At 38.2% G+C, this 42,782-nt stretch carries 40 protein-coding genes; 20 read left to right on the top strand and 20 right to left on the bottom strand.

Features of this window, described 5'->3' with window-relative positions; genetic code table 11:
• The 5 genes from AACU95_RS14250 to AACU95_RS14230 all read left to right on the top strand — a co-directional run.
• The coding region (locus AACU95_RS14250; protein WP_161737101.1) for a hypothetical protein at nucleotides 1-383 on the top strand (383 nt) is incomplete at its 5' end.
• Between the two features lie 203 nt (nucleotides 384-586).
• On the top strand, nucleotides 587-1,681 hold the full coding sequence (locus tag AACU95_RS14245) for an AAA family ATPase (protein WP_017826953.1): 1,095 nt from the start codon (nucleotides 587-589) through the stop codon (nucleotides 1,679-1,681).
• Complete coding sequence (locus AACU95_RS14240) at nucleotides 1,668-2,495, top strand: DUF4435 domain-containing protein (RefSeq protein ID WP_017826954.1); 828 nt, start codon at nucleotides 1,668-1,670, stop codon at nucleotides 2,493-2,495. The genes AACU95_RS14245 and AACU95_RS14240 overlap by 14 nt, the downstream gene beginning before the upstream one ends.
• 189 nt (nucleotides 2,496-2,684) lie before the next feature.
• A complete protein-coding gene (locus AACU95_RS14235) occupies nucleotides 2,685-3,488 on the top strand; it encodes a threonine/serine exporter family protein (RefSeq protein WP_004243198.1) in 804 nt (267 codons plus the stop codon).
• Complete coding sequence (locus tag AACU95_RS14230; RefSeq protein WP_049200898.1) at nucleotides 3,479-3,952, top strand: threonine/serine exporter; 474 nt, start codon at nucleotides 3,479-3,481, stop codon at nucleotides 3,950-3,952. The genes AACU95_RS14235 and AACU95_RS14230 overlap by 10 nt, the downstream gene beginning before the upstream one ends.
• A 5-nt stretch (nucleotides 3,953-3,957) precedes the next feature.
• Here AACU95_RS14230 and AACU95_RS14225 read toward each other — a convergent pair whose 3' ends face one another.
• On the bottom strand, nucleotides 3,958-4,140 hold the full coding sequence (locus AACU95_RS14225) for a hypothetical protein (protein WP_004248195.1): 183 nt from the start codon (nucleotides 4,138-4,140) through the stop codon (nucleotides 3,958-3,960).
• A 254-nt stretch (nucleotides 4,141-4,394) separates the two neighbouring features.
• Here AACU95_RS14225 and AACU95_RS14220 point away from each other — a divergent pair, with 254 nt between their 5' ends.
• Entirely contained in the window at nucleotides 4,395-5,372 is a 978-nt protein-coding gene (locus AACU95_RS14220) for an endonuclease (RefSeq protein WP_049236537.1), read from the top strand.
• Between the two features lie 10 nt (nucleotides 5,373-5,382).
• On the opposite strand, the gene AACU95_RS14215 is transcribed toward AACU95_RS14220, so the two are convergent.
• Nucleotides 5,383-5,826, bottom strand: a complete 444-nt coding sequence (locus tag AACU95_RS14215) for a methyltransferase family protein (protein WP_049236535.1) — start codon at nucleotides 5,824-5,826, stop codon at nucleotides 5,383-5,385.
• Between the two features lie 346 nt (nucleotides 5,827-6,172).
• Between AACU95_RS14215 and phoH the strand changes: the two genes are divergently transcribed.
• Entirely contained in the window at nucleotides 6,173-6,958 is a 786-nt protein-coding gene (gene phoH / locus AACU95_RS14210) for a phosphate starvation-inducible protein PhoH (protein WP_049207935.1), read from the top strand.
• A 269-nt stretch (nucleotides 6,959-7,227) separates the two neighbouring features.
• Here the strand turns inward: phoH and AACU95_RS14205 are convergent, their stop codons facing one another.
• The 5 genes from AACU95_RS14205 to AACU95_RS14185 all read right to left on the bottom strand — a co-directional run bounded on the left by AACU95_RS14205 (nucleotide 7,228) and on the right by AACU95_RS14185 (nucleotide 11,753).
• Nucleotides 7,228-7,611 (bottom strand): DUF805 domain-containing protein, encoded by a 384-nt coding sequence (locus AACU95_RS14205; protein ID WP_004243189.1) that lies wholly within the window; start codon nucleotides 7,609-7,611, stop codon nucleotides 7,228-7,230.
• Nucleotides 7,612-8,131: 520 nt separating this feature from the next.
• Nucleotides 8,132-8,992, bottom strand: a complete 861-nt coding sequence (locus AACU95_RS14200; RefSeq protein WP_004243188.1) for a siderophore-interacting protein — start codon at nucleotides 8,990-8,992, stop codon at nucleotides 8,132-8,134.
• Between the two features lie 287 nt (nucleotides 8,993-9,279).
• Entirely contained in the window at nucleotides 9,280-9,441 is a 162-nt protein-coding gene (locus AACU95_RS14195) for a DUF2474 domain-containing protein (protein WP_004243187.1), read from the bottom strand.
• Nucleotides 9,422-10,429: a cytochrome d ubiquinol oxidase subunit II gene (gene cydB, locus AACU95_RS14190; protein WP_017628072.1), complete on the bottom strand. Its 1,008-nt coding sequence runs from the start codon at nucleotides 10,427-10,429 to the stop codon at nucleotides 9,422-9,424. The genes AACU95_RS14195 and cydB overlap by 20 nt, the downstream gene beginning before the upstream one ends.
• The gene (locus AACU95_RS14185) at nucleotides 10,419-11,753 is read right to left on the bottom strand and encodes a cytochrome ubiquinol oxidase subunit I (RefSeq protein ID WP_012367992.1); all 1,335 of its coding nucleotides are present in this window, start codon (nucleotides 11,751-11,753) and stop codon (nucleotides 10,419-10,421) included. The genes cydB and AACU95_RS14185 overlap by 11 nt, the downstream gene beginning before the upstream one ends.
• 148 nt (nucleotides 11,754-11,901) lie before the next feature.
• Here AACU95_RS14185 and AACU95_RS14180 point away from each other — a divergent pair, with 148 nt between their 5' ends.
• Complete coding sequence (locus AACU95_RS14180) at nucleotides 11,902-13,317, top strand: aminotransferase-like domain-containing protein (RefSeq protein WP_004248187.1); 1,416 nt, start codon at nucleotides 11,902-11,904, stop codon at nucleotides 13,315-13,317.
• An 82-nt stretch (nucleotides 13,318-13,399) separates the two neighbouring features.
• Here AACU95_RS14180 and AACU95_RS14175 read toward each other — a convergent pair whose 3' ends face one another.
• Nucleotides 13,400-14,011, bottom strand: coding sequence for a LysE family translocator (locus AACU95_RS14175; protein ID WP_004250963.1), 612 nt, complete (start codon nucleotides 14,009-14,011; stop codon nucleotides 13,400-13,402).
• A 160-nt stretch (nucleotides 14,012-14,171) separates the two neighbouring features.
• Here AACU95_RS14175 and AACU95_RS14170 point away from each other — a divergent pair, with 160 nt between their 5' ends.
• The gene (locus AACU95_RS14170; protein ID WP_004243182.1) at nucleotides 14,172-14,639 is read left to right on the top strand and encodes an Lrp/AsnC family transcriptional regulator; all 468 of its coding nucleotides are present in this window, start codon (nucleotides 14,172-14,174) and stop codon (nucleotides 14,637-14,639) included.
• A gap of 109 nt (nucleotides 14,640-14,748) precedes the next feature.
• On the opposite strand, the gene AACU95_RS14165 is transcribed toward AACU95_RS14170, so the two are convergent.
• The 9 genes from AACU95_RS14165 to ppsR all read right to left on the bottom strand — a co-directional run bounded on the left by AACU95_RS14165 (nucleotide 14,749) and on the right by ppsR (nucleotide 25,363).
• A complete protein-coding gene (locus AACU95_RS14165) occupies nucleotides 14,749-15,543 on the bottom strand; it encodes a heme ABC transporter ATP-binding protein (protein WP_004243181.1) in 795 nt (264 codons plus the stop codon).
• The gene (locus tag AACU95_RS14160; protein WP_004248185.1) at nucleotides 15,540-16,544 is read right to left on the bottom strand and encodes a FecCD family ABC transporter permease; all 1,005 of its coding nucleotides are present in this window, start codon (nucleotides 16,542-16,544) and stop codon (nucleotides 15,540-15,542) included. Before AACU95_RS14160 ends, AACU95_RS14165 begins: the two co-directional genes overlap by 4 nt.
• Complete coding sequence (locus AACU95_RS14155) at nucleotides 16,544-17,359, bottom strand: heme/hemin ABC transporter substrate-binding protein (protein WP_004243179.1); 816 nt, start codon at nucleotides 17,357-17,359, stop codon at nucleotides 16,544-16,546. Before AACU95_RS14155 ends, AACU95_RS14160 begins: the two co-directional genes overlap by 1 nt.
• Before the next feature lie 15 nt (nucleotides 17,360-17,374).
• Nucleotides 17,375-18,424 carry a hemin-degrading factor gene (locus AACU95_RS14150; RefSeq protein ID WP_036907935.1) on the bottom strand — a complete coding sequence of 350 codons (1,050 nt, stop codon included), beginning with the start codon at nucleotides 18,422-18,424 and terminating at the stop codon, nucleotides 17,375-17,377.
• Nucleotides 18,425-18,459: 35 nt separating this feature from the next.
• Complete coding sequence (locus AACU95_RS14145) at nucleotides 18,460-20,502, bottom strand: TonB-dependent hemoglobin/transferrin/lactoferrin family receptor (protein ID WP_141192353.1); 2,043 nt, start codon at nucleotides 20,500-20,502, stop codon at nucleotides 18,460-18,462.
• Nucleotides 20,503-20,581: 79 nt separating this feature from the next.
• The gene (locus AACU95_RS14140) at nucleotides 20,582-22,813 is read right to left on the bottom strand and encodes a TonB-dependent receptor domain-containing protein (RefSeq protein ID WP_161737100.1); all 2,232 of its coding nucleotides are present in this window, start codon (nucleotides 22,811-22,813) and stop codon (nucleotides 20,582-20,584) included.
• 74 nt (nucleotides 22,814-22,887) lie between these two features.
• Complete coding sequence (hemP, locus tag AACU95_RS14135) at nucleotides 22,888-23,112, bottom strand: hemin uptake protein HemP (protein WP_004243175.1); 225 nt, start codon at nucleotides 23,110-23,112, stop codon at nucleotides 22,888-22,890.
• Between the two features lie 214 nt (nucleotides 23,113-23,326).
• Entirely contained in the window at nucleotides 23,327-24,376 is a 1,050-nt protein-coding gene (locus AACU95_RS14130; RefSeq protein ID WP_004248179.1) for a 3-deoxy-7-phosphoheptulonate synthase, read from the bottom strand.
• A gap of 120 nt (nucleotides 24,377-24,496) precedes the next feature.
• Nucleotides 24,497-25,363, bottom strand: a complete 867-nt coding sequence (gene ppsR / locus AACU95_RS14125; protein ID WP_004243173.1) for a posphoenolpyruvate synthetase regulatory kinase/phosphorylase PpsR — start codon at nucleotides 25,361-25,363, stop codon at nucleotides 24,497-24,499.
• Nucleotides 25,364-25,581: 218 nt separating this feature from the next.
• Between ppsR and ppsA the strand changes: the two genes are divergently transcribed.
• The gene (gene ppsA / locus AACU95_RS14120; protein ID WP_004243172.1) at nucleotides 25,582-27,957 is read left to right on the top strand and encodes a phosphoenolpyruvate synthase; all 2,376 of its coding nucleotides are present in this window, start codon (nucleotides 25,582-25,584) and stop codon (nucleotides 27,955-27,957) included.
• A 453-nt stretch (nucleotides 27,958-28,410) separates the two neighbouring features.
• On the opposite strand, the gene ydiK is transcribed toward ppsA, so the two are convergent.
• A complete protein-coding gene (gene ydiK / locus AACU95_RS14115) occupies nucleotides 28,411-29,523 on the bottom strand; it encodes an AI-2E family transporter YdiK (RefSeq protein ID WP_004243171.1) in 1,113 nt (370 codons plus the stop codon).
• Nucleotides 29,524-29,740: 217 nt separating this feature from the next.
• Between ydiK and ydiJ the strand changes: the two genes are divergently transcribed.
• The 10 genes from ydiJ (at nucleotide 29,741) to AACU95_RS14065 (ending at nucleotide 41,065) form a co-directional block, all read left to right on the top strand.
• Nucleotides 29,741-32,797: a D-2-hydroxyglutarate dehydrogenase YdiJ gene (gene ydiJ / locus AACU95_RS14110; protein ID WP_017628078.1), complete on the top strand. Its 3,057-nt coding sequence runs from the start codon at nucleotides 29,741-29,743 to the stop codon at nucleotides 32,795-32,797.
• The gene (locus AACU95_RS14105; protein ID WP_017628079.1) at nucleotides 32,794-33,207 is read left to right on the top strand and encodes a hotdog fold thioesterase; all 414 of its coding nucleotides are present in this window, start codon (nucleotides 32,794-32,796) and stop codon (nucleotides 33,205-33,207) included. Before ydiJ ends, AACU95_RS14105 begins: the two co-directional genes overlap by 4 nt.
• 150 nt (nucleotides 33,208-33,357) lie before the next feature.
• Nucleotides 33,358-33,969, top strand: coding sequence for a hypothetical protein (locus tag AACU95_RS14100; RefSeq protein WP_141192018.1), 612 nt, complete (start codon nucleotides 33,358-33,360; stop codon nucleotides 33,967-33,969).
• 407 nt (nucleotides 33,970-34,376) lie between these two features.
• Nucleotides 34,377-34,745 carry a Fe-S cluster assembly scaffold SufA gene (gene sufA, locus AACU95_RS14095; RefSeq protein ID WP_004243167.1) on the top strand — a complete coding sequence of 123 codons (369 nt, stop codon included), beginning with the start codon at nucleotides 34,377-34,379 and terminating at the stop codon, nucleotides 34,743-34,745.
• 17 nt (nucleotides 34,746-34,762) lie between these two features.
• On the top strand, nucleotides 34,763-36,259 hold the full coding sequence (sufB, locus tag AACU95_RS14090; protein ID WP_004243165.1) for a Fe-S cluster assembly protein SufB: 1,497 nt from the start codon (nucleotides 34,763-34,765) through the stop codon (nucleotides 36,257-36,259).
• Between the two features lie 44 nt (nucleotides 36,260-36,303).
• On the top strand, nucleotides 36,304-37,050 hold the full coding sequence (gene sufC / locus AACU95_RS14085) for a Fe-S cluster assembly ATPase SufC (RefSeq protein ID WP_004243163.1): 747 nt from the start codon (nucleotides 36,304-36,306) through the stop codon (nucleotides 37,048-37,050).
• Nucleotides 37,025-38,332, top strand: a complete 1,308-nt coding sequence (gene sufD, locus AACU95_RS14080) for a Fe-S cluster assembly protein SufD (protein ID WP_004243162.1) — start codon at nucleotides 37,025-37,027, stop codon at nucleotides 38,330-38,332. The genes sufC and sufD overlap by 26 nt, the downstream gene beginning before the upstream one ends.
• 6 nt (nucleotides 38,333-38,338) lie before the next feature.
• On the top strand, nucleotides 38,339-39,580 hold the full coding sequence (gene sufS, locus AACU95_RS14075; RefSeq protein WP_141192019.1) for a cysteine desulfurase SufS: 1,242 nt from the start codon (nucleotides 38,339-38,341) through the stop codon (nucleotides 39,578-39,580).
• Nucleotides 39,581-39,601: 21 nt separating this feature from the next.
• Nucleotides 39,602-40,030 (top strand): cysteine desulfuration protein SufE, encoded by a 429-nt coding sequence (sufE, locus tag AACU95_RS14070; RefSeq protein ID WP_004243158.1) that lies wholly within the window; start codon nucleotides 39,602-39,604, stop codon nucleotides 40,028-40,030.
• Nucleotides 40,031-40,147: 117 nt separating this feature from the next.
• Entirely contained in the window at nucleotides 40,148-41,065 is a 918-nt protein-coding gene (locus tag AACU95_RS14065) for a L,D-transpeptidase family protein (RefSeq protein WP_004248173.1), read from the top strand.
• 103 nt (nucleotides 41,066-41,168) lie between these two features.
• Here the strand turns inward: AACU95_RS14065 and AACU95_RS14060 are convergent, their stop codons facing one another.
• Entirely contained in the window at nucleotides 41,169-41,408 is a 240-nt protein-coding gene (locus AACU95_RS14060) for an Lpp/OprI family alanine-zipper lipoprotein (protein ID WP_004248171.1), read from the bottom strand.
• 275 nt (nucleotides 41,409-41,683) lie between these two features.
• Nucleotides 41,684-42,736, bottom strand: coding sequence for a linear amide C-N hydrolase (locus tag AACU95_RS14055; RefSeq protein ID WP_004248170.1), 1,053 nt, complete (start codon nucleotides 42,734-42,736; stop codon nucleotides 41,684-41,686).
• Nucleotides 42,737-42,782: the final 46 nt, after the last annotated feature.

Here is a 42,782-nt window from a genome sequence, read left to right as displayed (position 1 = left end):
TGTCTGTTGACCAATTTCCCATTATTACCATGCAGGTTTTCCCAGAAACGTTAGAGCATGCTAATAACTGGATTGCTGAAATGGACTTAGTGCTTGCTCAAAAACAAAACTTTGTATTGGTTTACCCACCTATCAACAAGAAAAATGAACAAGAGGATATGGAGGGCATGAAAGCCGTTAGACGCTGGCTGAAAACAGGGAAAATGCCATTAAGTCAATATTGTGCTGGAATGATCATGACCGTCAATCAACAAACAAATGATAAAGAGCAACTGATGCAGTTATCTCCCGTTGTTTCTGCGGTGTACGGTGTACCTATCTTTGTTGAAGAAACCCTTGATGGGGCTTATGCTCAAGCTAATAAACTTCTGGGCAATAAATAATAAATAAAGGATTATGAATAATTTAAGTTAGGTATAAAAGCATCCTAAGGTGCTTTTATACTAATTTGAAAGCGTAATAGTCATATTGATGATGTAAGTTAACAATAGAAAGAGAATATTTTATCGTTGTGTGAAAGAGGTAAAGACGCGAGAATAAAGAGATGGTATTTTAGCTATTAAAGTAAACATTTCAGGGCATTCCAATGAGAATTAGTTCAATTTATACACAATCTGTAGGACCATTAGCTGATGGTGTTATTAAGTTAGAAGATGATTGGTCTAATGAGATTGAAGCTCAAGTTTTATTTACCGGTAATAATGGTTGTGGTAAATCGACTTTATTACGGGGCATAGCTATTTTATGGGAAGCATTAGGTATTTGGCTAAGTACTGAACAACCGTTAGCTCCAGCGAGCAATACACGAAAATGGTTAGAACGTTGGGGAGGGATCGCTATTATTTTTGAAGATTTTAATCTTTCTTCTGATGATAAGATTAAAATTGGACTTTTTTATGGTTCAGATGATTTTTTTTCCCAAGTAGTAACAAACTATTTAGATGTAATGTGGATAGGTGAAATTTCAAATAATAAAAAGAAAAATAAATTATATTTTCCATCTAGTGAAAATAAACATAATGATAATCTGATTGAGACCTATAAATATTTAGGGAAAAGACGTATTCAATCACTTTATAATGAATTGGATCCAGAATTATCTATTCCTAATATTGTCTATTTAGATGCAGAAGCGCGTAAATGGGTAAATCCAACAGCAACGAGAAAATCATTATACCCAGACGATCTTAACCAAGCATGGCTCGCGACTTATACGGTGACTAATGATTGGAATGGGCAAATAGAAACTTCACTGTTTAATTTAAAAGCGACACTGCCTAATGAATACCCTAACATGATAAAGAGTTTAAATTACTTTTTTTCAGATAAAAGAATTGATAGTGAAATTCTTCCAGGTACACGTCAACAGATTATTTTATCAAATGGAAGGCAACATACGTTTGATGAGTTAAGTTCTGGCGAACATCAAATACTTATTATGTTATTTACAATCCAACGTTGGCTAAAACCAGGAGGAATTGTATTAATAGATGAACCTGATCTACATCTACATCCTTCTGTTATCGCACCTCTCTTAGCGGCTATCGAAAATATTGTGACTAATAAGAAAGGGCAGTTAATTTTAACGTCACACTCAACAGAAGTTTGGCAACGCTATGAAAAATTTGGTTCACGTATTGATCTTACTTTGCTAAAAGGATCGGTGAATGTCGAAAATTGATGGAACAATTAATCGAATAAAAGATCAACAAATAGGTAGCTCAACTAAAAAAGTATTATTAGTTGAAGGCAGTGATGATGAGTTAGCTTTTGGCGCTTTTTTAAGAAAAAAGTTTCCTAGTTGGGAACAGTATTGGGTTATTGCTAGCACGGGCAAGAAACAAAATGTGTTGGATATTTTAGCCCAAGAACAAGATTGGCTTGGTATTGTCGATAGAGATGAATGGGATAATGCTAAAATTGAGGAAAAACAAGAACAATTACCCAATTTATTCATCCTTCCTCGTTTTTGTATTGAGAACTATCTTGTTCTTCCTGATGAAATTTGGTCTGCATTACCTGAAAATAAGAAAAATAGCATAGAAAATGGATGTGAAACATTAAGGAAAGATATCGAGACCCAGCTTGAAAATTGGCGAAATCATGCTGCGGTATGGGCAATCATTAATCCTTTATGGGAAGGATTAAGAAGTTTAGGATTTAAAGAATCGTTATTAGAACTTAATACAAGCAATGATACAGTAAAAATTGAACAAATTTTACAAAAGTGGCATCAATATCTTGAGCCTTCTCAATTATTAGAAAAACTCAAGCATAAAAAGCAAGAAATAAATGCATGCACAGTAGATCAACAATTAAAACAATATATACACGGGAAACATTTTTTTAAAAATGTAGTTTATCCTGTGCTTATTTCTCATATTGGTAATATAAAAGAAAAAGAACTTAAAAAACAGTTATTTAATTCACAACCTATTCCGGAAGATCTTGATTTCCTTTGGCAACATATGATGACTAATATCAATACTATTTGAGAAATATAATCACTATATTTTATATTTATTACAATCATATGATAGTAAGAGAAAACTTTGATCTACTTTCAGCCTTAAATATTTTAATTATTCATAATAGTATAGAAAGACGATAGCGTCATGATTGAACTATACTGATAAGCTTTCAATTGGTTATGGCGCGTTTTTTGATAAATACTAAGGCGTAGTATGGATAATCAGATAATGGCTGAAGAATATGCCATTTCACAAGATAAACAGCGTGAAATTACGAAATTATGTATTCAAACGGCGCTATTGTTGTTACAACATGGTGCTGAAAGTATGTTGGTTGAACAGCTCTCAACGCGACTTGGGCTGGCTTTAGGCGTTCATCAAGTTGAAACGGCCATTTCAGCCAATGCGGTGGTATTAACGACAATAGTTAATGGTCATTGCCAAACCTCAACACGAAAAATTGTTGATCGTGGTATCAATATGCATGTTGTTACCGAAGTTCAGCACATTGTTATTTTAGTTGAGCATCATCTCGCGGATATTGATGAAGCAAGGAAACGTTTTGAACATATCAAACCACTACGTTATCCACGTTGGATAATTATTGTTATGGTTGCACTTTCTTGTGGATGTTTTTCCAAATTGAATGGCGGTGATTGGGATGGCTTTTTAGTCTCTGCTTTGGGGGGAGGAATGGGAATGTGGGTTCGTCAGCTCCTCACTCATCGTCAAGTAAATCCTTTAATCAACTTTTGTATCACGGCATTTGTTGCGACATCAGTATCAGGTTTATTGCTAAAACTCCCTTATTTTCAAGTTACTGCCACTATATCAATGGCCGCGAGCGTTCTATTATTAGTTCCTGGATTTCCTTTAATTAATGCTGTTGCTGATATGTTTAAAGGTCATGTTAATACAGGACTCGCACGCTGGGCGATGGCGACGATGTTAACACTTGCTACCTGCTTAGGGGTTATTTTAGCGATGGCAGTATGGGAGTTAAGAGATTGGGCATAATCAACATTATTATAACGCTAATTGAAGATATGATTTTAGCGGCAATACCTGCGGTGGGGTTTGCAATGGTATTTAATGTACCGTTACGTGCATTAAAATATTGTGCGTTGTTAGGTGCAATAGGGCATGGCTCTCGTACGGTATTAATGATAAGTGGTATGAATATTGAGTGGGCAAGCTTTTGTGCCGCTATTCTAGTCGGTTGTATAGGTATTCAATGGTCACGCTGGTGGTTAGCTCATCCAAAAGTTTTCACTGTTGCAGCAATTATTCCTATGTTTCCTGGGATCAATGCTTATGTTGCGATGATCTCAGTGGTGAAGTTAACTCAAATAGGCTATAGCGAAGAAATTTTTGAAGCTTTAGTGACTAATTTTCTTAAAGCTTCATTTATTGTGGGTGCTCTTTCTATTGGACTATCTTTACCTGGATTGTGGTTATATCGTAAACGCCCTAGTGTATAAATGCTTTATACCGCATGTTGTAGCGAATTTAATGTAATATCCAGTTCATTTTTACCAGAAATAATAATTTGAATTCTTAATTTATTTTCTGATTCTAAATTAGCATGCGCTTTAACATCTTCATTGTTCGCATGCTTTTTGGTTATTTCGACGAGCTCATTCATTAAATTCAGCATATTCTCATTCATTTTATCTATTCCATTAAAATACCAATCTTTAAACCATAGCAAAGATGTTTTTACACAATGACATGAATAGCGCCTTTTTCTAGCACTTTTCATTTGTATTGTTTTAGTAAATCCATCAAAAAATGAATTAAAAAGATATCTTCAAATAAATAAAAAAGGTATGGTAAGCGCAAATAAAAATAAGATTATTAGTTGGTTATTTAATAATAAATCTTATTAGGTTTAATAAAAGAGAGTATAAGGTAGATAGCACTTTGAGAAAAATATTACACTATATTGTTTTAGCGTTAGGTTTATTTATTATTACGCTAAATGTATCTGCACAGGCACCGGAAAATTTCACTAAAGCAAAACAGCTAGCCAGAGAACACATTTATTATGATCAAAATCAAAACAACCAAGGTACGCTGTATTGTGGTTGTCATTGGGAGTGGGTAGGAAAATCGGGGGGACGTGTTAATTTAGCCAGTTGTGGTTATCAAGTGAGGGCACAAGCCACCCGAGCTTCACGCATTGAATGGGAACATATCGTCCCTGCTTGGGTTTTTGGTCATCAACGTCAATGCTGGCAAAATGGTGGGCGAGCTAACTGTGTTAAAAACGATCCTATTTTTGGCAAAATTGAGGCTGATTTACATAATCTAGCGCCTTCGATTGGAGAGGTGAATGGTGATCGCAGTAATTTTAGCTTTGGTCAATTATCATCTCAAGCGCCTTATCAATATGGCCAGTGTCGCAGTCGGGTCGATTTTGCTTCTCGCACCTTTGAGCCTCGTAATGAGGTGAAAGGCCAAGTTGCACGTGTCTATTTCTACTTACATGATCGTTATAACCTCTCAATGTCACGTCAACAACAACAGCTTTTTATGGCATGGGATAAAGCTTACCCACCAACACCGTGGGAAAGAGAGCGAGATAATCGAATTGCTAACATTGTTGGGCATCATAATCCCTTTGTTACGGGACAAATGAAGTGGCAGTTAGGACATAAAAATAGTGGTGCAGGATTAACTGCAACATATCGTCCTACAACTGACAAAATAGGAATGCCTAAAGCGCCCACAGTCTCCCAAGATGAGCAGATCAAAGGTAATCTAAATAGTAAAATTTATCATTTTTCACACTGTACTGGTTATAGAACCATGTCAGATAAAAATGCGGTATATTTTAAAACCGAAAATGAAGCAACTAAAGCGGGTTACCGATTAGCAAATAACTGTAAAGCGCTTTAGTCTACATCTTTTATATCCAGCGTCGAACGTGGCGGCAATATTGTCGCCACGCTTGTGGAAACCGCTCACTTAATATTTTCTCTTCTTGCACAATAGTATAGCGATCGGTAATAAAGTAGAAGGCAAGCGCAGCCCCTAAAAATCCCCAGTTACCAAAAATAAAAAACAGCCCAATACTAATATCGAGAAAGCCAAGATACATAGGATTTCTACTTATTTTATATGGACCTGTGGTGACTAACTGGCGCGGTGTCTGGTGAGGGTTAGGGGATGTATTATGTTTGATAAAAAAGTAAAGGCAGAAAAATAGCCAAATCCCTGAAGTGATGATCGTTAGGGCACCTAAATAGAAAAAAACACTGGGTTTTATATTGCCTGAGTGTAGTTCAAAGCCAATAAATGGGATGCAATTGAGTAGCAGCCAATAAATAAAAGGTAATTTTAAAAAACGCATTTTATTCCCCTCAATAGCGCTTTTTGTTAGCAAAATGTTAACTTAATCGCGTTATTAATGACTTAAATATTGAAAAAATTTTTGTTCTGTCATTATACTGTCATAAAGCTTCGTTAATTTTCACTCTAACTCCATGATGGGGAATATGAATGACAGAAGCAATCAAAATTTTAAATCACCAAGACAAAGCTGGTAGCAACTGTGCATTGATGTTTAATGCTCAAGTTTGTGACCGGCTTTTTTGTTTTCTACAGCGCAATAGAGTCTGAGGGAGGCTCACCTTATTTTCTAGTCAAACAATGATTGTTCTGATGACTTTTTGAGACTAACAAAGGTAAATACCATTATGAGTAGACAAAAAGTAGCAACACGTTTACGTAGAGAAAATAAACGTACATTACGTAAAGAGCAACGTAATGCCGCCCATCGAGATAATGTTATGGTTTTACCAGGATTTGGGGATCTAGAAACAATTGGTATGGCGAGAGAGAAACGTGATCAACGAACACTCTCTCCTCGCAATGAAGTTCAACGCCAATATATGAACGCTATTAAACATCAAAATTTAGTTTTTGCGACAGGGGAAGCGGGGTGTGGTAAAACGTTTTTAAGTGCAGCAATGGCTGCTGATGCCCTTATTAATAAAGAGATAGAGCGAATTATTGTTACTCGGCCTGTATTACAAGCTGATGAAGATTTAGGTTTTCTTCCTGGCGATATAGCAGAAAAATTCGCGCCTTATTTTCGTCCTGTCTATGATGTATTAGTTAAACGTTTAGGCGCCTCTTTTTTACAATATTGTTTACGGCCTGAAATAGGCAAAGTTGAAATAGCCCCATTTGCCTATATGCGAGGACGTACTTTTGAAAATGCATTTGTCATATTGGATGAAGCGCAAAATGTCACCATTAATCAAATGAAATTATTTTTAACGCGAATGGGAGAAAATGTGACAGTGATTGTTAACGGTGATATTACGCAATGCGATTTACCTGTCAATGTAAACTCAGGATTAGCTGATGCACTAAGTCGTTTTCAAGCTAATGATCGTGTTGGTGTCATTAAATTTAATGAAGAAGATTGTGTGCGTTCTAGTCTATGTCAGCATGTATTAGCAGCATATAGTGATTAAAATATTTCTTTAGCATAGCAATAAAAAAGGCAGCATATTAAATAAGAGTATTAATATGCTGCCGATAAAAAACATTCATGTTATTTAAATTACTATATGGCATACATGAGCATAATAGTATGTGGATAATATTACTTAAAATAATCAGGCATAAAATCCTATGCTAATAGGGGATAAGAGAAGTAACTGTAAGAGAAAGGAGAATCAATACAGTAAGTAAATTATATAAATAGTTTACTCACTGTATTAAGATAGAAATTAATTAGCTATTAGGCTTTAGGGTCAAGACCAAATCTATTTTCACCTCTAGTGCCATCTAAGCACATAAAAATAAACAGGATCAGTCCGCCAACGAAAGGAATAAATGATAATAAAACCATCCAACCAGATCTATCTTGGTCATGAAAACGGCGCACTGTCACGGCAATATTAGGAATAATAGTTGCTAAAGAGTAGATACCGATAATAATCAAAGCAGCAAAGCCTGTGCCACTCATTTCACCAGTATAACTGTCGATAGAAGAGAACATGATCCCATATAACACAGCTAAAATAATGGTATTTACCACTATAAACATCCAATATTCTTTTCGGCGCGCACGACCTGAAAAATTAGCATAATTATTTTTAATAACCTCTAAGTACCAATTCATTTTTCATCCTTAATTCAATAGTAAAAATACATAGATTTAGGTTAATCTCTATTATTTTTTGACTCAGTCAAATTCTAATAATCAATTGAAGATAATAAAATTATTATTTGCTATTGTTTTTGAACTCTTCACTCTAAAAATATAAATAAATTAAGTTCAATATGTTATATCTAGCTAATAAAGAGTAACGTCAAGCGGCGGTATAATAATTAAATTACTGTTCTGTTTCAATAATAATTAAATATTATTTTAGTGAAAGATTTTGATTGGCTTAATGGTTTATATTTTTTTGTTTAAATTGACTGTGTAAATTGGGTTTTATTTCTGTTATTTATTTAATTTTGATGAGTTGATAGTTTTTTTGTTTGTTTTGTCAGGAGTTGTGTTAGGTGAATTATTGTTTATATAAGTTAAATATTAAAGATTTCTTCGCTATTACCATTCCTATAAAAAGGCAGCATATTAAATGAGGGTCTTAATATGCTGCCGGTACAGCCAACTCGTTTTATCTAAAATACGCTTAGCTTACATCTTCATTATCCATAACATGATGACGCTCTGCATGATAACCTTCTTCATTAAAGCCAAAACGCCAATAAGGGATAGCATAAATCTGTCCGCGCTCATAGCCTTTATCACGACGAATATAACGTCTTAGTGCACGGATAATTTTATCTTCTCCGGCGATCCAAAATGCCACATCTTCCTTTGGTAACGACCAAGAGATAAATTCATCAATCAGAGGTTGAGTTTGTGTTTCAACAGAGCCGACTAGCCAAACAATTTCTAGCCCCTGAGGAGCATCAATGATTTGGCGATCTGATTCATTTTCTATGCGGATCACCGCTTTACCCTGTACATCGGGTGACATTGTTTCAATTAATGCCATTAAAGCGGGTAATGAGCTGGGATCGGCTGCCATATAGTAATGAGAGGCGGGAGCCAATAGGGGATCAGGCCCTCCAGGATTAGTAATGCCAATATAATCACCTACCTTGGCATTTAAAGCAAAATTAATGGCCGGCCCTGCATCTTCATGAACCGCAAATTCAATATCAAGCTCTTTTAATTCAGGACGAATAGCTCGCACACTGTAAGTTCGTACTATCGCTCTTGGTTGGTTTTCGGGCCAACTAGGGCCTTTGTCAGTGAGTGTTGGAATTGTTGGTTTAGTTTGGCCTTCTACAGGTAAAAATATTTTTAAATGGGCACCACCTGTGTGACTTGGATAATTGTCCAAGTCATCGCTAGTAAAGGTAATAGAGCGCATGCCCGGCGTGATATCTACTATACGTTTTACTTGCACCAAACGAGGCGGTGCAGGACGATAAATATTCTTTTGTTGTGTGCTGTCTTGATTACTCACGTTTATCCAACCCATCTAAGCTATTTATTACTTGTTATATATTATCATTTACAATCAATAATGATAGTCATTATCACTATTAACACTAATTTAGTAAAGCCATGAATAAGATTGACTTGTCGAAGCGTGATGTAGTTCAAATAAGATGTAAATAAAGAAAATAAAAATCAACAAATTAAAGCGCTTGTATTTTTATGAGGGGAGAGTCACTAACAGTAACGCGAGTTAAAAAGAGGAATTTTTTTAACTAATATAAAGCGGGAATTTATCCCGCTTTATTTTTATATTACCTGATTGATTTTTTACTTTACTTTCATTCCCGCTGCCGTCATTAAAAAACGAAATAGCGAAGAAACGGCAAATAGCGCTAAAACACTACAAAACCAAATGGTAATTAACCAACCCCATTTTTTCAGTAATGAGGGTTTTGTTTCAGGGTTCGGATCAGTGATAGCCTTCTTCATAATTGGTTTTTCCTCTGAATACGTAATAACTCCAGAATGTATAAACGAGAATAATGGGAATGATAAATAGCGCACCAACGAGCATAAAACCTTGACTTTCCGGTGGTGCTGATGCATCGATAAAACTAATTGCCGGCGGTATAATATTTGGCCAGATACTAATCCCTAGCCCAGTAAAACCAAGAAATATAATCGCTAGAGAAGCAAAGAAAGGTAAGTAATGATCTTTTTTCTTTACTGCGCGAATAATCAACCAAGCGCTATATAACACTAGCAGTGGTACAGGTAAGAAAAAGAAAATATTGGGTAGTGAAAACCAACGTTCAGCAATCGCCGGTTGTGCTAATGGTGTCCATAAACTGACAACGGCTATCACTGCTAGCATAACGAACGTTAATGGCAAGATCACTTTATACAAACTCTGTTGTAAATGGCCTTGAGTTTTCATAATGAGCCAGCCACACCCTAACAGTGAGTAGGCAATGACTAGACCAAAGCCACAAAACAGGGCAAAGGGTGATAGCCAATCAAAATAGCTTCCTGCAAAAGTACGGTCAATAATGGGTAAACCTTGAACAATACTACCGACGACTATACCTTGCATAAAGGTGGTTAATAGAGAGCCGACAATAAAGGCGTTATCCCAAAAAACTTTATGAGTGTCATCGGCTTTAAAGCGAAATTCAAAAGCAACGCCCCTGAAAATAAGCGCAACTAGCATGATAGTTAAAGGCATGGCTAAAGCATCAAGGATCACTGAATACGCTAAAGGAAACGCACCAAATAGCGCCGCACCACCTAAAACTAGCCATGTTTCATTGCCGTCCCATACCGGGGCGACAGTATTCATCATTAAATCGCGATCTTCTCTCTCTTTTATAAAAGGATAGAGCATGCCGATGCCGAGATCGAAGCCATCCATCACAATATACATTAATGTGCTAAATACGATGATGATGAACCAAATAACGGGTAAATCAATTCCCATCTTGAACCTCCGGCGCACCTTTGCGGATAAGTTTTAACATATAGGCATATCCAATTCCGAATACAGATCCATAAACGATAAAGAAAATCAGTAGGCTAATGCTCATATGCATTTCACCATGAGCAGATACCGCATCTCGTGTTCGTTGTATCCCATACACAACCCAAGGTTGTCGACCTACTTCTGTAGTAAACCAACCCGCTAAAATGGCAATTAATCCTGAAGGTGCCATTAGAAAAGTGAATCGCAAGAAGAGGTTAGATTGATATAATTTTTTCTTATAACGTAACCATGTGCCCCATACACCCACTAAAATCATCAGCATGCCAAGGCCGACCATAATACGAAATGACCAAAAAACAATCAGTGAATTTGGCCTATCATCTTTAGGAAATTCTTTTAGTGCTGGTACTTGTTTATCTAAACTATGAGTTAATATCAGGCTACCTAAATAAGGAATTTGAAGGGCATATTTGGTTTTTTCTTCATCCATATCCGGTATACCAAATAGAATTAACGGTGTAGCCTCACCAGGATTATTTTGCCAATGCCCTTCAATCGCGGCAATTTTGGCGGGTTGATGTTTTAACGTATTTAAACCATGCATATCACCAATAAGTGCTTGAATAGGCGCTAAGATTAAGATAATCCATATAGACATCGAGAGCATCTTCTTCATTGCAGAGGTCTTGTTGCCTTTTAATAAATGCCATGAAGCCGAGGCGGCAATAAAGAATGCCGAAGCAAGAAATGCAGCAACGCCCATATGAGCAAGACGATAAGGGAAGGAAGGATTAAAAATAACCGCTAGCCAATCAACGGGAACTACTTGATTGTTGACGATTTCGAATCCCTGTGGTGTTTGCATCCAACTGTTGGAGGCTAAAATCCAAAATGTTGACATTAATGTACCCAATGCCACCATGCAAGTGGCGAAAAAGTGTAATTTTTCACCTACTTTGTTCCAGCCAAATAACATCACACCTAGAAATCCAGCTTCTAAGAAGAATGCTGTAAGTACTTCATAAGTCAATAAAGGGCCGGTGATAGAGCCGGCAAAATCGGAGAAAAAGCTCCAATTAGTACCGAACTGATATGCCATAACGAGACCAGAGACGACGCCCATAGCAAAGTTAACAGCGAATATTTTTGACCAAAAATGGAATAGCGCTAAATAATCCTTATTGCGAGTTTTTAGCCATAAGCCTTCCAAGACAGCTAAGAAGCTGGCTAGCCCTATAGTAATTGCGGGGAAGATAATATGGAAAGAAACGGTAAACGCAAATTGGATACGCGCCAAATCAAAGGCACTTAACCCAAACATAAACAACCTCATTATTTTGATATACAAATCGCGCTGATCTGTAAATAGCAGGTAAATCGTGTGGATAAGTAGACCATATGACAGTAAACTATAATAGTGACAATAAGTTTAAAAACGACTATAACAGTTTGAGGGTGAATAGGTAAATATGACTCGATATGAACAGCTTGCGGCACAGATACGCCAACAAATTGAAGATAATATTTGGCAATCAGGTGATCGTTTACCCTCATTACGGGATACGGTTAAACAATCAGGTTTAAGTTTAATGACCGTTTTACAATCTTATCAACTGTTAGAAAGTCAAGGGTGGATCACCGCTCGTCCGCAATCAGGTTATTATGTTGCACATCGCAATACAGGTTTTGCTCAAGTAACTGCCAGCAAAGGGCTACATATGAGTGAAAATGTTGAGATAAGCGCCTCTATATTCAATGTTCTTCAAGCCTGTAAAGATCCCAATATCATTCCGTTCGGTTCCGCCTTTCCAGATCCCAGTTTATTCATTCAACCTAAATTAAGCCGAGCATTAGCCTCTGCCGCTAGACATTTAGCCCCTCAAAGTTCAGTGATTAATTTACCTCCTGGTAATGAAAAACTACGTCGTAATATAGCCCAACGCTATGCACTGCAAGGTATTCATGTATCGCCTGACGATATTGTGATCACCGCAGGTGCGATGGAATCATTAAGTTTTAGTTTACAAGCTGTTACTGAGCCAGGAGATTGGGTTGTCATAGAATCTCCTGCTTTTTATGGCGCATTACAGGCGATAGAGCGTTTACGATTAAAAGCGATTGCCATCAAAACCGATCCGGTGACAGGCATTTGTTTAGATGAGTTAGAGAAGGTGGTAGAACAATACGACATTAAAGCGTGTTGGTTGATGAGTCATTGCCAAAATCCATTAGGTGGCACTATGCCTGATGAAAATAAAATCAGACTAGTAGAAATTTTAGCGGCAAAACAGATAACCTTAATTGAAGATGATGTCTATGGTGAACTGTATAATAGTCCAAAAGCGCCAATGCCTGTGAAAGGCTTTGATAAATCCAATAGCGTATTGCACTGCGCTTCTTTTTCTAAATGTTTAGCGCCAGGATTTCGAGTCGGGTGGGTCGCAGCCGGAAAACATGCGACTAAAATACAGCAGTTACAAATGATGAGTACTGTATCAGCGAGTATGCCAACACAACAAGCTATCGCTGACTATTTATCACAAGGGGGGTATGACGGGCACCTACGTCGCTTAAGATTATTATTAGAGCAGAGACGTTATCGTATGTTACAGGCCATACAAACGCATTTACCTAAAGATGTTAAAGTGAATATTCCTGTCGGAGGCTATTTCCTATGGTTAGAATTCGAGCCAAGCTTTGATGCTAATACATTGTACCATTTTGCTCTCGAAAGAGGGGTGAGTATTGCACCAGGTGCTATGTTTTCGACCAGTTCACAGTTTAATCATGCTTTTCGTTTAAACTCTTCTTTTCAATGGAATGGTCAGACTGAAAAAGGAATGCAAATTATTGGTGAAGGGTGTCGAAAATTACGTCGTAAATAGAACATTAGCGTACGTATTCATCAGTTAAATGGTCATATTGCACGGCATTGAGCAAATATCACTATAAAGTGATGCTAGCCCTCTAATTAAGGGCTAAATTAACGGCTGCAAAGGTAAGTAAACTGCCGGCAATGCCATCATTATAACGGCGTCCTTTATCACTTAATCCGCCTTTTAAACCAATATAAGCGAAAATCGTACCTAAAAAGCCATAGATAAATAGACAAATAGTGATAAATATCCCAGATAAAAGCAGAGATTGCATAGCGATATCATTCTGGTTATTGATAAAATTTGGTAAAATAGCCAGATAGACGAGTAAGCCTTTCGGATTAAGAAAACTCGTTAAAAAGCCCTTGCGAAAGAGATGTGTTTTTTTATCTGCATGTAGTGTGAGTTGGCCTTTTTGGCAGGCAGATATCAGCATTTTGATTGCTAAGTAGGTAATATAAATCACACCTAGCCACTTTAGTAGATAAAAGAAAATGGGAGAAGTTGCCATTATCGTTGCAAGACCCAAAGCACTAAGAATAGCATGTGTGATATAACCTGAAATGACACCGATATTGGCAAACCACGCTGATTTTATTCCTCCCGCTAATCCTTGTGAGGAGATAAAAAGAATATCGGGGCCAGGTGTGCAAATTAAAGGCAGTACTGTAAGGGCAAAGAATAACAAAGTGTTAAATTCCATCTTTTTCACCTGATTGAGCAATTGAAGAAAATATCGTTTTTGCTGTGCAATTTAGCTGAAAAATTATATGATATTTTCGTAAAAATCGGGTTGCTTTGTTGCTAACAAAAATAATTAATTGGCAATAAAATTCCACAAATAGAACTAAGGTTAATCTTTGATGTCAATAAAATTGGATAAGATAGACAAGCATATTTTGCAAGTGTTACAGCGCGATGGCAAAATTCAAAACATCGAACTGGCAAAAGAAGTGGGACTCTCACCATCTCCTTGTTTACGTCGTGTACGTTTACTTGAAGAGTCAGGTGTGATCACGCGTTATGTTGCCGTATTAGATGGTAGTAAAGTTGATGCAGGATTATCTTTATTTGCGCGAATTTGGTTCAGAGCACAAGATGCTGAAACTATTGAAGAATTTGTAAAGGCGATAAAAGTATTACCCGAAGTGGTTGAATGCCATCTAATGGCGGGAGAATGTGATGCACTTATTCGCATTGTGACAAAAGATCTCGCCACTTATCGCCGTTTTCACGCTGATTATTTAACACAAATTCCTAGCATTCAAAGCATAAAAACAGAAGTACCCATGGAGACGGTAAAAGTGAGTTTTGCTTTACCATTGCAGTAATACTCTATTTGGTGAAGGTAATAATCATCCAATAGAAATTATGTTATTAAGCGTCTTTTAAGGACTGAGCTCTGCATTCAACAGGACTCAGTCCTTTTTCTTTTATTATTTATGGGCGTAAAAAAACTTGAGGTTGAGATAACTCAGGATGAGTATTAACACTGACCTCGGCGCCATACCATTTTTCAATATTCTCAGCGGTGAGTACATCTTGAGGTGTACCTTCGCAAACTAATTTTCCCTGATGCAGTAATAAAATACGATCAGCATAAAGGGAGGCGAGGTTGAGATCGTGCAGAACACAACACACCATCAAATTTTGCGTTTTGACCAGTTGCTTTAATAAACGCAAACTTTGTTGCTGGTGGTAGAGGTCAAGTGCCGATGTGGGTTCATCAAGAAATAGCGCAACATTCTCAGGTGTCGGTTGCCAAAGTTGAGCAAGCACTCTAGCAAGTTGCACTCTTTGTTGCTCTCCACCTGATAATTGACGGTAATCTCTTGTTTTAAGCTTTAAACAATTGGTTTGTAATAGCGCGGTTTCTATTGCGATTTGTTTATGTTTTTGCCCATGTGGCGCTCTTCCCATAGCGACGACTTCTTCTACAGAAAAAGAGAATGATAGCTGGCTGTTTTGTCGCATAACAGCACGGTTTTGCGCTAATAATTGACTATTCCACTGTGAGTAAGTTTTCCCTTTAAAAAAACATTCTCCTTGTGTCGGGGGAGTATAGCCGGTCAATAAACGTAATAATGATGATTTCCCAGCACCATTCGGACCAATGATTGTGACAAGCTCACCGGTATTAAGTGCAATAGAAACATCCTCAAGAATAGTTTTATTGCCGATTTTATAGCTCAAGTTATTGCCATATAATAATGGAGTGTGTTGATTTTCCATCATGACATGCGTCCTGCTGGTTGTCGTAAAATAAGCCAAAGAAAATAAGGTCCACCAAGAAGTCCGGTAATAAGTCCTACAGGAATTTCCGCAGGGGATACCAAGGTTCTTGACAGGGTATCTGCGGCTAATAAGAGTATTGCTCCCCCTAATAGGGTGGCCGGTAATAACCAAATATGGTTACTGCCTAATCGCATACGAATAAGGTGGGGCACCACAAGACCAACAAACCCAATAACACCACTTAATGCAACGGCACAACCGATTAAAATGGCACTGAGTAGTAGTAAAATAAATTTTGTTTTTCTTACATTTAACCCTAAATAATGTGCTTCTTCATCACCGAGTTGTAATAGGTTAAGTTTATGACCTTGCCAACAGGCTAATGCACTAATGGGAATAATCACGAGAGTTGCAATCGCCAAGGTGTTCCAGTCTATTTTACTTAAAGAGCCCATCATCCATAGTGAAAATTGGCGCAGTTGCTGATCTGTGCTGATATAGCTCAATACACCAATAAAAGACATACAAAGTGCATTAATGGCAATTCCCGCTAGGAGCAATCTTGCCAAGTTACCATCACTTAATTGATGCAATGAAAAAATAATCATTGCCACTATTAAGCCGCCAATAAAGGCGGCAATAATATGACTGTAGAAAGAAAATACGGATAAAAAAGAGAAGGGTAAAATAATCACAATAGCGACCATTAGCGCAGCACCACTGCTAATACCTAGTAATCCAGGATCGGCAAGTGAGTTTCTAAATAGTCCTTGCATGATGGTGCCTGATATGGCTAAAGCGCCACCGACGAGAATAGCTAATAGTACTCGAGGTAAACGAATATCAAGCCAAATTTGCCACTCTATATCATCAAAAGAGCGATCCCATAAAGTACTAAATGAGAGTGCTAGCGGGCCGCTATTAACAGAAATAAGCGTAATGATGGTAAATAAGATGAGTAAAATGGCAATACTCATCCACGGTGAGCGAAAACGAGACATTATTGCTCCAATGCTTGACGAATTTGTTGCATAACTTTGGGGGTTGATAAGGTAAAGCCTAATAAACCCATATCATCAACAACGATATAGCGCTTATTTTTACCTGCGGGGGTGTACTTTATGCCGGGCAAGTCCCACAGTTTTTCGATACCTCCAATACCTTTTATTCCCTCTTTAGTAACCAACAAAATATCAGGCTGGCTGGCAATAACCCCTTCTTGTGACAGTAAGCGGTAACTACTAAAACCTTGCATAGCATTTTTTCCGCCTACCAGTGTGATAATCGTATCTGCAGCAGTATTTTGACCGGCAGCCATAGGGGCAACACCACCATGGCTCATGATATAAATAATTTTTTTATCAATAGGCGTCGTGGCAATTTGATTAATAGATTGAGTGAGCTTTTCTTTTAATTGCTGACTCTCTGTTTCTTTTTGTAAGAGGGTTGCAATGGCATCGATTTTTTCATTAATGGCTTCTAATGAACGTGTACCCGTAATAGTTTCAACAGGTACACCTGCTTTTTCGATACGACGTAATGCAAAAGAAGGGCGAGCTAATTCGCTAGCAATAATCAGCGTCGGTTTAACCGAAAGAATACCTTCAGGATTGAGCATGCGCATATAACCCACATCGGGTAATGATTTAACTTGCTCTGGTACTAAACTCGTACTATCTCTAGCAATGACCTGATCACCTGCACCTAATGCAAAAACAATTTCAGTAATATCACCACCAATAGTGACAATACGTTGTTTAGCGAGGCTGGTGAATGTCATCAAACTACACAGGATCAAAAGAAGCCATTTTTTCATTGAGCTATCCTTCTATTAAGCTATTTTAGCAAGAGCGTTGAGTTGCTCACGCCATTGTTGTTGTTCTTTTGTTCCCTCAGTGCGTTGTCCATAGAGCTGAGCAATCTGTTGACCTTTGCTATCAAATAGTTCAAGACTTGTGACAAAACCATCTTGGGTTGGCTTACGAGTGATCCAGCTTTCCACAATTTCACTCTCAATTAAATGCAGTGTAAATGCAGGATTAAAAATGTTAATCCATACTTGTTCACTATTTTCAAATTGATGAGGTACTAAACGATCAATTTTACCGGTAAAGATCTGTACACAACCTCGATTTCCCACGAAAATCATAATTTCATTTTGTACTTCTTTCGCCAGTGCTAATAATGTTTTTAAGGCACTATTATCTACTTGATAAGCTAAATCATCACTGACCGCTTTGAACGCTTGCTGGCGACTGAGATTATTTTCTTGCAGGATTTTAAAGAATTGATGAACGTCAGTCATCGAGCGCCATTGCTGTTCTAACTGTTGTGCTAATGCCGTTGTTACCGGTGCATCAGTAAAAGATTTAGCGGGGGTAATCTCTAATACGGGATTTTCTGGTGATAAATAAGTATCGATTAAGGTATTCCATGCGTCCATATGAGTATTATCAGTGGTATACACTTTATGGAGAGAATCACCATGAAGATCAAAGAATTGAATACTATGACGAATGCCACGAGCCGTCTCTTCGGTTAATGCAAAGATACTTGCCCAATGAGAGAAGAAAAAGCGTAAATCGAGGGCTCGAGGGTTTAAGATCAATCCTGCATGATCGTTAAAACGAGCATTGGTATATTCACCAAGATGTTCATGAACCGCAATTTCATTACGAGTAATGGCTTTCACTTCGCCTACGGTTGCGAGAGCGGTTAAAATATCACGAACATCACCATGTAAGCGTTTAGCATCGTGCCCAACACGCGCGTGAGTAAGCTCAGCTTCACTTACATTAAGGTAAGTTGCTAAATCACGCGCATAAGATGCTTTTTTTTCATTTTTTGCTTGCAGGTAGCTCTCATAAAGAGGTTTAGTCACGGAAACTCCTATTGTTTCGTTTATTTTATTGTTAATTACCATTGATAACTCACCAGTACTTTTGCATTGCGCCCCTCTTGAGGAATACCCGCAGAAGAGTAGTATTTTTTATCAAATGCATTACCCAGTACCAGTGAGGTTGTTAGCCCTGTTAATGAAGCACTACCTTCATAACGGAGGTAGAAATCATTGACACCATAACCCGCTTGTTGGCGATTGGTCGGGCGATTAAAGCGATCATGTTTTGTAAAATCTGTTTTTTTAGTAAATTGTCCCACCCAACCTACGGAAAAATCACTATTGGGTACGGGAATATCGAGGCGACTGGTTAATGTATCTGGCTCAATAGAGGTAATAGAGGCATTACTGGCATTATCTTTTCCTTTTGTATGGTTATAAGCCAAATCCCAACTAAAGAACTTCGATTGATAATTCATCTCGATATCCCAACCCCAAATAGTTGCTCTTGGAATATTCGTCGATTGTGTATATCCCTGAAAAATAGCGACATCTGTATCAATATAATCTTTTGCACGCGTATTGAAATGGGCAGCTTTAATTTTCAGATTATCATTATTAGATAATAAGTCGTCGAATTGAAAACCGAACCCGTATTCAGTTGTTGAATTGGTTTCGGGCTTTAAATTAGGGTTAGGGCGCCAGTAATTGGTTGGTGCTCCGGGGAATGGGGCATCAAAATGTTTAGCATCGTTATACATCTCGCCAATTGTTGGTGCTCTAAAAGCTTGAGCATAAGAGGTATAAAGCATTAACCAATCTGTGGGTGTAATACTAACGGCTCCTTTTGATGACCATTTATCAGCGCTGATGTCATCATAACGATCATTTTGACTGCTATATTTATCAAACCTTGTACCGACGATGAATGAAATGGGTACATCACGTAAAGTCATTTCATCTTGTAACCAGCCTGACATAAAACGAATATCTGCTTTAGGGAAGCTTTCGGCATTTGCACTGGGTGATTGCTTTTGCTTATAGATCTCACCGCCATAAGTTAAAGCGTGAGCAGCAAAGGGGTAGGTGGCTAATTGAGTACGATTTTCAAGTTTAATGCCATAGGTTTTTTGCTCTCTACCTTCAAATCCTTTTTGTTGTGTTTTCGCATTAATATCTACCTCGCTGTAATAGGCTTGTGTTTTTAGGTTAATCCATGACATATCACTAGGATGATATTGATAGGTTAACTGTGCATCTTTTTGTGTTGTAGTACGATTTGTCGCTACATTAGCCGGTGTTGGGTTATTGGCGAGTTGTGGATCCTTAGGCTGTTGTGCGTTGTTATGATAATAGCGTAATTGGCCACTTAACGTATTGCTATCATCAATAAACCAACGTCCTTTAGATAATAAGTTAATGATTGTTTCATCGTTTTGCGCACGATAACCGCCTCCATAGCGAGTTGTACCTTTATCACGAGCGGAGAGGGCGAGTAATCCATCGAAATTGTCTTGTTGACCAAAAGCGGTAATGCCAAATCCTTGACTCTGTTGTGCCGTATTACCAAGGGCTGTAACACGCACACCATCATGTTCATTTTTTGCAAGCAAGTCGCTGGCATCAACGGTATCATATGCCACAACCCCACCGAGGGCACCGCTTCCATATAAAAGTGCTGAAGGGCCACGAACCACTTCAACTTGTTTAATGAGTAGAGGATCGACAAAAATACTGTCAATATGACCTGTATCAGTACCTTGGCGTATGCCATCTACTAGTGTCAAAACACCGTTACTACTGTAGCCACGCATACTGATAGTTTCACCGTTTGTGCGGCCAGCTCCTGATATTGAAATGCCCGGTATATGACGCAACAATTCAGTGGCACTTCCTGCCGTTTCTGTCCAAGCACTGTTATTTTTTATGACGGTCGACATCATTGGTAATGTAAAGCTATCTCGCTCGTTACCTGTTGCATAAACCGTTATTATTTGTGTGTTTCTCTCCCCGCTATTTTTTTCTCCATAGATTTGATTTTTATTTTCAGCGAATGCACTGCTAATCGCTGTTGCAACAACTAAAACACTCACCTTTATGCATCGCGATGATTGAGACATACAGGTCGATCTCCGTTATTAAAATGGGCTGCTAAACTCAACAGCCCGTTATGATAAAAATCATTGCTCTTTTTATTGTTTACCAGCGATAACTGACAGACATTTTGATATTTCTAGCTTCTTGAGGCACACCTACCGTTGAGTAATACACTTTGTTGAATGCATTATCGAGTACCAATGAGGCTTGTATATCATTATTATTGGATTGATAGTTGACTGCAAAACTATGCACACCATAGCCGGGGTATTGCTGAAGATCTTCTTTTAATCGAGTAGTCACTTCCTCTGAACCAGGGTATTTATGTGTGCCTTTTTTGGCCGTTGGACCGGCAAACTTTCCTGACCAAGCAACAGAAAATGGTGTTTTGATAATGGGTACATTTATAAAAGCGGTTAATGTTTCAGGACGCACCATTGAAATAGTCTCTAGAGACGACAGTTCCAAGGTTTTAGTTTGATTGTAATTTACCCCCATAGCGATGTATGGATGAGAATATAGCAATCTTAAATCAAAGCCGTGAATAAGCGCTTTAGGCAAGTTAACTGATTGAAATAATAAAGGTTCACGAGCATCTTTAATGGGAGATAACGCAATATGACTATTTTTTAATTGGATAGGCTTACGACTATGATACCACTGTTGATAAGTAATGTGGTCAATTGATTCAGTGCTGTAATATGAAGCTTTAATGTTTAGCTGGTCATTGGTAAAAAGCAACGCATTTTTTTGTAAATTGATACCATGTTCCCATGTTCTATTCGTCTCTGGTTCTAATGTGGAATTTGGAACCCAACGAGCATCATAGCTTTTCTTAAAAGGGGAAATTATAGTGAAATGTACTGAGTCGTTATACATTTCGCTTAAAGTCGGCGCCCTAAAGGCAACAGAATAAGAAGAATAGATCTGTAACCATTTGGTCAGTGTGAGACGTAACGCAATATTTTTAGAAATATTTTGATATGTTTCTTGATATTTGTCAGCGGAGGTCATGTCTCCTTTTTTATTTAAGTCTTTGTAGTAATCTAAAGTTTTACTGTTATCAGGGACATTTTGATAATAGTTGTAACGAAGACCCGCAATTAAAGTAATGGGGAATAGTGGGGTACTTAACGTGTTATGAACCCAACCTGAGGCATTATCCATATGTGATAAAGGGAAATTTTTAGCCTTATTATTCGATACCATCTTCTGTTTTTCAGCATCAATGCCGATAATCACAGATTGAGTCAACCTATCTTGAAAGTAATTTAAATTAAAGGCGTTTTCTACTTTCATACCATAGGTATATTGGGTACGTTTTTCAGAATTACCTAGCACACTTTCTATGTCTGGATATATTTCTTTGCGTGTATCCGTCAGAAACGTATGCGCAATTTTAAACTGAGAATAATAAAGTTGAGTGGTCAGATCGAGCCAATCATAATTATTTGGATTTAAATGATAGGTGAGTGAGATATCATTTTGTTTGGTGGCTCGATACATATTGTTACTGTCTCTTTTTCCATATCCCCCCATTCGATTTAAAACTTCTCTTTGCTCTCCTGCATTATTATATTGACGGGCAGAAAAAATAACGGTTTGTTCCTCTGTAGGGTAAACATAGGCTTTTGCAAAATAATTTTTGATACGTTCGTGGTTATTTAATATTGAGTCATCAGCAATACGTATCGGGCCACGCTCTCTTTGGCTATAAGCCAATAACCCTTCCACTAACTGATGTCTACCTGCGATCACACCACCATAAGAAAAATGTTTATCCGCAGAAGAGAATGAGCTAAATAATTTAGCACCAAGGTTTTTATTGGCGTCTAATAATTCATTTGGATGGAGAGTTGAGAACGAAACAACGCCACCTAGCGCGCCACTTCCATGTTTAACCGAAGAGCCACCATGTTTGACTTTAACGCGCGAAATAAGCGAGGGTTCAATAAAAAGGCCACCAAGCTTGTTCATAGTATTATCAATAGGTTGATGAATACCATCCACAAAGATTTTGACACCTCTTTGATCGTAACCACGCATCATAATATTGCCACCATTGGCGATCCCCGTTCCTGATACGGTGATCCCCGGGATTTGTTTTAACAATTGCCCCGTGGTAGATGCGGTTTGAGCTTGTGCTGAACGGGTATCGACGACAGATTGAAAATCCGTTATTTGATTGTCTTGTTGCCCAATAACAGTCAATGTATCTGTCTCTACTTTTTCAATATGAGCAAAAGTAGTCGGCGCGTATAACAGACAAATTGCTGTAGCTAATGTGGAGTATTTGAAATTTCTTTTCAGCATAGACATACCATTAATATCCATAAAAGTCCTTGTATATGGAGTGAATTAGCTGGCTGCCTAGCAAAATAGGTGGCTTGCGAAAAGGGATTAAATAATTATTTTGTTAGGATAAGTTTTCCTGTTTTTGTTTGGCGTAACTGATACAACTCTCCGTTATGTTGAATATAAACCACGCCCGATTTACCCAGTAATTCTATGCTATTTATAGATTGAATGACTGGGGAGCTTGTTTCACGTGTTATCGATGAATCGTTTAAATTATGAACATTTTTATTCATTTCAATAGCAATACTGATAGAGGTTATGATTATGATAATCATTATCGTTATCAGAATATTTTAGACAAGCTTTTTTTAACGTAAACGTCTAAATTTAAGATGATTAGTAACAAAAGAACAACAAAAATAGGGTGTTAGAATAAAAATCATACAGTTGATTAGCGTGGGAGAAGATAAAGCTTAATCTTAATGAAGATGGATAACGACTTTTTGTGTAAGTTAAAAAGGAGAGGTAAAACTCTCCTTTTTGGCGATATTATTTAAATCGACTTTCAACCGCTTGAGCTAATAATTCCAGTAATTGTTCGGTATCTTCCCAACTGAGACAAGGATCAGTGATAGATTGTCCATAGGTCAGCCCCTTATCTGCTGTGACTTTCTGTGATCCCTCTTGTAAAAAGCTTTCTGCCATAACACCAACAATAGCTTGTGAACCATCCGTAATTTGTTGAGCGACATTGCGTGCAACTTCAAGTTGGCGACGATGAATTTTTTCACAATTACCATGGCTAAAATCGATGACCAAGTGTTCAGGTAAATCAAGTTGTTTCAGTGCATCAACAGCATCTGCTACATCACTGGCATGATAATTAGGCTTTTTACCGCCACGCATAATAATATGACCGTAGGGATTTCCGCTGGTTTGGTAAATTGTCATACGTCCCGTTTTATCAGGTGATAAAAAGGTGTGACTGGCACGAGCGGCACGAATGGCATCTATCGCAATGCGTATATTACCGTCAGTGCCATTTTTAAATCCCACAGGGCAAGAGAGGGCGGAGGCCATTTCACGGTGAACTTGACTCTCTGTTGTTCTTGCCCCGATTGCTCCCCAGCTGATTAAATCTGCAATATATTGTCCCGTGACCATATCAAGAAATTCAGTGGCTGTGGGGAGTCCTAATGCGTTGATCTCAATTAGCAGTTTCCTTGCAATACGAATGCCTTCATTAACATTACAAGAGTTATCAAGGAAAGGATCAGAAATAAGGCCTTTCCAACCAATAACGGTACGCGGTTTTTCAAAATAGGTTCTCATCACGATTTCTAGACGGTCATGAAAACGCGCTTTTTGTTGATTTAGTTTTGTTGCGTACTCTTTAGCTGCCTTGGGATCATGTATAGAGCAAGGGCCAATAATAACTAATAGTCGTTTATCTTCACCAGTGAGAATAGCTTCAATGCGTTGACGGGCAGAAGTGATATTACTGATAATCTCTTGTGAGATGGGTAACTCATTAGCTAACGTTTCCGGCGTTACTAGGCTGGCTAAAGCCTTTGTCCGTAATTCGTCTGTTTTTAACATAATTTATCTCAATAAAAATACAGGGTAAGTCTACCCAGTGATTAAGATCACAATAAACGAAATTCAGCTAATTTCAACACTGTTATTGGTGAAAAATAAATAAAAAATGACTTACTGTCTCTAGAACATTCTTCTGGCTAATCCCATAGAATCAATTACCTTAGTGGAAATTTCTTCAACAGAGTAGTTTGTCGTATTTAGGTAAGGAATGTTATTTTTCCTAAATAGCGCTTCAACTTCCGCTAATTCAATACGACATTGACGAATAGATGCATAACGACTGTTTTCACGACGTTCGCTACGGATAGCAGCAAGGCGTTCTGGAGCAATGGTTAAGCCAAACAATTTATGTTGATACTCTTTTAATTCAGGAGGCAATTTTAAAAAATCCATATCATCAGCAGTAAAAGGGTAATTAGCCGCTTGAATGCCAAATTGCATCGCTAAATATAAACTGGTAGGGGTTTTACCGCAGCGTGAGACACCGATTAAGATCACTTGCGCCTGGTCGAGATTGCGTAAAGAGATCCCATCATCATGAGATAAAGTGTATTCAATAGCAGCAATTCGAGCATCATATTTGCTGAGATTTTTTTCCGTTAAACCGTGCGTTTTATTTAATTGAGGTAGCGCTTGAACGCCAATTTCTTTTTCTAAGGGGAGAACTAAGGACTGCACAATATCCTGACAGAATCCTTCACTACTATTTATTATTCGTTTTACGTCAGGACTAATAATAGAGTAGAAAACCAGAGGCTTGGCGCCACTTTTTTTATAAATTTCATTAATCTTATTTTTTATTTCTTCCGCTCTTTCTACAGAAGATACAAAAGGTAAGGTATAGCTTTTCATTTTTAATGGGAATTGTGAGAGTACCGCATGGCCTAAGACTTCTGCGGTAATAGCGGTGCCGTCAGAGATAAAAAAAACAGTTCTATCAACAAGTTCATTATTATCACAGTTAATTGAATTCAAACTTAATATCATTCCTCTCACCTTTTTTTTAGCTGAATTAGCAATTCAGACAATATTATCTATAGTATTTTTAGTGATTATAAAGGATAAAAAAATAAAGTTTTCTGGTTGATCGATTCACCTTTCTATATTCTCCATAACATTGTGATACGCTTATTTATGTTGTCGTTTTGACAGCGGGTTTTTCTTTTTTTTCTCTCTCTCATTTGTTTAAAAAAGGATTGTTCTCAATGTCCAGCAATAGCCTCACCCCGTGCAATGTACTTTGGTATAACCAATTGGGTATGAATGACGTTGATCGTGTTGGTGGGAAAAATGCTTCCCTCGGTGAAATGATCACTAATCTTGCGGAACTGGGTGTGTCTGTTCCTAATGGATTTGCCACCACAGCGCAAGCGTTTAATGATTTTCTGGAACAAAGTGGTATTAATCAGCGTATTTATGAGTTGCTCGATAGTATTGATGTTGATGATGTTAATCAATTAGCACAAGCGGGTAACCAAATTCGCCAATGGGTGATTGATACACCTTTTACCCCTCAGTTTGAGAAAGATATTCGTGATGCTTATCAGACCTTAAGTGAAGGTGAATCTGAAGCCTCATTTGCAGTACGATCATCAGCAACCGCTGAAGATATGCCTGATGCTTCTTTTGCCGGCCAACAAGAGACATTTTTAAACGTTCAAGGTATCGATGCAATTTTAGTTGCGATTAAACACGTGTTTGCTTCACTGTTTAATGATCGCGCAATTTCTTATCGTGTTCACCAAGGCTATGATCACCGCGGTGTTGCTTTATCTGCAGGTGTCCAACGTATGGTTCGCTCTGATTTAGCTTCATCAGGGGTGATGTTTACTATTGATACTGAATCAGGCTTTGATCAAGTAGTCTTTATTACCTCTGCTTATGGTTTAGGGGAAATGGTGGTTCAGGGGGCAGTTAACCCAGATGAATTCTATGTTCATAAACCAACTTTGGCGAAAGGTTTACCGGCAATTGTGCGCCGTAACCTAGGTTCTAAAAAGATCCAAATGGTTTATGCCGATAGCATTGAGCATGGTAAACAAGTCCGTATTGAAGATACGCCAGAAGCATTGCGCAATCGTTTCTCTTTAACTGATGATGAAGTGCAAGAGCTAGCAAAACAAGCGGTATTGATTGAACAACATTATGGACGTCCAATGGATATCGAGTGGGCTAAAGATGGTCATAATGGTCGTCTATATATTGTTCAAGCGCGTCCAGAAACAGTTCGTTCTAACCAACAAGTTATGGAACGCTATCAGTTAAATGAAACAGGCACTGTGATTGTAGAAGGTCGTGCAATTGGTCATCGTATTGGTAGTGGTACGGTTAAGGTTATCCATAACTTAAGTGAGATGGATAGAATAGAGGCGGGTGATGTGTTGGTCACCGATATGACAGATCCTGATTGGGAGCCTATCATGAAAAAAGCCTCTGCGATTGTGACTAATCGTGGTGGAAGAACATGTCATGCGGCAATTATTGCTCGTGAATTAGGTATTCCAGCAGTGGTAGGTTGTGGCGATGCGACGGAGTGTATTAGCGAAGGGCAAGTGGTCACCGTCTCTTGTGCTGAAGGGGATACCGGATTTGTTTATGATGGGAAACTCGATTTTTCTATTCAAAGCTCCGCAATCGATAACATGCCAGAACTTGGCTTAAAAATCATGATGAACGTCGGTAATCCTGATCGCGCCTTTGACTTTGCTGGGTTACCAAATGATGGGGTAGGCCTTGCGCGTTTAGAGTTTATTATCAACCGTATGATTGGTGTGCATCCTCGCGCTTTACTCGAATACGAAGATCAAACAGATGCACTAAAAGCTGAAATTGATGAAATGATGGCGGGTTATGCATCACCTGTTGAATATTATATTGGTAAATTAACCGAAGGTATCGCAACACTCGCTGCAGCATTCTGGCCAAAACGTGTCATTGTTCGCTTGTCTGATTTTAAATCAAATGAGTATGCAAACTTAGTCGGTGGCGATCGCTATGAGCCTGATGAAGAAAACCCTATGTTAGGTTTCCGTGGTGCGGGTCGTTACGTATCGGATGATTTCCGTCGTTGTTTTGCACTCGAGTGTGAAGCAGTGAAACGTGTGCGTAATGAGATGGGATTAACTAACGTGGAAGTGATGATCCCATTTGTACGTACGGTGCGCCAAGCAGAAGAAGTGATAGATGAGTTAGCACGTAATGGTTTAAAACGTGGTGAGAATGGCTTAAAAGTGATTATGATGTGTGAAATTCCATCCAATGCTTTATTAGCCGATCAATTCTTGGCTCATTTTGATGGTTTCTCTATCGGCTCTAATGATATGACTCAGTTAACATTGGGCTTAGATCGTGATTCTGGTGTCGTCTCATCACTGTTTGATGAACGTAATGATGCGGTAAAAGCGCTATTATCTATGGCAATTCAATCAGCGAAACGTCAAGGTAAATATGTCGGGATCTGCGGACAGGGCCCTTCTGACCATGAAGATTTTGCACAATGGTTAATGGAAGAGGGTATTGATAGCTTATCTTTAAACCCAGATACCGTTATTAAAACCTGGGTGAAATTAGCACAACAATAATTATATTATTATTGAATAATTAAAAGCTCACAAAATAATGTGAGCTTTTTTTATACTATTTATAAATAATAGATAAAAAAAAAGCCTATCATGGGCTGACAGGCAAAGACTACACACAGCAATATTTTATATACTTTGGTCTCGCCTTTTAATCTATTAATAAAATAGGCAAAACCATTAATTAAATGAAACATTCGTTTCGATGAGATTTATATTAAGAGAAATGAGTTAATTATTCTCTAAGAATTATCTCAATCAAAAAAATATTAGGATATTAAGAAGTGAATATAACTCGCTGGTAGCAAACAGGTTTAAAAAAATAAGAATTGTTTCAAATTGTAAATTTCAAGATATAAAAATAATAAAATACTCATAAATTGATAATCTTTATTAAAGTTTTAAGTAATACTTATAAAGCATGTAAGTGTTGATACTTACATGCTTTTATATTATTTACTCTTTTTCTATAAAGTTTTTATTCATAAATTCTACAGTTTCTGTTAAATCTGGATCGGGTTTAGGAACTTCATTGATCCACGCATTCAATAAACTGTGTGCTACGGCTAATACAACAGGGCCAATAAACAGACCAATCATACCGAGTGTTAAAATACCACCGATAACACCGGTCAAAATCAGTACCATAGGTAGGTCAGCTCCCATTTTGATGAGGAATGGACGTAGTACACCATCCATCGTCGCCACAATCCCACCCCAAATGATCATGACGATACCCCATGTAGTATCACCGGTCCAAAATAGCCATAGAATAGAAGGAACCAGAACGAACAAAGGTCCTAATTGCGCAAGGCAGCAAATAAACATCAATACCGTTAACACTGTGGCATAAGGCACACCCGAAATACCTAAGCCAATACCACCAATAACGGCTTGGATCAGCGCAGTTAACACCACACCCAGCGCCACTGCGCGAATTGACATGGAGGCTAATAAAATGGCTGCATCACCCCGTTGTCCGGCAAGACGCACAGCAAAATGGCGTAACCAAGCAACAACATTTTCACCTTGTAAAAAGAGTAATCCTGAAAAAAGTAACATGACAACTAAGTGAAGCGCAAAACGGCCAATATTTAAGGCTTGTGCAAAGAACCAATTTGCTGCTTGTCCAATATAGGGTTGGATCTTCGCCATTAAGGCATTACCACCAGAAACGAGAATAGAGTGCCAAGTTTCATAGAGCGTATTACCAACCATGGGGATCTCTTTTAACCATAGTAGTTGTGGTGGTTGAATATCTGAAGGTGATTTTGCTAGTTCAATCAATGGAGCACTGTTATCAATAACACTACTAATTAACAAAATAATCGGAATGACGAAAATCAGTAATATTAAAATCATCATGATCATGGTTGATAGCCAGCGATATTTTACTCGTTTTTCTAAAATAATGAGTAAAGGCCAAGTGGCAACCACTATCATGCCAGCCCAAATAAAACCAACGATAAAAGGATTCAGGATCCAAAAACTACCGATAATAAAAAAAGAAATAAAAAGAACGGTGAATAAAATTTTGGGTATATCTGTATGGATCTGCGGTTTTTCCATGATTTTAAATCCCTACACGAATAAAATGCTAAAAGCAGATGAATAAACATGGCAAATATCATGTTGTTTATGTCACTACGCAATTTGCCAGAATTGTATGATAAGGTGAACAGGTATCGGTCTGAAAGTGCAAATTCAAATTATTGCACCTCTTGGCATACATTGAGATAGTTTTAATAAAGCAATGTGGATAAATTAGATTAAAGAGCTATAACAAATGATCCCACGTATATCGCAAGCACCGCAAGTCAGTGAACTCACAACCGAATTTTTAAATACACTCCGACAAAATGGTTTTACAGGTGATATATCGAGCACTTATGCCGATAGACTCACTATGGCAACAGATAACAGTATTTATCAGTTGCTACCACAGGCGGTTATTTTTCCTCGTTCCACAGCGGATGTGACTATTGTAGCACGTTTAGTGGATGAACCTCGTTTTCATTCCCTCTCTTTGACACCAAGAGGTGGCGGAACCGGCACTAATGGTCAAGCGTTAACCGAGGGGATCGTGGTGGATTTATCTCGTTATATGAAACGTATTATTGAGATAAACCCAGAACAGCGATGGGTAAAGGTAGAAGCCGGTGTGATAAAAGATGAACTTAATCTGTTTTTAAAACCCTATGGCTTCTTTTTTGCGCCAGAACTGTCTACCAGTAATCGTGCGACATTAGGGGGAATGATCAATACCGATGCCTCAGGGCAAGGCTCTATGGTATATGGCAAAACCTCCGATCATGTATTAGGCGTCAGAGCCGTTTTACTAGGCGGAGAATTGCTTGAAACTCGCGCGATGGACAGCGCTTTAGCTGAAACTATTGCGAAAGAAGATTCTGCTGTTGGTCGGATATATCAAACGGTATTATCCCGTTGCAAAGCACAACGTCAGCTTATTCTCGAAAAATTCCCTAAACTGAATCGCTTTTTAACGGGCTATGATTTACGCCATGTGTTTAGCGATGACATGAAGCATTTTGATCTTACGCGTATTCTAACCGGCTCAGAAGGGACTTTGGCCTTTATTACCGAGGCAACACTCGATATTACCCCCATTCCAAAGCAGCGCAGTTTAGTGAATGTGAAGTATGACTCATTTGATTCCGCATTGCGTAACGCGCCGTTTTTAGTAAAAGCAAAGGCGCTTTCTGTTGAAACTGTTGACTCCAAAGTATTAAACCTTGCTCGAGAAGATATTGTCTGGCATTCCGTTAATGCATTGATTACGGATGTGCCCGATAAAGATATGCAAGGGCTAAATATTGTTGAGTTTGCCGGTGATGATAAAACACTGATTGCCTCACAAGTGGAGGATTTATGTCAGCGCTTAGATAAGCTGATGAATAATGGCGAAGGGGGCGTTATCGGTTATCAGGTTTGTGATAACCTCGCCGATATTAACCGTATTTATGCCATGCGTAAAAAAGCAGTAGGGCTATTAGGTAATGCTAAAGGGCATGCTAAACCCATTCCTTTTGTTGAAGATACTTGTGTGCCACCAGAGCATTTAGCGGATTATATTACTGAATTTAGGGCATTACTTGATAGTTATCAGCTCAATTACGGTATGTTTGGTCATGTTGATGCTGGCGTATTGCATGTGAGACCTGCTTTAGATATGTGTGATCCGCAACAAGAACAACTCATGAAAACCATTTCTGATGAAATTGTTGCATTAACGGCGAAATATGGTGGCTTACTATGGGGGGAGCATGGAAAAGGCTTTAGAGCGCAATATAGTCCAGAATTCTTTGGCGAAACCCTTTATCACGAATTACGTCAAATAAAAACGGTGTTCGATCCTCGAAATAGACTTAACCCAGGGAAAATATGTCCTCCTCTCGAGGTTGAGGCGCCAATGAAACAGGTCGATGCTATTAAACGCGGCACATTTGATCGCACCATTCCTGTATCGGTTCGCGAAGATTTTCGCGGTGCGTTAGAGTGTAATGGTAATGGATTATGTTTTAACTTTGATGTTAAAAGTCCAATGTGTCCTTCTATGAAAATAACTGGGCAACGTATTCATTCACCTAAAGGCAGAGCGACATTAGTCAGAGAGTGGTTACGTCTACTTACAGAGCAAGGTGTAAGCCCTCAGCAGTTAGAAACAAGTCTTACAAATAACAAACCTAGCTTACGGGGATTGATTGAAAAAACACGCAATACATGGAAAGCTAAACGTGGAGAATATGATTTCTCTCATGAGGTAAAAATAGCAATGAATGGTTGTTTAGCCTGTAAAGCGTGCTCTACACAATGCCCGATTAAAATTGACGTGCCATCATTTAGAGCCAAATTTACTCAGTTATATCATCAACGCTATCTACGTCCGCTAAAAGATCATATTGTGGCAAATGTCGAACTCACCACACCGTTAATGGCAAAAGTACCAAGTCTGTTTAATTTCTTTATTAAGCAACCATTGGTGCAATCGTTGAGTAAACGTACTATTGGTATGATAGATCTGCCTCTATTGTCATCTCCGACATTAAAGCAGCAGTTAGCTGGACATAGCGCGTTAACGATGACCTTGGAAGAGTTAGAGCAGTTATCAGAAAAGCAACGAAGCCATTATGTTATCGTGGTACAAGATCCATTTACCAGTTATTACGATGCTAAAGTAGTTGCTGACTTTATTAAATTGATTGAAAAAATTGGTTTTAAACCTGTGCTATTGCCTTTTTCACCTAACGGAAAAGCACAGCATATTAAGGGATTTTTACAGCAATTTAGTAAAACTGCACAAAAAACAGCAACGATGCTTAATCGAGTTGCACAGTTGTCCATTCCAATGGTAGGAGTCGACCCCGCTTTAGTCCTTTGCTACCGCGATGAATATCGGGAGATATTAGGGGATAAACGCGGTAACTTTAAGGTTCAACTGGTTCATGAGTGGCTAAATCAGTTAGTCAGTGAGCCGATTGAGATCTGCGAAGATGCTGAAAAATGGTATCTTTTTAGTCATTGTACTGAGTCAACGGCATTACCGCAAAGTATGCAACAGTGGCAAGCGATATTCCAACGTTATGGTCAACCACTTGAAGTGGTAACTACGGGGTGCTGTGGTATGGCGGGCACTTATGGGCATGAAGTGAATAACTATAAAAATTCATTGGGAATTTATCAACTGTCATGGGGAAATGCATTGAAAACACTCCCTACAGCACGTTGCTTGTGTACCGGATATTCTTGTCGTAGCCAAGTAAAACGTATTGATAATATTGAGTTAAAACATCCACTACAGGCGCTTTTGGAGATTATGCAATGATATGGAAACGAAAAACAACATTAGGACAACTTAATCATATTAGCCCAAATAATATGGTGGGGCACCTTGGTATAGAACTCACCGCACTGGGTGAGGACTATCTTGAAGGCACCATGCCAGTAGATCAGCGTACTAAACAGCCTTTTGGTTTATTACATGGTGGCGCCTCTGTGGTATTAGCTGAAACCTTAGGGTCAATTGCTGGCTATTTATGCACAGAAGGTGAACAAAAAGTGGTGGGTTTAGAAATTAATGCCAACCATATGCGAGCAGTAAAAGAAGGGTTTGTAAAAGGTGTCTGTAAACCTATTCATTTAGGTCGTACACATCAAGTATGGTCAATAGAAATTTTTGATGACGCTGACCGTAAAGTCTGTATTTCACGTTTAACAACTGCGGTTATTGTTTAATTCGTTAATCAATAATAAACGCCTAAGGTTATTATTTCACTTTAGGCGTTTTTTATTTATTGAAATGAGGTCATGTGAAAAAATTATCTTTATTTAAGTTTAAATTTTAATGATAATTATTATCTTCATTATTATTAATAGTAAGAAAAAATGACATCAACCATTCTAAATTATAAAAGCGTTTTTATTTTAATCGGTAGTTTATTACTTACAGCATGTGATAACGAATCAACTCACAATAAGAGTGAAGAGATAATAAATTATCCTGTACGTACTATGTCGGGGTTTAATATCGCGTATCCAACTTCATTCTCATTAAATAAAGATGATACAGAACACTATTTTCAATTATTACCTGATCATGTCCAAGATGTCACATCACAGATGTTAGTTTATCAAGCCAAACCAGTATGTCAGTTATCAGAAGTTCGTTTAGTTTATTTTAAACTTGACGATATGATGAGTTATGATATTGATACTGGAGCACAGGGTATCGTTGATAATATTTCCACTATTGATGGCATGAAAGAAACTTCAACAACAATAAAGCCTTTCACAGTGTCAGAAATGCCAGCTCGACAAATTTTCTTTGAAGGAAAGTTGTCTAATCAGAAAGTGAGCTATGAAGGGGTATTAATTGCGGATACTAACACAAATCGTGTATGGCAATTACAATTTATTGCTGAAAATAAAAGTAATAATAATCAAGAAGTTATTGATTGCACTAATAGGTATGTGAACTCAATTAGTATCAATCAATAAGTCATAAAAGCACACAATACAATAAGAAGTTATCACAAAAGTGGTGCTATCTTACCTATCAGTATAAGCATAAAAAGAAAATATTTTGCGATTATCAATTGTTGATTTTTTATGCTTTTTCTCTACATTTCAGTGACAAAGGTATAAAATGTATTTGCTTTGCAACTTTTATGCGTATTGTGCGAAATAAAGGAATTTAAAAAAGTTTTATTTTTGTAATGAAAAAAGATAAAAATTGTTACATTTCAATTTATTAAGCGCTATATTTAACAATTAAAAAGCAAAAAAAGAGCAATTTTTAAACGATTTTATAATATCCTTTCAAAAGACAGGGTTGAAGTGATAAGGGTTATCATTACCATTAGAGTCAGGAAAGATATTAATCTCCTTTCGAAATGAGGTCAGTAATGACAAACAATGTTGAAACTTTTTCTCTAAATGATACTGCTTGGCAAGGCATTGTGCTGACTGATAGTGCAGCGAAACATATTTGCCAATTAGTGGAGAAAAACCCTGAAAGTCAGGGACTTTCCTTAAGTATTAAGCCATCAGGTTGTACGGGCTATGGTTATGTTATTGAGCTTGCAGCAGGCCCCACAGAGGACGATCTTGTCTATGAACATAATGGTGCCAAGTTATTCGTTGCATTAAAAGCCATGCCATTCATTGATGGTTTAGTTGTTGATTATGTCCGTGAAGGACTTAATCAGATGTTTAAATTTAATAATCCTAAAGCTCAGAACGTCTGCGGATGTGGTGAGAGCTTTGGGGTATAACATAGTGAAGTCAGATTATGTCTCAGAGCAATGTTGAAATTGGTGATGAAGTTCAAGGCTGGCTCAGTGATCATCACTATAAAGAAGGGTTCTATACCGATATCTCAACCGATACGTTAGATAAAGGGTTGAATGAAGCGGTTGTGCGAGCTATTTCAGCTAAAAGAAATGAGCCAGAGTGGATGCTAGAGTTTCGTCTTGATGCTTATCGTCATTGGCTAGAGATGGAAGAGCCTCATTGGCTAAAAGCAGATTATCCATCGCTGAATTATCAAGATTATAGTTATTATTCAGCGCCATCTTGCGGTGCTTGTTGTGCCAATGGCAGTTGTGCTAGTGGTAACAATGAAGCAGTCTCAACACAAGAAACCCAAGATTATTTAACTAAAGAAGTTGAAGACGCATTTAATCAGTTAGGCGTGCCAGTAAGAGAAGGGCAGTCAGTGGCTGTAGATGCCATTTTTGACTCAGTATCGGTTTCTACCACTTATCGTGAAGAGCTAGCTAAACATGGTGTTATTTTCTGCTCCTTCGGTGAAGCGATTCAAGAATATCCCGAATTAGTACGCCAATATTTAGGTACAGTTGTTTCTAGCCACGATAACTATTTTGCGGCTCTTAATGCGGCGGTCGCTTCTGATGGTACCTTTGTTTATATTCCTAAAGGTGTTCGCTGCCCTATGGAATTATCCACCTATTTTCGTATTAATGCGGCACAAACAGGCCAATTTGAACGTACGATTTTAATTGCGGATGAAGGAAGTTACGTCAGTTACATCGAAGGGTGTTCAGCACCTGTACGTGATAGCTATCAGCTGCATGCTGCCGTTGTTGAAGTTATCATTCATAAAGATGCCGAAGTGAAATATTCCACGGTACAAAACTGGTTCTCTGGCGGTGATAGCGAAGGCGGAATTCTTAACTTCGTCACTAAGCGTGCCCTTTGTGAAGGTGAGAACGCTAAAATGTCGTGGACTCAATCTGAAACAGGTTCAGCGATCACTTGGAAATACCCAAGTGTTATCTTAAAAGGAGATAATTCAACGGCTGAATTTTTCTCAGTGGCACTGACCAATGGTAACCAACAAGCTGACACGGGAACCAAGATGATCCACATCGGTAAAAATACCAAATCAACTATTATTTCTAAGGGTATTTCTGCGGGTAAAAGTCAAAATAGTTATCGCGGTTTGGTGAAAGTGTTACCTGGTGCGCAGAATGCACGTAACTACACACAATGTGACTCAATGTTAATTGGCACAGAGTGTGGTGCTCACACCTTCCCTTATGTTGAAGTCATGAATAACTCAGCACAATTAGAGCATGAAGCGACAACGTCACGTATTGGTGAAGATCAGTTATTTTACTGCCGTCAACGTGGATTAAGTGAAGACGATGCAATCTCAATGATTGTCAATGGATTTTGTAAGGACGTGTTCTCAGAATTACCGCTGGAATTTGCTGTAGAAGCACAAAAATTATTAGCAATCAGCTTAGAACATAGCGTTGGTTAACCATTAACCAAATTCTGGGTATAAAAATACCGAAGGCATATATTATGTTAGATATTAAAAATTTACATGTCAGTGTTGAAGGCAATGAAATTCTTAAAGGATTAGATTTGCAAGTACGTGCCGGCGAAGTGCACGCTATCATGGGGCCAAACGGTTCAGGTAAAAGTACATTATCCGCAACCTTAGCAGGTCGCGAAGAGTATGAAGTTGATGAAGGTAGTGTGACTTTTAAAAACAAAGATCTACTGGAATTAGAGCCTGAAGAGCGAGCGGGTGAAGGTATCTTTATGGCATTTCAATACCCAGTAGAGATCCCCGGTGTCAGTAACCAGTTTTTCTTACAATCCTCAGTCAATGCGGTAAGAGAATATCGAGGCCAAGAGCCGTTAGATCGCTTTGATTTTGAAGATTTTATTGAAGATAAAATCAAACTATTGGATATGCCTCAAGATTTGTTAACTCGTTCTGTTAACGTAGGTTTTTCTGGTGGTGAGAAAAAACGTAACGATATTTTGCAAATGGCTGCCCTTGAACCTGAACTGTGTATCTTAGATGAAACCGACTCAGGACTTGATATCGATGCGTTAAAAATTGTCGCTAATGGTGTCAATAGCTTACGTGATGGTAAACGCGCCTTTATCGTGGTGACTCACTATCAACGTATCCTTGATTATATTAAACCTGATTATGTGCATGTGCTTTACCAAGGAAAAATCATTAAATCAGGTGATTTTTCATTAGCACAAAAATTGGAGGAACAAGGTTATGGCTGGCTTATTGACCCTCAATGAGAAACGTGAAAAACAGCATCAAGTAGAACAGCGTAATCAACAGGCATTAAAACAATTCTCTGCGCTATATCAACAGCGTAAAGGGGAAGATAATTTAAATGCACGTAATCACTGGCTACAAGTGGAAAAAGTGGGTTTTCCAGCTTATCGACACGAAGATTGGCATTATACGCCATTAGATGAGACGCTCAGTCAGCAATATCAAATGTTGCCACCTTTTGAGGTACAAGATTTAATTGAGCAACGGGCGCTCTCATTTGATTGCTACCGTATCGTGATGGTTAATGGTGCATTTTCACCGGCTGAAAGTAGTCAAGATTTTGGTCCATACCAAGTGACATTACTGGATAACCAAAGTGAATTACCGCAAGCCATTAATGGTGAAGTGTTCTTGCATTTAGTTGAAAGTTTAGCGCAACAGCCGCTATTCATTACCTTGAAAAAAGGCGTAGTGGCAGATAAACCGCTTTATATCCTTAATATTACACAAGGTCATGCAGGGCAAGAAGTTAACAGTGCTAACTATCGTTTCCATCTTGATGTTGGCGCTAATGCTCAGATGCAAGTGATTGAACACTATATTAGTAGTGATGGTGAAAACCGTCATTTTACCGGGGCGAGATTAACCGCCACTATTGGTGATAATGCCTCGTTCAACCATATTAAACTTGGTTTTGAAAATGGCATTAGCCAACATTTTGCCCATAACGATTTAAGCATTGGACGAGATGCTCGTGTTAATAGTTATGCATTCTTGTTGGGGAATAAACTGAGTCGTCATCATACTAGCGCTGCACTGACGGGTGAGAACAGTGAGCTATCAATGAATAGTGTGGTATTACCCAAAGCGAACGAAATTGCCGATACTCGTACTTGGCTCGTGCATGGTGAGAAAAATTGCCTAAGCCGTCAATTACATAAAAGTATTGCAATGGATGCAGGGAAAGCCGTATTTAATGGCATGATCACAGTCACCCCTCAAGCGCTGAAAACAGATGGTCAAATGACCAATAACAACTTGTTATTAGGTGATAAAGCACAAATTGATACTAAGCCACAACTTGAGATCTATGCTGATGATGTGAAATGTAGTCATGGTGCAACGGTTGGGCGTATTGATGATGAGCAACTATTTTATCTACGTTCACGAGGTATTGCGTTAAGTGAAGCTCGCAAAATGATCATTCATGCATTTGCTGCCGAATTAACAGAATCATTAGAAAATAGTGTGATCAAAACTCATGTTCTAGAGAGAATAAATCAACGCTTATCAGAGGTATAAAAAGGCATGATGACACATTCCATTGAAAAAGTGCGGGATGACTTTCCTATTCTTTCCCAGCAAGTGAAAGAAAAACCTTTAGTCTATCTCGACAGTGCCGCAAGTGCGCAAAAACCCGCTTGTGTCATGGAGCGTGAAAAACAGTTTGCCTTAACACAATATGCCGCGGTTCACCGCGGCATTCACACATTAAGTGCAAACGCCACCTCCTTAGTGGAGAATGTTCGTAAGCAAGCAGCACATTTCTTAGGTGCAAAGAGTGAAGAAGAAATCGTTTTTGTAAAAGGAACGACAGAAGGGATCAATTTAGTCGCTTACAGTTATAGCCATCGTTTCCTAAATGATGGTGATAACATTATCATTACTGAAATGGAACACCACGCGAATATAGTGCCGTGGTATATGTTAGCAAAACAGTATGGTTTTCATGTCCGTGTTATTCCTCTGCTTGCTAATGGGCAACTCGATTTAGCGCAATTACCCCAATTAATTGATAACAGAACTAAGTTACTGGCGATCACTCATCAGTCTAATGTACTGGGAACCGTCAATCCTATTGCTGAAATTATTTGCCAAGCTAGAGAGTATTCGGCTCAGCAAGGGGGCGAGTTACATATTTTAGTTGATGGGGCACAAAGTGCGATGCATCAAGCTATCAATGTTAGTGCGTTAGATTGTGATTTTTTTGTATGTAGTGGCCATAAACTTTATGGTCCGACAGGGATTGGTTTGCTATATGGCAAAAAAGCGCTACTTGATGAATTACCTCCATGGGAAGGGGGGGGCGCTATGATAAAACATGTGCATATCAATGGTGATATTACCTACGCGGATGCGCCGTGGCGATTTGAAGCTGGAACGCCTAATATTATCGGTATCATTGGCTTAGGGGCAGCTTTGGAATATCTTGCTCAATTTGGTATGGATAAGATTGCTGCATATGAAAATAGCTTAATGCAATATGCACAACAACAATTAACCAAAGTAAAATCATTAACGCTTTATGGTAATGAAGCGCGTCAAGGTGTGATAGCATTTAATTTAGGTAAGCATCACGCTTATGATGTGGGAACTTTTCTTGATAACTATGGTATTGCTATTCGTACGGGTCATCACTGTGCGATGCCAATTATGGACTATTATCAGGTTCCTGCCATGTGTCGCGCTTCGTTGGGATTGTACAATAATAAAGCGGATATTGATGCACTGGTTAATGCGTTGTTACGCATTGAAAAACTATTAGGCTAACAATTAAAAAAGAGGTTATTCATGGCAATTGCGGCTTTGCCTGATGAAGCAAAATTATTACGCAATTTTTCTCGTTGTCAGGATTGGGAGCAACGTTATCTTTATATGATGGAGCTAGGAGAACGCTTACCACCATTAACAGATGAACAAAGAACGGCGGCTAATTTTATTGAAGGTTGTCAGAGCCAAGTCTGGATAGCGGTTGAATTAGATGAGCATAAGCAGCTGATTTTAGCCGGTGATAGCGATGCAGGTATTGTTAAAGGATTAGTGGCATTAGTGATTATTCTTTTTCAAGGTAAAACGGTAGAGCAAGCTCTCGCCACTGATGTTAACCACTATTTCTCGACATTAGCACTGGAAAGTCATTTGACGCCATCTCGTACTCAAGGGCTACACGCTATGGTAACACGGTTAATGAAACGCTTTTCGGAATACACTGTAGCATAAATGTTACCCGATCCCATATTAATGTTCTAAACTGACTTATTATATGATAATCATAACGATGAGAATGTTATCATGATAATAGTCAGTTTATTTTATTGCTAACACACGGGATCAACAATGAAGAAATGGTTAACCTTATTGGGTGCATCGCTGTTAGGGATGAGCAGTCACTTAACTTATGCACATGAATACCTGCTACCTACGGATGGCTCACGTATCATTGGGGAAAATGTTTCTTACACCGTTCCTGATGATAAACGTTCTTTAGAAACGATCGCTGCACAATATCAAGTGGGTTTGCTAAATATGATGGAAGCCAACCCAGGTATTGATCCTCTATTACCCGAAGCGGGCAAAACACTACAAATTCCCTTACAGATGATCTTACCTGATACCGTGCGTAAAGGTATTGTCATTAATCTGGCAGAATTGCGCCTCTATTACTATCCCAAAGAAGGGGGAACCGTTGATGTCTATCCTATCGGTATTGGCCAATTAGGGCGGGAAACGCCTGAAATGGTGACATCTGTTTCTCAATTGATTAAAGATCCGACTTGGACGCCGACAGCCAATATTCGTAAAAATTATGCGGCTAAGGGGATCACGTTACCGGCAGTGGTACCTGCAGGACCAGATAATCCAATGGGGGCATATGCGTTAAGATTAGCGCACAGTCGTGGTGAGTATCTTATTCATGGTACTAATGCCGATTTTGGTATTGGCTTAAGAGTGAGTTCTGGCTGTATTAGATTACGTCCTGATGATATTGAAACACTGTTTAATGTGGTACCCAAAGGCAGTCGGGTTCAAGTGATCAATAAACCGATTAAATTTACTGAGACTGCAGATGGTAAGCAATTTATTGAAGTGCACCAACCACTCTCACAAAATGAAGATGACGATCCCCAGACGATGCCCCTAACGTTTACTAAACAATTTACGGCTTGGTATGAAAGTGGCAAAGTGGATAAAGCAAAAGTGGATGCAGAAATTATTCGTCGTTCAGGTATACCGGTCAATGTAACCGCATATTGATGATAGATATTCAATGATGAAAAAAAGCAGATACTTCATAGGTATCTGCTTTTTATTATTAATTAAAGCTGACTTAACGTTTTCAGCTTATTAAGCAGTCAAATTATTTTTTATAAGTAGTTACTTGGTTATCTAGACGCTGATTAGCACGAGCTGCTTCATCATAAGCGGCTTTTGCTTGAGCGTTAGCTGATTGAACATCACTACTTAGTTGTTGAACTTGCGTATTTAAACGGTTTACATCAGAAGAGATTTGGTCTAATTGTGCGTTGTTGCTAGAAGAACAACCTGCTAATAGGCCTGAAGCCAGAATTACCGCACCTAGTACAATTTTTGCTTTCATTGTGACAACCTCTATTATTAGTTTGTTTAAAGGAACAAGTAGCATTTTGTATGAAGCCACTAGTAAGTATGGCACAGTTATAAGAAAATACAGAATTTATTTATAACTAGCTATAACTACTTACTCTTTATATGACAATATGAAAAATAACCTACAACAAGCAAATAACCAGTATAAAAAATGCGTGTTATTTCACAAAAGATTTTTATTCGTAAAAGTCTGATATAAAAAATTTTTCTCCGTGCTAAACTAATCTAGTTTCTATCTAAAGCATTTTACAATGCCTCTTCCAAATTGACCTTAATAAAAACCGCGCTACTTTCATTTTTAAATGACTCAAGTGTGAACTTTTGAAAGTTTAAGTTGTTGTAGCCTCTGAAGAAAAAGATCCCCCGTTCTAAATCAGTTAGCGCCGTCCAGACAGAAAATTCACTAGTATGAAGTTTAGTTAGCGTATCATTACCTAATAGTGGATCAATGGTTGCATCTTTAGGGCGATCGAAGCGATTCATGATATGGGCAAGCTCAATAAGCTGTTTATCAGGATCAGAAACTTTGTGGTAATAGGTTGAATAATAAACTGCACGAATAAATCTATCTACAGAAGTATCTGAGCTAGGTAATGTTGCTAATGCAATACCACTATCAGGTTGGTTGATTTTAATACGACCTAATGTGCTACTGGAAACGTTGATATTAGAAAGATGAGTGTAGTTGTTTAAATTAGTTAAATGCCACGGGAAAATAGGGCCATTGGTCATGCAATAGGTAGGATTATCATAAATATGTAATTTACCATCAGAGACTTCGACAACAATACAATCACCGGTTTTATCATAAAATGCGTAATGGAAAGGGCTTGGTAAGTTACGTAACAATAATAGCTTTTGTGACCAAAAATGGGTTTGGGGGATAATCTCTTTTAACTCTTTAACCGTCGCATATTGTCCTAATGCCCACTCACCAATAGCAGCAATAGGAACAGAGCTTGCGTAATATTGGGGATCGAGATCATCTAACTTAGAGTTAGGTAGCATATTTAAGCTAAAAGAGAGTCCCTGACTATTTACACCTTCAAGTACATCTTTGGTACCCGATAAGTTAATAGGAGCGGTAATAGCCATAAAAGGATATTTAACGCTGTACTTTAATCCGGGGGTTCCATCAGGGGCATTTTGCTGAAAAGTATGACCTTGTGGATAATAAGCTAAGATAGACGTTGGCTCATCAGAAGAAAACTCCATTGTCCGACCATGATAAACACGTTTTTTCTTGTCAGTAATCGCAAGTGTTGTGCAAGCGAAGGGGTGTCGGTTATTTTCTATCATCTTTTTTTGTTCCTTATTAAATCAAATCTAAATTAAATAATTATTA

Source organism: Proteus sp. G4415 (assembly GCF_963896075.1).
GTDB classification, from domain to species: Bacteria; Pseudomonadota; Gammaproteobacteria; order Enterobacterales; family Enterobacteriaceae; genus Proteus; species Proteus mirabilis.
Note: the sequence above shows the minus strand (reverse complement) of the source record. Positions and strands in the feature narration are given on the sequence as shown.

What these genes read in the sequence shown, in the direction of transcription:
- AACU95_RS14055 (WP_004248170.1), bottom strand. Translation starts at nt 42,736, where the DNA reads ATGATAGAAAATAACCGACACCCCTTCGCTTGCACAACACTTGCGATT.
- AACU95_RS14235 (WP_004243198.1), top strand. Translation starts at nt 2,685, where the DNA reads ATGGATAATCAGATAATGGCTGAAGAATATGCCATTTCACAAGATAAA.
- AACU95_RS14065 (WP_004248173.1), top strand. Translation starts at nt 40,148, where the DNA reads ATGAAGAAATGGTTAACCTTATTGGGTGCATCGCTGTTAGGGATGAGC.
- cydB (WP_017628072.1), bottom strand. Translation starts at nt 10,429, where the DNA reads ATGGGAATTGATTTACCCGTTATTTGGTTCATCATCATCGTATTTAGC.
- ydiK (WP_004243171.1), bottom strand. Translation starts at nt 29,523, where the DNA reads ATGGAAAAACCGCAGATCCATACAGATATACCCAAAATTTTATTCACC.
- ydiJ (WP_017628078.1), top strand. Translation starts at nt 29,741, where the DNA reads ATGATCCCACGTATATCGCAAGCACCGCAAGTCAGTGAACTCACAACC.
- sufC (WP_004243163.1), top strand. Translation starts at nt 36,304, where the DNA reads ATGTTAGATATTAAAAATTTACATGTCAGTGTTGAAGGCAATGAAATT.
- AACU95_RS14165 (WP_004243181.1), bottom strand. Translation starts at nt 15,543, where the DNA reads ATGATGGAAAATCAACACACTCCATTATTATATGGCAATAACTTGAGC.
- AACU95_RS14105 (WP_017628079.1), top strand. Translation starts at nt 32,794, where the DNA reads ATGATATGGAAACGAAAAACAACATTAGGACAACTTAATCATATTAGC.
- sufB (WP_004243165.1), top strand. Translation starts at nt 34,763, where the DNA reads ATGTCTCAGAGCAATGTTGAAATTGGTGATGAAGTTCAAGGCTGGCTC.
- AACU95_RS14100 (WP_141192018.1), top strand. Translation starts at nt 33,358, where the DNA reads ATGACATCAACCATTCTAAATTATAAAAGCGTTTTTATTTTAATCGGT.
- ppsA (WP_004243172.1), top strand. Translation starts at nt 25,582, where the DNA reads ATGTCCAGCAATAGCCTCACCCCGTGCAATGTACTTTGGTATAACCAA.
- AACU95_RS14060 (WP_004248171.1), bottom strand. Translation starts at nt 41,408, where the DNA reads ATGAAAGCAAAAATTGTACTAGGTGCGGTAATTCTGGCTTCAGGCCTA.
- ppsR (WP_004243173.1), bottom strand. Translation starts at nt 25,363, where the DNA reads ATGATATTAAGTTTGAATTCAATTAACTGTGATAATAATGAACTTGTT.
- AACU95_RS14205 (WP_004243189.1), bottom strand. Translation starts at nt 7,611, where the DNA reads ATGAATTGGTACTTAGAGGTTATTAAAAATAATTATGCTAATTTTTCA.
- AACU95_RS14140 (WP_161737100.1), bottom strand. Translation starts at nt 22,813, where the DNA reads ATGGATATTAATGGTATGTCTATGCTGAAAAGAAATTTCAAATACTCC.
- AACU95_RS14215 (WP_049236535.1), bottom strand. Translation starts at nt 5,826, where the DNA reads ATGCGTTTTTTAAAATTACCTTTTATTTATTGGCTGCTACTCAATTGC.
- sufS (WP_141192019.1), top strand. Translation starts at nt 38,339, where the DNA reads ATGATGACACATTCCATTGAAAAAGTGCGGGATGACTTTCCTATTCTT.
- AACU95_RS14225 (WP_004248195.1), bottom strand. Translation starts at nt 4,140, where the DNA reads ATGAATGAGAATATGCTGAATTTAATGAATGAGCTCGTCGAAATAACC.
- sufD (WP_004243162.1), top strand. Translation starts at nt 37,025, where the DNA reads ATGGCTGGCTTATTGACCCTCAATGAGAAACGTGAAAAACAGCATCAA.
- AACU95_RS14240 (WP_017826954.1), top strand. Translation starts at nt 1,668, where the DNA reads ATGTCGAAAATTGATGGAACAATTAATCGAATAAAAGATCAACAAATA.
- AACU95_RS14185 (WP_012367992.1), bottom strand. Translation starts at nt 11,753, where the DNA reads ATGTTTGGGTTAAGTGCCTTTGATTTGGCGCGTATCCAATTTGCGTTT.
- sufA (WP_004243167.1), top strand. Translation starts at nt 34,377, where the DNA reads ATGACAAACAATGTTGAAACTTTTTCTCTAAATGATACTGCTTGGCAA.
- AACU95_RS14195 (WP_004243187.1), bottom strand. Translation starts at nt 9,441, where the DNA reads ATGAAGAAGGCTATCACTGATCCGAACCCTGAAACAAAACCCTCATTA.
- AACU95_RS14200 (WP_004243188.1), bottom strand. Translation starts at nt 8,992, where the DNA reads ATGGGTTGGATAAACGTGAGTAATCAAGACAGCACACAACAAAAGAAT.
- AACU95_RS14180 (WP_004248187.1), top strand. Translation starts at nt 11,902, where the DNA reads ATGACTCGATATGAACAGCTTGCGGCACAGATACGCCAACAAATTGAA.
- hemP (WP_004243175.1), bottom strand. Translation starts at nt 23,112, where the DNA reads ATGATTATCATAATCATAACCTCTATCAGTATTGCTATTGAAATGAAT.
- AACU95_RS14155 (WP_004243179.1), bottom strand. Translation starts at nt 17,359, where the DNA reads ATGAAAAAATGGCTTCTTTTGATCCTGTGTAGTTTGATGACATTCACC.
- AACU95_RS14170 (WP_004243182.1), top strand. Translation starts at nt 14,172, where the DNA reads ATGTCAATAAAATTGGATAAGATAGACAAGCATATTTTGCAAGTGTTA.
- sufE (WP_004243158.1), top strand. Translation starts at nt 39,602, where the DNA reads ATGGCAATTGCGGCTTTGCCTGATGAAGCAAAATTATTACGCAATTTT.
- AACU95_RS14145 (WP_141192353.1), bottom strand. Translation starts at nt 20,502, where the DNA reads ATGTCTCAATCATCGCGATGCATAAAGGTGAGTGTTTTAGTTGTTGCA.
- AACU95_RS14175 (WP_004250963.1), bottom strand. Translation starts at nt 14,011, where the DNA reads ATGGAATTTAACACTTTGTTATTCTTTGCCCTTACAGTACTGCCTTTA.
- AACU95_RS14160 (WP_004248185.1), bottom strand. Translation starts at nt 16,544, where the DNA reads ATGTCTCGTTTTCGCTCACCGTGGATGAGTATTGCCATTTTACTCATC.
- AACU95_RS14245 (WP_017826953.1), top strand. Translation starts at nt 587, where the DNA reads ATGAGAATTAGTTCAATTTATACACAATCTGTAGGACCATTAGCTGAT.
- phoH (WP_049207935.1), top strand. Translation starts at nt 6,173, where the DNA reads ATGAGTAGACAAAAAGTAGCAACACGTTTACGTAGAGAAAATAAACGT.
- AACU95_RS14130 (WP_004248179.1), bottom strand. Translation starts at nt 24,376, where the DNA reads ATGTTAAAAACAGACGAATTACGGACAAAGGCTTTAGCCAGCCTAGTA.